This window comes from Streptomyces hazeniae (genome assembly GCF_031845485.1).
GTDB classification, from domain to species: Bacteria; Actinomycetota; Actinomycetes; order Streptomycetales; family Streptomycetaceae; genus Streptomyces; species Streptomyces hazeniae.
The window spans coordinates 171,009-226,864 of sequence record NZ_JAVREQ010000007.1 but is presented as its reverse complement, the minus strand read 5'-3'; the positions used below and the strand labels follow the sequence as shown (position 1 = coordinate 226,864).

The following is a 55,856-nucleotide window of genomic DNA, read 5'->3' as shown; positions in this document are numbered from 1 at the left end:
GGGTGGCGAGGCCGTGGTCGATGAAGAGCGGCACGAGATCCCCGATGCGGTCGAAGCCGGGGCCCACGGTCTGCCCGAGCTTCCAGCGGTAGTGGATGCCCTCCAGGATCACGGCGAGCTTGAAGTAGGCGAACGCGGTGTACCAGCCGATCCCCGACACGTCGCGGCCGGACCCGGCGGCGTACCGCTCGACCAGCTCGGCCGGTTCCGGGTGCCCGGGGGCGCCGCGTACCGAGGTGAGGGGGGAGCCGGGCACGTCCGGATGGCTGCTGTACATCGCCAGCAGGCCGAGGTCGGTGAGCGGGTCGCCGAGCGTGGACATCTCCCAGTCCAGCACCGCGGTGATCCGGCCCTCGCCGTCCGCGAGGACGTTGTCCAGCCGGAAGTCCCCGTGCACCACCGTCGGTTCGGGGGAGCGGGGCAGCGCCTCGGCCAGCGCACGGTGCAGGTCGTCCACGCCCTCCAGATCGCGGTTGCGCGATGCCTCCAACTGCTTTCCCCAGCGGCGCAGCTGCCGCTCCAGGAAGCCCTCCGGGCGCCCGAACGACTCCAGGCCCGCCTCCCGCGGTTCGACGGCGTGGAGCGCGACGAGGGTGTCGACCAGCGACAGCACCAGGGCGCGGGTGCGCTCCGGGCCCAGTGCCGACAGCTCGGCGGAGGAACGGTAGGGCGTCCCCGGCACGTACTCCATGAGGTAGAACGGCGCGCCCAGCACGTCGGGGTCCTCGCACAGCAGCAGCGTCCCCGGCACCGGCACGGGAGTGTCCCGCAGCGCCCGGATCACCCGGTACTCCCGTGCCATGTCGTGCGCGGTGGCGAGCACGTGGCCCAGCGGAGGCCGGCGCAGCACCCAGCGGGAGGTCCCCGCGTCGACCCGGTAGGTGAGGTTGGACCGGCCGCCCTCGATCACCTCGGCGTGCAGCGGGCCGTCCACCCGTCCGGGCCGCTCCCGTTCCAGGTAGGCGCCCAGCCGCGCCAGGTCCAGCCCCGGCGGGTGCGCCGCGGCGTCCCCGCCGCCCCCGGTCTCCTCGGTCATGCGGCCTCCTCGCACTCGGACGTCTCAGCGGAACCGGTACCGATCATGCCGACTGGTCGGTATGCCGTCCAGAGGGAGGCCGCGGAAACCCTGCCGTCCCGGCCCGGCTACCAGAGAAGTACCACCCCGAGCAGCGCCATCACCAGGGCGCAGAGCACCGTCGCCCGTACCGGCCCGCCCCCCGTGCCCGCGATCGCGGCTCCCGCCAGCGCCCGGATACGGCGGTGCGCCACCACCAGGAATCCCAGCCACGCCAGCGCCCCCAGTGCGGCGGCGCCGTACGCGGCCGGGGCCGGATCGTGGAGCGCACTGCGCACGGCCAGCGCAGCCACCACCGCGAACGCCAGTGTGGTGCGCCGCCAGGCCAGCCGGGTCCGCTCGGGCTGCGCGCCGGGCGGTTCCGGACCGTTCACGTGACCCGGCCCAGCACCACGGAGCCCACCACGACCAGTGCGGCCACCGCCGTGGCCAGGCTCAGCAGCACGGGGAACCGGGAGGCCGGCAGGTCCTCGCCGCGCCGCATCGCCCGCTCGCAGCGCACCCAGTGGTTCACCGCCCGCAGGGCGCACAGGCCACCGCCCGCCAGCAGTGCCAGCGCGATCGCCGTCCGCGCGCCCCAGCTCATGCCGGTGAGGAACTGGTCCACCGCGATGCCGCCCGCGACGAGGGCCAGGGCCGTACGGATCCAGGCGAGGAACGTCCGCTCGTTGGCCAGTGAGAAGCGGTAGTCGGGCGTTCTGCCCTCCGCGCGCAGCCGCTGCGGGGCCAGCCACAGCCGGAAGGTGTCGAAGAACCGGTGGATCATGGGACGAGCCTAGAAGGTGTGGCAGCCCCCGACGGTCCCGTGAGGGGTGTCACGGGGGCGATCGAGAGATTACTCTCCAGTTTCCCGTCGTCCCGCGAGCGGAGAAGCAGGTGAAGGCATGACGTACGACGCCGAGGTGATCGTGGTCGGTGCCGGTCTGGCGGGCCTCGCGGCCGCCGCCGAACTGGCCGACGCCGGACGCCGGGTGATCCTGCTCGACCAGGAGCCCGAGCAGTCGTTCGGCGGCCAGGCCCACTGGTCGTTCGGCGGTCTCTTCCTCGTCGACTCGCCCGAGCAGCGCCGGATGCGCATCCGCGACAGCCGGGAACTGGCCTGGCAGGACTGGCTGGGCACGGCCGGCTTCGACCGCGCCGAGGACCACTGGCCGCGCCGCTGGGCCGAGGCGTACGTCGACTTCGCCGCCGGGGAGAAGCGGTCCTGGCTGCGGCAGCAGGGCGTGCGGTTCTTCCCCGTCGTCGGCTGGGCCGAGCGCGGCGGCTACGACGCGACCGGTCACGGCAACTCGGTGCCCCGCTTCCACATCACCTGGGGCACCGGCCCCGGGCTGGTGGAGCCCTTCGCCCGCCGGGTGCGGGCCGGAGCGGCGCGCGGCCTGGTGGACCTGCGGTTCCGGCACCGGGTCACGGGCCTGGCCCGCAGCGCGGGCGCCGTCGACACGGTCACCGGCGAGATCCTGGCACCCAGCGACGCCGAACGCGGCACCGCCAGCAGCCGCGAAACCACCGGGGCCTTCGAACTGCGCGCGCAGGCGGTGATCGTCACCTCCGGCGGGATCGGCGGCAACCACGACCTGGTCCGCGCCAACTGGCCCGAACGGCTGGGGACTCCGCCGCGCCGGATGCTGTCCGGCGTCCCCGCCCACGTCGACGGCGAGATGCTCGGCATCACCGAAGCGGCAGGCGGCCGTCTCATCAACCGCGACCGCATGTGGCACTACACCGAGGGCATCGAGAACTGGAATCCGATCTGGGCCCGGCACGGCATCCGCATCCTGCCCGGCCCGTCGTCCCTTTGGCTGGACGCCACCGGCAAGCGGCTGCCCGTCCCCCTCTTCCCCGGCTTCGACACCCTCGGCACGCTCGACCACATCATGCGCACCGGGCACGACCACACCTGGTTCGTCCTCAGCCGCAAGATCGTCGAGAAGGAGTTCACGCTCTCGGGCTCCGAGCAGAACCCCGACCTGACGGGCAAGTCCGTCCGCGACGTCCTCGCCCGGGTGAAGCCGGGCGCCCCCGGACCCGTGCAGGCGTTCCTCGACAACGGCGCCGACTTCGTCGTCGAACGCGAACTGCCCGACCTGGTGCGGCGGATGAACGCGCTCACCGGCGAGCAGCTGATCGACGAGAGCGCCCTGCGCCGGGAGATCGAGGCCCGGGACCGCGAGATCGACAACCCCTTCACCAAGGACCTCCAGATCACCGCACTGCGCGGGGCGCGCGCATACCTGGGCGACAAGCTGATCCGCGTCGCCACGCCGCACCGCATCCTCGACCCCGAGTCCGGCCCGCTGATCGCGGTGCGCCTGAACATCCTGACCCGCAAGACGCTCGGCGGGCTGGAGACCGACCTGTCCTCCCGCGTGCTCACCGAGGACGGCGAGCCGCTGCCCGGCGTGTACGCCGCCGGTGAGGTCGCGGGATTCGGCGGCGGGGGCGTGCACGGCTACCGCTCGCTGGAGGGCACCTTCCTCGGCGGCTGCCTCTTCTCCGGCCGCACCGCCGGCCGGGCCGCCGCCGAGGCGGTCGGCTGAGCCGCCGACCCAAGCGGAAGGAGCCGCACCACTTCCACTCCCCGGGGCTTCACAGGGAGTTCACAGAACCTTGCTTGACGTGATCTCGTCACTCAGGTTTCGTGAGCGTCGACCATGACACCCCCACCCCCACCACCCTCCTTCCGGCTGTCCCGGCGCGGTGGCGGCAACGCACCCGACGCCGCACTCGACGACACGGACCTCGCCGCCGCCCGCGACGCCCTCGCCCAGGGCCGCTGGGGCGACAGCCGTACCCTGCTCGCCCACACTCGTGAGGACTGGGACCGGCGCGGTCACCGCCTCGTCGTCCTCGCCGACAGCCCCGGCAGCCTCGCGTGGGCCCGCGAGTGGCAGCAGACCGAGCCGGACAGCGGCGACGCCGCCGCGCTGGCCGCCTGCGCGGCCGTCAGCGCCGCCGTGCGGGGCCGTGAACGTCCCGAGAACGCCCGGCAGGCCGTCGAGGACGCCGCGGCCCGCACGCCTGCCGACCCCAGCCCGTGGCTGGCCTCGCTGCTCCTCGCGCGGCACACCGGCACCCCGGACGAGGCCCGCCGCGCGTTCCACGAAGTCACCGTCCGCCACCGCGAACACCACCACGCCCACCACCTGATGGCGGCCGTGCTCGCCGAGAGCCCCGACCCCCACACGCTCTACGAGTTCGCCCACGGCTCCGCCTCCCACGCCCCGGCCGACTCCCCGCTGGCCCTGCTCCCGGTCGTCGCCCACGCCGAACGGTTCCGCGCCCACCGCGGCGGCACCCGCACGGCCGACCGCGCCGCGGGGGAGCACTGGACCGGGCGGCACGCCGCCCACCTGGTGCGCAGCGCCTTCGACTGGTGGCTGGAGTGGGGAGGCGAGGAGGGGCACCCGCGCCGCGCGGTGGACCTCAACTTCCTCGCCTACGCCAAATTCCACGAGGGACGGCTCGCCGAGGCCGCCGCCCTCTTCCAGCGGGTCGGTTCCCTCGTCACCCCGGCCCCCTGGTCGTACACCGGCCGCGACGCGCACAAGGCGTTCCGCGCCGCACGCGCCACCGCGTACGGCAGCGCCTGACCCCGCACCACGGAGACCCGACCCCGGCGACCGGAGAGGAACCGAACCCGCCATGCTCACGGGCAGCACAGAAGAGATCAGCACCTACAAGGGGCAGCACAGAGCCCTGCGGGCCGGGCGGATCGGCACCGTCGGCCTGCTGCTCTCCGTCCTCGCGGCCACGGCGCCGCTGATGGTCGTCGCCGGCGTCATGCCCACCACGTACGCCGTGATGGGCATCACCGGTCAGCCGCTGCTCTTCGTGATCCTGGCCGTCGTGATGGCGCTGTTCAGCGTCGGCTACGCGGAGATGAGCCGCCACGTGCACAACGCGGGCGCCTTCTACGCCTACATCGCCCGCGGCCTCGGCGGCTTCACCGGCGCCGGCGCCTCGTACGTCGCGCTCACCGCCTACAACGCCATGCAGGTCGGCATCTACGGCATCTTCGGCTTCGAGGCGTCCCTGCTGCTGGACACCTACCTCGGCGTCCAGGTCGCCTGGTGGGTTCCCGCCCTCGTCGCGGTCGCCCTGACCGGCGTGCTGGGCGCCCTGAAGATCGACCTCAACGCCCGGGTGCTGGGCGTGCTGCTGGTCATCGAGGTGCTGCTGATCGTCGTGGTCGACCTGGCGTTCGCCGCCGACCCCGGCCCGTCCGGGCTCTCCCTCGCCGCCTTCGACCCTGCCACGCTCTCCGGCGCCGGGCTGGGCACCGCCCTGTGCTTCACCGTCGCCGCCTTCGTCGGTTTCGAACAGGCCCCCGTCTACGCGGAGGAGACGAGCCGCCCCCAGACCGTGGTGGCCCGGGTGATGTTCCTCGCCGTCGGCTGCGTCGCGGTGTTCTTCGCCCTCACCTCCTGGCTGATGAGCGTCGCCACCGGGCCCGGCAAGGTGGTGAGCGCCTCCCAGGAGCACGGCCCGCAGCTGCTCTTCGTCCTCAGCGACGCACGTCTGGGCGGCACCTTCACCGACGCGCTCCACCTCTTCTTCGTCACCGGCATCTTCGCCTCGATGCTGGCCTTCCACAACGTCGTCGCGCGCTACGCCTTCGCCATGGGCCGCGAGGGCCTGCTCCCCTCCCGGATCGGCCGCGCCTCCGCGTCGACGGGCGCCCCGGCCTTCGGCTCGCTGCTCCAGACCGTCGTCGCCTTCCTGGTGGTCGTCGGCTTCGCCGTCACCGACGACACGCCTGTGGGCGACCCCACCACCCCGGTCCTGCGGCTGTTCACCTGGATGGGCAACCTCGGCGCGCTCGGCGTCATCGTGCTGATGGCGCTGGCCTCCGTCGCGGTCATCGCCTTCTTCGTACGGCGCGGCGCGGGCGCGGCCCAGGGCCCCAGGCTGCTCTGTTCCGGCCTCGCCGCCCTCGGCCTCGCGGTCATCTTCTGCTACGCCGTGGCGGACTTCGAGGTGCTCATCGGCACCGGCGACGGATCGGCGCTGCGCTGGATCCTGCCCGGTGTGCTGCTCGTGGCCGGTGCCGTCGGCGTGGCGGCCGCGCTGGCGCTGCGGGCCCGCAGCCCGGAGTCGTACGCCCGCATCGGCCTGGGCAACGAGGCGTTCCGCCTGGAGAACGCGGCGGCGAAGAGCGGCGACCAGGCCCGGTAGCCCCGCACGCCGCACGGCCGCGGACCTCTGGTATCCAGAGGTCCGCGGCCGTGCGGTGAGGTCCCGGTGGGCGCGCCGGCGGAGGCGTCAGTCCTCGACCAGCGCGGTGCGCAGCCGCCGCAGGCAGCCCGACAGCAGGCGGGACACGTGCATCTGGGAGATGCCGAGCCGTTCGCCGATCTGCGACTGCGTCAGCTCCTCGCCGAAGCGCATCTCCAGGATGCGCCGGTCCCGCGTCCCCAGCCGGGCCAGGTACGGCTTGAGCGCGTGGAGCGACTCGATGGTCTCGAACGTCGGGTCGCAGTCGCCCAGCCGGTCGGCGAGCCGGGGCCCGTCGCGGTCGTCCTCCCCGTCGTCGGAGGCACCGTCCAGCGAGTCGGCCGTGTAGCCGTTCGCCGCGACCTGGCCCTCGATGACCTCCTCGACGCCGATGCCCAGATGGTCGGCCAGCTCCTGCGGCGTCGCCGACCGCCCGAGCGAGGCGAGCAGTTCCTCGCCCGCGACGGCCAGCCGGATCCGCAGCTCCTGAAGGGCGCGCGGCACGTGCACGGCCCAGGTGGTGTCGCGGAAGAAGCGCTTCATCTCGCCGAGGATGTACGGCACGGCGAAGGAGGTGAACTCCACGCCCCGGTCGAGGTCGAACCGGTCGATCGCCTTGATCAGGCCGATCGTGCCGACCTGGACGATGTCCTCCTCCGGCTGGCCGCGGTGCCGGAAACGGGCGGCCGCGAACCGGACCAGCGACAGGTTCATCTCGATCAGCGTGTTGCGGGCGTACTGGTAGGCGTGCGTGCCCTCCTCCAGCGTGCGCAGCCGCTCGAAGAACAGCCGTGACAGCCGGCGGGCGTCCTTGGGGGCCACGGCACTCGGCACGTCGAGCTGGGGGAGTCCGGCGACGTCGCCGTCGGAGGTCTCCGCCTCGGCCCGATGGGGCTCCACCGTGGACATCTCGGTCGCGGGAGTCATTGCGGGCTCTCTCCTCGTGAACTGTCGTCGGACGGCAACAAGAAGGACCTGCCCCGGAAAGCGATCCGTACACGTCCCCGGTCTCCGACCGGCCCGAACACGTCGTTCGCGGGCCGGGGCCGGCGCGATCTCACAGCAGGGGGAGGTGCGCGGTGACGGTCTTGCCGCCGCCGCCGTGCCGGGCGATCGTCACCCGGCGGGCGAGCCGGCAGGCCAGCGCCCAGCCGTACCCGCCCAGAGTGGGCGTGCCGTTCGTCGACGGCTCGCACCGCCGCGGCATCTCGTCGCTGCCGTCCGCGATGGTGAGGATCAGGCAGTCGCGGTGAATGCGCGCCTGGAAGGCGGTGATGCCGCCGCCGTGCCGGATCGCGTTCGTGGCCAGTTCGGAGGTCACCAGCAGCGCGTCCGCGACCGTGACCGTTTCGTCCTGGAGTTCCGCGCCGGCGGTGCCGAAGTGCAGCTCCAGCAGGTGGATGACGCGTTCCCGGGCCTCCGCCGCCGTGTCCGGCGGCGGTATCGGTTCCCGGTCGGCGGTCGGCGGCCGTTGGTTTCTCAGCTGTTCCATCTGGGCGTCTCGTTCCGTCTCCGTCTCCGTCTCGCATGCCCGCTCGTCGGCCGCGCATGCGCCGGAGCTCCGGGCGCCGACCGGACGGCGCCTCGCCGTCCGGACGCGGGTGGTCCTTCAGCCGCCCTTGAGAGGGAGCCGCATGGCCAGTGCGAGGGTGTCGTCGGGATGCAGCACCACGGTGTGCATGGCGTCGGCGACGGCGCCGGGCACCTCCTCGATGGGCCGCTCCCGGTGCTCGACGGCCGCGGTGACCAGTCGTGCCTCGCCCTCGACCGGGTCGCGCCGGCTCTCGGTGAGGCCGTCCGTGTACAGCAGCACCAGGTCGCCGGGCGCGAGGCCGACGGTGAGGGTCCCTTCGCTGCCCGGGAGGGGGAAGCCGACGCCGCGGCCGCGTACCTCCAGGTACTCCGTGGTGCCGTCGCGCCGCACCAGCAGGGCAGGCGGGTGGCTGCCGTTGGCGAGAGACAGATGCCCGGTCGCCGGGTCCAGCCGGGCGAGGAGCACGGTGGCCATCGTCTCGGCGTCCACCCCGGAGACGATCTCCCCGGCGCGTTCGACGAGAGTCGCCGGCGGATGCCCCTCCAGCGCGAGGGTGCGCACCGCGTGCGTGACGTTGAGGGCGTCCCGGGTACTGCGCACCCCGTGGCCCAGCGCGTCGACCACGGTGATGTGCACGGTGCCGTCGGGGAGGGTGAACCAGTCGTAGAGGTCGCCGCCGGTCGGGGCGTGGGTGTCGGCCGGGGCGTAGTGCACGGCGAGTTCCAGCCCGGGGACGGTCAGCGGCGGGGGACGCAGCGCGTCCTCGAGCTCCCGCAGTATGCGGCCGTGGGCGCTGCGCAGCTGCTCGTCCCGCTCCTCCAGCTCGACGTACAGCGCGAGGACGCCGCTGTTGGTCTCGTCGAGTTCGTGGGTGAGCCGGCGGTGGTCGGCCGCGAGGGAGTCCGCCCGGTCCAGGACGGCGCGCAGTTCCTCCTCCGCCGCCTCCTCGTCACCCTCGCCGTCCGCGCCGTCGACCACCGCAGGCCGGTCGGGGTCCGCGGTCAGCGGCAGACGCCACACGGTACGGCCGTCCGCCACCGTCTCGGCGGACAGCGGCAGCCTGACCGGCACGGCGCGTTCGCGCGCAAGCCCGGCGTCCAGCGTCACGGTGAGGACGCCCGGTCCGGCCTCCCGGTGCGGGCCCACCTCCGCGGTCAGCCGTACGCCACGGCCCGCCTCCGTCTCGCGGCGGGCGACCAGGGCGACCGACAGCGTGAGCCGGGCCCGCTGCTCGGCGGGCAGGCCGTGCAGCCGAGCGAGGCGCCGCACCGCCCGCCGTACGTCGGGCAGGGTCGCCAACAGGGCTGTGGCCGACGGGGTCATCACAGTCCTTCCATGCTGAGTGCCGTGGCGTCGTCACGGTACTTGCGATGACGATGTGCCAGGGCGGCCGGCAGCAACTCGGGCGGCAGCCGCAACAGGAACGGGCTGGGGGCGTGCGACCAGCGGGACGCGATGCCGTCCGAGTACAGCACCGCCACCTGGCCTGTGCGCAGCGGCACGCTGCGGACCTGCGGCGTGGGCAGGTTCCAGCCCACCACGCCGGGGCGGCCGTCCATCCGGCGATGCTCCTCACGCGGGGACAGCACGCACAGACGTATGTTGCCGACGCCGCAGTACTCGGCGCGGCCCTCGTGCAGGCGGAGGAGGCCCACCGCGGCGCCGCGGGTGTGCCGCAGACTCCGGTGCAGTCCCTGCACGATCTCCGGCAGTGTGCGGTCGGCCAGTCCCTCGAACGCGCGCAGCGCGGTGTGCGCGGCCAGCGCCGCCGGCTCCCCGTGGCCCAGTCCGTCGACCACGAGGGCCGTCGGCGCCCCGGTCTCCCCGGCGACGGCGCAGCCGTCCCCGCAGAACTCCTCGCCCTCCGCCGGTAGCCGGACCATGCCCGTCCGCCTCGCCGCCGGCGACGTGTCGGGAGGGGTGATCCGTGCGGCGGCGACGGTGCCCTCGCCGGGCTCGGTGCGCACCAGGAACCCGCCGGAGATCCGCTGCACGGCGCCCAGTCCGGTGCCGAGGGTGCCGGTGGTGGTGTACCCGTCGGAGAGGCACCGGGCGAGTTCGGCCATGCCGGGGCCGCGGTCGGCGGCCAGGATCTCCAGGCCCGGAACCCCGGGGACCGGCTGAAGGTACACCACCCCGTCGACGGCGTGTTTGTCCAGATTGCTGGCCAGTTCGCTGGCCACCGCCCCGGCCTGGTCGGGCAGCGGGCCGGTCAGCCCGCAACGGACCGCGATCTCCCGCGCCCGGGACGCGGCCAGATGCACGGCGCTGTAGTGGTCGATGCGCACCTCGACCGTCGGCGACGGCTCCGCACGACGGCCGTTCACCGGTCCGCCCATCGCACGGCGGTCACCACGGTTCCCTTTCCGGGCGCCGAGCGCACCTCGAAGTCGTGCATGAGGCGCCGCGCACCGCCCAGGCCGTGCCCGAGCCCGGCACCGGTGGTGAACCCGTCGGTCAGCGCACCCTCCAGGTCGGGGATGCCCGGCCCGTCGTCGCGCACGGTCAGCCGCAGCCCGGCGCCGCGGGCCTGGCGCAGCGCCTCCAGGGTCAGCGTGCCGCCGCCGCCGTGGATGTAGGCGTTGCGGGCGAGTTCACTGGCCGCCGTCACCACGCGCGTCTGGTCGACCAGGCGGAATCCCAGCGCCTGTGTGGCGGAGCGCACGGCGTGCCGGACCGCCAGCAGGTCCTCCTCGGTGCGCACCGGGTACGACTCCGACGAGGAGTCGGGCGAGGCTCCCGCCCCGGTCCGCTGGTGCCCGATCCGGTGGCCGGGGGCGGCTCCCGACCGGGAACGCGGCGCGTCACGCGGATCGTCGGGGAGGGTCACTCCTCGGTCACCCTCTCGCCGTCACCGTCGCTGTGCGGGCCGGGCCGGTCGCCCTCCCAGGTCTGCCGCCAGCCGAGCGCGGCCATACCCGCCTCGGCGTTCAGCGCGGTCTCCACACCGGTGAGTTCGATGCCGAGCTCCACCAGGGTGATGGCCACCGGCGGCCGCATCCCGGCCACGATCACCCGCGCACCGAGCAGCTGGGCCATGGTGCTCAGCTCCATCAGCGCGCGCGCCACGAACGAGTCGATGATCTCCACGCGGGAGATGTCCAGCAGCACCCCGCGGGCACGGTCGGAGACGATCCGGGTGGTCAGCTCGTCCGCCAGCGCCATGGCGGTGGTGTCGTCGAGTTCGCTGAGCAGTCCGGTGACGAGCGTGTCGCCGAGCCGGAGGATCGGCAGCGTGCCGGCGCTCGCGGCGTGCTCCGGGTAGGGCACCGGGGTCCGCGCCGGGAGGGAGTCAGCCACGGGCGCCGCTCCGCGCATCCGCCTGCCGCGAGGTGAGTTCCATCGCGGTCTCCAGCGCGTCGGCGAGGGTGGCCCGGGTCAGGATGTCCGACAGGTCGATGCCCAGCTGCACGATGGTCTGCGCGATGCCCGGCTGGATGCCGCTGATGACGCAGTCCGCGCCCATCATGCGGACCGCCTTCACCGTCTGCATCAGGTGCTGTGCGACGGAGGTGTCCACCGTCGGCACACCGGTGATGTCGATGATGGCCACGGACGCCTCGTGCTGCTGGATGGCCTCCAGCAGGTTCTCCATCACCACCTGGCTGCGCGCGGTGTCCAGGTTGCCGATCAGCGGCACCGCCAGCACCTGGCGCCACAGGCGGACCACCGGCGTCGAGAGTTCGAGCAGCTGACGGCTCTGCCGCCGGATGATCTCCTCGCGCCCCTCCACGAACGTCTCGAAACACAGCGCGCCCGAGGCGTCCAGGATGCGGCTGACCAGCAGGGCCGCGGCGAGCATCTGCCGGCCTTCGGCCAACTCCTCCTGCACGGCCTCCAGCAGGGCTTCCTTGAGCTGCATCACCGCCAGCGACGTCACCGTCGGCGCTGCGCCGGCCCGCGCCCGGCGCAGCGACAGGTCGACCACCACGTCGCGCAGCCCGGCGTGCTCGACGATGATGCGCTCCGCCGGCAGCCCGGCGGCGAGCGCCGAACCCAGCGCCGTCACCAGAGCGTCCGCATCCTCGTGCAGCTCCGACTCGACCAGGCCGTCGTGCAGCCCGGACCGCTCCACCTGCAGCTGCACCCAGCGGTCGGCGATCTCGGTGCCGCGCTGCGACAGCACCTCGCTCAGGCGATCCCGAACAGCAGACTCCGTGACACTCATGCCCGAACTCTGCCACACCCCGTCGCCGGCTCCCTCCGCAGCGGGCCTCTCCGGCGGGGGACGGGCCGTCCCGGGGGCGCCCGTCGACTCCGGCGCTCACCGCTCCAGGTCCGCCAGGCGCTGGAGGAGCAGGCCCTCGCGCACCGCCCACGGGCAGACGGTGACCTTCTCCAGCCGCATCTGCTGCATCGCCGTGTGCGCCACCACGGCGCCGGCCAGCGCCTGACGGCTGCGCGGCCGGCTGATGCCGGGCAGCTTCGCGCGCTCGGCGGCCGGCAGGCCGGCCAGTATCGTCACCGCCTTCCGCAGGTCGGCGCGGGACAGCTCCCGCGTCACGTGGACGCCCTTCTTGGCGGGCGGCGCTCCGCACATCCTGGCCAGCTGCTGGAACGTACGCGACGTGGCCACGGCCGTCAGCGGCTCCGCGGCGCGCACACGGGCGGAGATCTCCCGCAGCTGCTCCTCCGCCCGGCTGCGGACCGCCTTCACCGCGCGCTTCGGCGGCGGGTCGGCGCGACCGAAGTACCGCCGGGTCAGCCGGCCCGCGCCCAGCGGCACCGAGGTGGCGAAGTCCGGCATCCGGGTCCCGCCGAAGGCGATCTCCAGCGAGCCGCCGCCGATGTCCAGTACGACCATCGGCCCGGCCCGCCAGCCCATCCAGGCACGTGCGGCCCGGAACGTCAGCTCCGCCTCACGTTCCCCCGACATCACCCGCAACTCCAGCCCCGTCTCGGCCAGGACCGCGTCCAGCACCTCGTCCCGGTTCGGCGCGTCCCGGACGATCGCGGTCGCGAACGCGTCCAGGTCCGCGACACCCCAGCTCTCCGCCTCCTTGCGGGCGGCGGCCACCGCGTCGGCCAGCAGGGTGATCGCGCACGAGGGCAGCCGCCCGTCCCGCTCGACCAACTCCGCCAGCCGAAGCCGCTGCTTGGCCGTGTGCACCCGTGCCGGCACGGCCCCGTCGAGGTCCGCGACCTCCAGCCGCACCGTGTTCGATCCCGCATCCAGCACACCCATTCGCATGCGCTCGTGCGTACCCGCACCGGCCACGGAACACCCGTCGCCGTCGGGGTGCACTCCGCCGAACACCGGGTACGCGACACGGAGTACGCGGGTTCCGCGACGACATGCGGACCCGCGGAGAGGAGAGAGACGCCATGGCGATCACGTTCCGCCGCAGCATCCGCATCCTGCCCGGAGTGCGGCTCAACCTGAACCGCCGGTCCTGGTCGCTGACCGTCGGCTCGCGGCGCGGTCCGAAGCACACCTGGTCCTCCACCGGTCGCCGCACGACCAGCTACGACCTGCCCGGGCCGTTCGGCTACCGCCGCTCCCACCGCTCGCGCCGCAGCGGCGGACGGACCGTCAGCCGCTGAGGCGGCCCCCGGGCCGGCCCTCCTGGCGGTCCCGAACCGGTCAGGTCATGGCGTCGACGCCCGTCAGGGCGCGGCCGATGAGGAGCTTCTGCACCTGCGAGGTGCCCTCGTAGAGCGTCAGCACCCGAGCGTCGCGCAGGTACTTGCCGACCGGGTACTCGTCGATGTAGCCGTAGCCGCCGAAGACCTGGAGGCAGTTGTTGCTCACCCGCACGGCCGTCTCCGCGGCGTGGTACTTGGCGGTCGAGGCGTCGGTGCCGTATTCCCGGGGCCCGAGCCCCGCGTCGGCCATGCGCGCCACGTGGTGGGTGAGCAGCCGGGACGCCTGGACGTCGACGGCCGAGTCTGCGAGGAGCTCCTGCACGAGCTGGAACGAGGCGATGGACCGCCCGAACTGGGTCCGCTCGGTGGCGTACCCGACGGCGGCGTCCAGCGCGGCCTGGGCGACGCCCACCGCGCCTGCGGCCACCGAGATGCGGCCGCGGGACAGCGCGCCGAGGGCGATGCCCAGCCCTTTGTCCACCGGCCCGAGGCGGGCCGAGTCCGGGACGCGTACGCCCTCGTAGGCGAGTTCCGCGGTGGCCTGGCCGCGCAGGCCGAGCTTGCCGTGGATCTCGCGGGCGGTGAAGCCCGGCCGGTCGGTCGGCACCAGGAACGCGGTGAGGCCTCTGTCGCTCGTCCGGGCGAAGGTGAGCGCCACCCCGGCCACCGAGCCGTTGGTGATGAAGGTCTTGGTCCCGTCGAGCACCCAGTCGGAGCCGACCCGGGTGGCCCGGGTGGTCAGCGACGCGGCGTCCGAACCCGTTCCCGGCTCGGTGAGGGCGAAGCAGCCGAGCGTCTCCCCAGCGGCCAGCCGCGGCAGCCACTCCGCCCGCTGCGCCGCGCTGCCGTGCGCGGCGACGGTCTTGGCGACCAGCCCGAGGGAGACGGACACGATGCCGCGCACCGCGGAGTCGCCGCGGCCGAGTTCCTCGGTGACCAGCGTGTAGGACAGCATGTCCGCGTCCACGCCGCCGTGTTCCTCGGGGAGCGTCAGGCCCAGGAAGCCGAGCGAGCCGAGCGCATGAACGATGCCGGGATCGACCCGCTCGGCGCGGTCCCACGCGCGGGCGTGCGGGACGATCTCGGCGTCGACGAAGCGGGCCGCCATGGCCCGGAATTCGCGCTGCGTGCCGGTGAGTCCGAAGTCGCGTGCGAGCACGGTGCCTGCCTCCTGGTCGGTGGTCGCGCCCGGCCCCCGGGCCGGACCGGTCGGTGTGCGCGCAGGGCCCGCGCGGTGCGGCCGGGCCCCGCCGGTTCAGCGCAGGTACACGCGGTCGGGGTCGACGGTGTCCCGCAGCAGGTGCAGTTCGTGGGAGGTCGGGGGCTCGACGGTGGTCACCGTGTCGGCCACCCGCAGGTCCCAGCCGGTCGCGCGGCGCGCCTGGTCGACGGTCACCCCGGGATGCACGGCGACCAGCGTCAGTTCGTCGCCCGCCCCGTTCCGGGCGAGGACGCCGAGGTCGGTGACGACCCGCGTGACCCCGGCGCCGCGCGGGGTGACGCCCTCCCGCAGTGCCCGGTCCGGCCCCGGTGAGGTGCAGAAGTCGAGGCTGTCGGTGAGCGACCGGGGATCGTGGCGGCGCATCACGACGAAGACCTCGTGGGCACCGGCCATCACCTCCATCGCCCCGCCCGGTCCGGGCAGCCGTACCCCGGGCCGGTGCCAGTCGCCGATCACCGAGGAGTTCAGGTTGCCCCACCTGTCGATCTGGGCGGCGCCGAGGAACCCGACGTCGATGTGGCCGCCTTGCAGCACGTAGCCGAACAATGCGGGCATGGGGAGGACGGCCTCCGCGCCGGTGACCAGGACGGCGTCGGCGATGGTCTCCGGAAGGTGCGAGGGGTGCGCGCCGCACACCCCGGACTCGTAGACGATCTCCAGCTGCGGGGCGACGGTCAGATGGGCCAGCGAGGCGGCCAGCGTCGGCAGCCCGATCCCGGCGAACACCGTACGCCGGGCGGCGAGTTCGCGGGACGCCGCGACCGCGATCAGCTCCGAGGACGTCACGGCGGCCCTCGTGGGCGCGGATGCCATGGGCGGTTCTCCTTCGCGGTGGCGGGCGGTCACAGGCGCCGCCCGTAGTTCACGGGGAGGCTGAGCGCCTCTCCGACGGCCAGCGCCGACCAGTGCTCCTCGCCGAGCAGGGCCACGTATGCGGCGTGGTCCGTCGTGCCGTGCACCCACTCGGCCATCCAGTCCTTCAGCCGTGCCGGATCGCGGCTGATCCGCGACCACGACCGGTAGAAGGCGTTGTCGCGGTCGTAGTAGCCCTGTGCGAACGACGGGTGCGCGCCGCGGGGACACGCGACGACGGCGTCCACCGCGTGCGCCGGGATCACGGTCCGGTTGGGATCGGAGCGCACCACCTCGTCGTCGACGACCTCCTCGACGACCACCACTGCCCGGGCCGCGGCGTACACCGCCTCCGCCTGGACGCCGGTGAGCCCCCAGATCTGGGTGTTGCCGCTGCGGTCGGCGCGCTGCGCGTGCACGAAGGTCACGTCCGGATGCACCGGAGGCACCACGTAGACCTGCTCCCGCTCGCCGTCGGGCCCGGGGTAGGGCGAGGCGACCGTGCGCAGGCCCGGGTTGACGGACGGGAGGTCGCTGCCGGCGTACGAGCGCAGCGGATGGAAGGGAAGGCCGGACGCTCCGGCCAGGTAGCGGCACACCATCCCGTAGTGGCTGTACTCCTCGAACGCGAGCGGCTCCGGCTCGCCCGACTCGACCCGGCGGCGCAGCTCGCCGAGCGACCCGGCAGAGGAGTTGCCCACGAAGGAGGAGACGAGCTTCGACACGCACCCGCCGGCCAGCATCTGGTCCACCACGATGTCGGCGGTCATGCGCACCACCGTCAGGTCGCGCCGCCCCTGACGGACGATCTCGTGTCCGGCGGCCGTCGGGATCAGGTGGGTGAAGCCTTCCAGGCAGACCGTGGCGCCGTCGTGCACGAAGGCCGCGACGGCCTCCCGCATCGTCATGGTCTTGTCCACGAAGGGCTCCTCGGCGTCGCGGTCGGGCGTTCCACGCTGCCAGCCGCCATTGATTAGTGTCCAATACCGAATTAAGGTCGAACCAAGACGTCAGAGAGATGAATGCGGGGGTGAGCCGCGGGTCACCCCCGGCGAAGGGAACGGACCGGAACGACGATGGAACTGCGCTACCTCACGGCCTTCGTCGCCGTGGCCGAGGAACTGCACTTCGGGCGCGCGGCCAAGCGGCTCCAGATGGCGCAGCCTCCGCTGAGCCAGCAGATCCGCCAACTCGAGCGGGAACTCGGCGTCCAGCTCTTCGAACGCAACACCCGCTCGGTACGGCTGACCAGTGCCGGCCGGTCCTTCCTCGAACCGGTGCACACCGTCCTCCGCGATCTCGACCTCGCCACCCGGGCTGCGAAGGCCGCCGGACGCGGCGAGTACGGGCGGGTCACCGTCGGTTTCGCCGGCGCCTCCAGCCACGAGACGCTGCCGCTCCTCACCCGCGCCGTGCGCCTGGCCCACCCCGGCATCGAACTGGCCATGCAGGGCCAGACCTACGCCCACGTCGCGCTGGAACGCGTCGCCGACGGCTCCCTCGACCTCGGCTTCGTCCGCCTGCCCGCCGACCGTCCCGGCGTGCGGACCCGGGTGATCTCCGAAGAGGAACTGGTCTGCGCCCTCCCCTCGGACCACCGGCTGGCGGGCCCGAGCGCCATCGCCCCGGCGGACCTCGCCGACGAGCCGTTCGTCAGCTTCCCCGCCAACGCCGGGTCCTCGCTGCGCGACGCGGCCGTACGCACCTGCGAGGAGGCCGGCTTCCGGCCGCGCATCGTGCAGGAGGCGCCCGACTCGCACACCATCCTCGCCCTGGTGGCCGCCGGTGTCGGCGTGACGCTCACCCTCACCTCCTGCCAGCACATCCAGCAGACCGGGCTGGTCTACCGTCCGCTGGCCGGCTCACCGGTGCGACTCCAGGCCGCCCTCGCGTGGCGGCGGGACAACCCGTCGGCCGCCCTGCGCACGGTCCTCGCCGTCGCCCAGGACGCGCTGCCCGTCCCCGCACCTGCCGCCCGACGGGACTGACCGTCCCGCCCCGTCCGTGGCCGAATTCCGTCGGCAGTGAGACGTAAGGCGTCTCACTGCATCAGTGATTCGGTATTGGACCCGTCTCGGTGCCGACTGGCACGGTTACCGCCATCACTTTCCGAGGCGGGCGCCCGCCGGCTCCACCCGGCCCCGCACCGCCCCTCCCCACGACGCCGATGGGAGCGAGCATGGGTGCGGCACAAGCCGCCCGCGAACGGCGCAGGACGGCCGGCCGTGCGGGCATCGGAGCCTTCGTCGGCTCGACGATCGAATGGTTCGACTTCTACATCTACGGCACCGCGGCCGCCCTGGTCTTCGACCAGGTCTTCTTCCCCGAACTCGAAGGGCCCGTCGGCACGCTCGTCGCCTTCGCCACCTTCTGGGTCGGGTTCCTCGCCCGGCCCCTCGGGGGGATCGTCTTCGGCCACTTCGGCGACCGGCTCGGCCGCAAGAAGACCCTGGTCATCACACTGCTCATGATGGGCATCTCGACCACGCTGATCGGGCTGCTCCCGGGCTACGCCTCCATAGGCGTCGCGGCGCCGATCCTGCTGGTCACCATCCGCATGATCCAGGGCATCGGCCTCGGCGGGGAGTGGGGCGGCTCCGTCCTCATCGCCTCCGAACACGCGCCCCGGGGCAAGTCCATCCTCTACGGGGCGTTCGCCCAGCAGGGCTCGCCCGTCGGCAACAGCCTCAGCACCCTGAGCTTCCTGCTCATCAGCCAACTCCCCGACGACGACTTCCTCACGTGGGGCTGGCGCGTCCCCTTCCTCGCGTCGGCCGTCCTCGTCGTCGTCGGCCTCGTCGTCCGGCTCAAGGTCGCCGAATCCCCGGCCATGGCCGAGGTGATCGAGAAGAAGCAGGCCGCCCGGGTGCCGCTGTCCGAGATCCTGCGGAAGCACCCCACGCTGATCGTCCTCGGCATCGGAGCCTGCACCATCGGGCTGTCCGCCACCTACTTCAAGACGACGTTCGCCCTGTCCTGGGCCACCTCCGCCCTGAACTTCGAACGCAGCGACTTCCTGACGATCATTCTGGTCGCCACCCTGGTGCAGATCGTCGTGCAGCCCTTCGGTGCCCTCATCGTCACCAGGATGAGGAGCTGGTCGAAGGCGGTCACGCTCATCCTGCTGCCCGAGATCGTGCTGATGCCCCTGATGTTCCTGCTCATCCGCAGCGAGAACTACGGGCTGGCGATGTTCGGCGTCGTCGTCGCGACCGTGCCGCACTGCCTCTACTACGCCGCACTCGCCGGCATGCTCGCCAGCCGTTTCCCCGCCCACCTGCGCTACACCGGCATCTCCCTGTGCTACCAGCTCTGCGGCACACTGCTCGGCGGCACCACCCCGATCATGGGCCAGTTCCTGCTCAACCGGACCGGTTCGATCACCGCCGTGATCGCCTACGCCGTCTTCCAGGTGCTGCTGACTCTCGGCTGCGTCCTCCTGCTCCTCCGCCGCCCCAACCACGACGACCGCGCCGCCGCCCGCGGGCCGGAACCCGCCCGCACGACCGCCCTCGTCTGACCATCCGCCCTCTCCAGGGGCGGGCCCCTCCCGGCGGGGCCCGCCCCTGGAGAGCCGCGCCCAACGGGAGCGGCGCGTGCCGCCCCTGGTGATATCCCTACGGGAAGGCGGCCCTCGGTGCGCACGCGGGTTCCGGGCGTTACGCTCCTCAGCCACGTCGGCCGACGGCCGGCGCAGGGAGCCCGATACTGGAGTACGCCATGGACGACACCGCGCGGCGCGACACCGGCCTGCGCCGACCCGACGGCATGGCGAACGCGGCGTTCGTCCTCGGCCTGGTCGGCCTCGTGGTCCTGCCCATCTGCCTCGGCCCGGTCGCGATCGTGCTGGGCGTCCTCGCGCTGCGGCGCGACACCACGCTCCGCGGCCGCGCGCGGCTGGGACTCGCCCTGGGAACCGCGGACGTCCTCGTGTTCGCGGTGTCCCTCGCGGCGGAGCGCGACTGGCTCGGTCCCCTCTTCTGACCACCCCCGGGTCTCCTGCCACTCCAGGACTCCGGCGGCCCCCCGGCGACCGGTGCCGGCCTCGTAGGCTGAGGACGCCCGCACCTCGCCGACTCCGTCGGCGCCGTCTGCGCGTTCCTCCACCTCCGCCCGGTGCCGCCGGCAGCGCCACGATCGAGACCGAGACCAACCTCTTCCGCGCCGTCCGTTCCGGCACCGTCCGCGCCACCGCCCGCCCGCCGCACGTCGACCGCACGTCGGCCGCCGTCGGCCGGACGCTGATCGTGGTGCAGACCGACCTCACCGACGACCGGGAACGGCTCCTCGCGCAGACCACCCAGACCCAGGCCGTGCTGCCGCCGGCCCCGGACGGTGGCGCGCCGAACCCCTGATCGGGAGACCGGCGGCGGTCCGCGCCGAGAAAGCAGGTGACGTAAGGTGGTCGCCTGTCCCGAGGGAGGAAGACGGGTGCCGCAACCGGTCACCATGAGCGACGTCGCGCGGGCTGCGGGAGTCTCGGTGACCACCGTCTCCTACGTGCTGAGCGGCAAACGGCCGGTCGCCCCCCACACGCGCCGCGCGGTGGAGAAGGCCGTCGCCGATCTGGGCTTCACCCTCAACACCGTCGCCCGCAACCTGCGCACCGGCCGGTCCACCATCGTCGCGCTGGTCGTGCCCGACCTCGCCAACCCCTTCTACGCCCAACTCGCCCGCGGCCTGCAGGAGTCGCTGCGCGGCCCGGGCTACCACCTCGTCGTCGGCTCCTCCCTCGCCCAGCGCGACGAGGAGCGCGCCTTCCTCGAGGAGGCCGTGGAGCAGCGGATGGCCGGCGTGGTGATCACCCCCTTCCGCATCGGGCCGGACGACCTGGGCCCGCTGGCCGACGCGGGCATCCCCGTCGTCGTCAGCGCGGACGTCCGTTTCGGCGACGTGGACCACGTGGCCCCCGACTCGGCCGCGGCCTTCCGCGACGCGCTCGCCCACGTCACCGCGGCGGGCCGCCGCCGTGTCGGCATGATCGCCGGCCCCCGCGACGTCACCGGCGGCGACCCCCGGCTCGACGTGCTGCGCGCCGAGGCCGGGCGGTTCGGGCTGACGCTGGCCGATCCGTACGTTGTCCCGGGCGAACACACCCGCGAAGCCGGCGCCGCCGCCTTCGAGGCCCTGATGGGCCTTCCGAAGCCCCCGGACGCGGTGTTCTGCGTCAACGACGTCACGGCGGTCGGCGCCCTGGAGAAAGCCGAGGAGCTGGGCGTCGACGTCCCCGGCGACGTCGCCCTGACCGGACACGACGACATCGAGTTCGCCTCCCTGGTCCGGCCCCGCCTGAGCACCGTCCGGTACCCCGCGATCGAGGTCGGCCGTTCCTGTGCCCGGCTGCTGCTGAGCAGGCTCGACGGCAGGTCCGCAGCCCGTACGGTGCGCGTCGCGACCACCTGGGTGCCACGCGCCTCGGCCTGAACCTCCGCCGGGTCCGGTCCCCGCCCGCGGCGTAACGACTTCCCGTAGACACCTAGCCCCGCTGCCGTCTTTGTGTTTGGCTACCCGCCACGCAATCGATTGCGTACGCCGGTCACCGCACGGTGCCCGCCTCGACCGGTCCGGCATCGGTCCGGGCCGGAGCGCCGGTCCGCCGAAGAGCCGAGCGACCCAGGGATGAGGAGAACCGATGACCCACCGAAGGCGACTTCCGCGCTCACGCCGTCTGCTCGCCCCGGCACTCGCCCTGCTGCTGGCCGGTCTGTCGGGCTGCGCCGGGACGGACGACGCGGGCGGGACGAACGCGGACACCTCGTGCACCCCGGCCGAGGGCGAGGTGACCCTGGAGTACTGGTCCTGGGTCCCCGGCATGCAGCAGGCCGTCGACCTGTGGAACCGGCAGCACCCCGACATCCGCGTGAAACTGCGCACCACCCCCGCAGGCAACGCGGGCGCCTACCAGAAGCTGTCCAACGCCCTGAAGGCGGACGAGGCGCCGGACCTGGGACAGGTCGAGTACGACTCGCTCGCCAACTTCCGGCTCAAGCAGGGCCTCCGGGACATCGCGGCCTGCGAGCCGGTGCAGCGGGCCGAGGCCGAGTTCGTCGACTGGACGTGGTCGCAGGTCACCTTCGGCGAGGGCGGCGAGGACGGTGTGTGGGCGATCCCGCAGGACACCGGGCCGATGGCGCTGTTCTACCGCAAGGACGTCTTCGACCGCCTCGGCCTGGAACCCCCCGCCACCTGGCAGGAGTACGAGGCGGCGGCCCGCACCGTGCAGAAGGCCGACGGCGACCGGTACCTCACCCACTTCTCCCAGACCGACCCCAACTGGTTCGCCGGCCTGCTCTGGCAGAACGGCGCCGAGATGTTCCAGCGGAAGGAGGACACCTGGAAGGTCACGGTCGACCGGCCGGAGAGCCGCCGGGTCGCCGAGTTCTGGCAGGGCCTGATCGACGACGAACTCGTCGCCACCGACCTCCAGGGCTTCTCGCCCGCCCTGTACAAGGCCTGGAACTCCGGTGAGGTGGTCACCTGGATCGGCGCCGCCTGGGGCTACAGCACCATCCGCGACAACGCCGGCAAGACCGCGGGCTCATGGGCGGTGGCACCGATGCCCCAGTGGTCCGAAGGGCAGCAGCGCGCCGGCAACTGGGGAGGCTCGACCACCGCCGTACTCGCCGGGACCGAACACCCGCACGAGGCGGCGCAGTTCGCGACCTGGCTCAACACCGACCCGCAGGCCCTGCGGATCCTCAACCGCGAGGGCGGCCTGTACCCCGCGGCCACCGCCGGCCTCGAACTGCCCGCCCTGCAGAAGCCCGTCGACTTCTACGACGGCCAGAAGATCTTCGACGTCTTCGCGCGGGCCTCCCGCAACGTCGACACCGAGTTCACCTGGGGGCCCACCATGACCGACACCTACCGCCACCTGAGCGACGGCACCTCGGCCGTGACCGGCGGCGAGAAGACCCTGGGCGACGTCCTCGCGGAGACCGATCGCCGGACCGCCGAGTCGCTGCGCGAACAGTCCCTGAACGTCGCCGACTGACGGGTGAAAGGGCCCTCCGTGACATCCGCCGCCCCGCGACGAGCGGCGCCCGCGCCCACCGGACGCCGGCGCCGCTCCCTCGCCCCGCTGCTCTTCCTCACCCCCTTCCTCGTTCCTTTCGTCCTCTTCACGCTGCTGCCCGTCGGCTACGCCTTCTGGCAGTCGCTCCACACGACCGAGCGCGTCGGCGGCACGTTCGGCCGTACGACCACCGTCTTCGCCGGTTTCGAGCAGTACGCGGAGGTCCTCGGCAACGACGCCTTCCTGGCCTCGGTGGGCCGCGTACTGCTCTTCGGCATCGTGCAGATCCCCGTGATGCTCCTCCTCGCCCTCTCGCTGGCCCTGCTGCTCGATTCCGGTGTGGCGCGGCTGAAGAAGTTCTTCCGCATCGTCTACTTCGTGCCCTACGGCATCCCCGGCGTCGTCGCCGCCCTGATGTGGGCCTTCCTCTACGACCCGCGGCTCTCACCCGTCGTCGACGTGCTCCGCGACCTCGGTACCAGCCCCGACCTGCTCGCCCCCGGCGCCGTGCTGTGGTCCATCGGCAACGTCGTCACCTGGACCTACACCGGCTACAACATGCTGATCATCTACTCCGCCCTGCAGGCCGTGCCGCAGGACGTCCTGGAGGCCGCACGGGCGGACGGCGCCGGCGGCTGGACCGTCGCCCTGCGCATCAAGGTGCCCATCGTCCGTCCGGCGCTGATCCTCACCGCGGTGTTCTCCATCATCGGCACGCTCCAGCTCTTCACCGAGCCGCAGGTCTTCCGCGCCATCTCCACCAGCGTCACCAGCACGTACACACCGAACCTCGCCGCCTACTCGCTGGCCGCCGCCGACAACTACAGCGAGGCGGCCGCCATGTCCGTCGTCCTGGCGCTGGCCACGTTCGTGCTGTCCTTCGGCTTCCTGAAGTTCACCGGCAGGAGGGGCGCATGAGTCTCCTGACACGCACCGCCGGCGCCCACCCGCCCGGCGCCTCGCCCCGCGCGCAGCGCGCCCGGGACCGCCGGTCGACGATCCTCGCCGTCGCCTTCATGGCCGTCGTCGCCTGCTACATGCTGCTGCCCGTCTACTGGCTGCTGGTCTCCGCGACCAAGAGTCAGCCGGACCTCATCGGCACCCCGGGCCTGCTGCCCGCGGACTGGCACCTCACGGCGAACCTGACCGCGCTGTTCAGCCAGGACGGCGGCGTGTACGGCCGCTGGCTGCTCAACAGCCTCCTGTACGCCGGAGCGGGCGCGGCCCTCGGCACCCTCCTCGCCGCCATGGCGGGCTACGCGCTCGCCAAGTACCGCTTCCGCGGCCGCGAGGCCGTCTTCTCCGTCGTCCTCGGCGGCGTCCTGGTGCCCGCCACCGCCCTGGCGCTCCCGCTGTTCCTGCTCTTCTCCGAGGCCGGCGCCACCGACACGTACTGGTCGGTCTTCCTCCCCAGCATCGTCAGCCCGTTCGGCGTCTACCTGTCGCGCATCTTCGCCGCCGCGTCCGTTCCCGACGAGGTGATCGAGGCCGCACGCATCGACGGCGCGGGAGAGGGGCGCATCTTCTTCGCCGTGGCGCTGCGCATGATGGCACCCGCCCTGGTGACGGTCTTCCTCTTCCAGTTCGTGGTCATCTGGAACAACTTCCTGCTGCCGTTGATCATGCTGCAGGACGAACGGCTCTACCCGGTCACCCTCGGCCTGTTCACCTGGCAGTCCCAGATCAGCCGCCTCCCCGAGCTCCAGACGCTGACCATCGCCGGATCGCTGGTCTCCGTCCTCCCCATCGTGGTGACGTTCCTGGTGCTGCAGCGCTACTGGCGGGCCGGACTCGCCGCCGGGGCGGTGAAGTCGTGACCGCTTCCCCGCCCGGTGCCCACCCCCTCCACGCCGTCGGCGAGCGGCTCGGCGGCCTCGCCTACGGCGGCGACTACAACCCCGAGCAGTGGCCCGAGGAGGTCTGGCCCGACGACGCCCGCCTCATGCGGGAGGCGGGCGTCAACCTGGTCACCGTCGGCGTCTTCGCCTGGTCGCACATCGAACCGCGCCCCGGCGTGTGGGACTGGGGCCGGCTCGACCGCGTCCTGGACCTCCTCCACGGACACGGTGTCGCCGTCGACCTCGCCACTCCGACGGCGGCCCCGCCGCCGTGGTTCGCCCGCGCCCACCCCGACGCGCTTCCCGTCACCGCGGACGGCCGCCGCCTCTGGCACGGCTCCCGCCAGGCCTTCTGCCCCAGCCACCCGGCGTACGCCGCGGCCGCCGACCGCGTCGTCACCGCGCTCGCCGAGCGCTACGCCGACCACCCCGCGCTCGCGCTCTGGCACGTCCACAACGAATGGGGCAACCACAACGCCCTGTGCTACTGCGACACCAGCGCCGCCGCCTTCCGGGACTGGCTCCGCCGGCGCTACGGCACCCTGGACGGCCTCAACCACGCCTGGGGCACCGACTTCTGGAGCCAGCGCTACGGCGACTGGGAGGAGATCGTCCCGCCCCGCGGCACCACCGCTTTCGGCAACCCCACCCAGGAACTCGACTTCCGGCGCTTCTCCTCGGACGCCCTGCTCCACCGGCACCGTGCGGAGACCGCCCTGCTGCGCGCGCACAGCCCCGGCACGCCGGTCACCACCAACCTCATGGGCACCCTGGAGAAGAAGGTCGACGGCTTCGCCTTCGCCGAGGCCTGCGACCTCGTCGCCGTCGACCACTACCTCACCGCCGCCGACCCGGACGCCCATGTCGGACTCGCCCTCAACGCCGACCTGGCCCGCGGCATGGCGGGCGGCCACCCCTGGCTGCTGATGGAGCACTCCACCTCCGCCGTCAACTGGCAGCCCGTCAACATCGCCAAAGAACCGGGGGAGATGCGGCGCAACACCCTGGCCCACCTCGCCCGGGGAGCGGACGGCGCCCTCTTCTTCCAGTGGCGCCAGTCACGGGCCGGGGCGGAGAAGTGGCACTCCGCGATGCTCCCGCACGGCGGCACCGGCACCCGCGTCTGGCGCGAGGTCACCGCACTCGGCCGCGACCTGCGGAAGCTCGCCGAGGTGCGCGGCTCGCGGACGGTGGCCGACGTCGCGGTGCTCTTCGACTGGCACGCCTGGTGGGCCCTGGAACTGCCCGCCCGGCCCTCGTCGCACCTGCGCTACACCGATCTCGTGCACGACTGGTACGCCGCCGTGTGGTCCCTGGGCATCACCTGCGACCTGGTCCCGCCGTCCGCTCCGCTGGACGGCTACCGGGCGGTCCTGGCACCGGGCCTCTACCTGCTCGCCGACGACGACGCGAAGCGGCTGCACGCCTACGTCCAGGGCGGCGGACACGCCGCGTTCGGCTTCTTCAGCGGAGCCGTCGACGCCGACGACCGCATCCACCCCGGCAGCCACCCGGGGGCGTTGCGCGACCTGCTAGGGCTGGCCGTGGACGAGTACCTACCGCTGCACCCCGGCCGGTTCCTGAGCCTGGACGACGGCTCCCGCGCCACCACCTGGGCCGAGCGCATCGAGCCCCGGGGCGCGGAGGTCCACCGCAGCTTCGCGCACACGCCCGAGGGCGGTCCGGCGCCCGGGCAGCCCGCCGTCACCCGCCACACCCGTGGCGCCGGGACCGCATGGTACGTGGCCACCCGCCTGACCCCGGAGCCGCTGCGTCAGACCCTCGGCCACCTGCTGCGTCACGCCGGGGTCCGGCCGGCGGCCCCCGTGCCGCCGGGGGTCGAGGCCGTGCGCCGCGTCTCCGGCGACCGCTCCTACCTCTTCCTCCTCAACCACACGCCGTCGGAGGCGAGCGTCGCCGTGCGCGGCACGGACCTCCTCACCGGCGAGCACCACGATCCGCTGTGCCTCGCGGCGGGCGACGTCGCCGTCCTCCTCGAGGACCGCGACTAGACATGCTGACACTCTCTGCGTAGAGTGTCAGCATGTCACCCCGACTCGACCTCGTACTGGACGCGGCGCTCGCCGCGTTCCTCCGCTACGGAGTGAAGCGCACGGCGATGGAGGACATCGCCCGTGAGGCGGGCATGTCCCGTTCCTCGCTGTACCAGTACGTCCGCAGCAAGGAGGACGCGTTCGCCCGCGTACGGGAGCGCATGTTCGCGCGCGCCGTCGACCAGGCAGCGGCCGCCGCCGGTGCGCACGACGGGCCGGTGGAACAGGCCGTCGCCGTGCTCGCCGTCAAGCTGCGCCTCGTCGCCTCCGTCCACCGGGACTCGCCGCACGCGCGGGAGATCCTCGCCGAGCACGACCGTTCCACCGCCCCCGGACAGGACGCTCTGCTGGCGGGACTCGCCGGGATCCTCACCGGCGTGCTCGCACCGCCGGCCGCGGCCTCGCCCCTGAGCGCGCAGGAACTCGCCGAGGTGCTGCTGGCGCTGACCCGCGGCCTGGAACACGACCTCGACCACCCCGACCGGGCGGAGCGGCTCCTCGGCGAGACCGTCCGCCTCCTGCTCGGCCCGCTTGAGGAGACCGCATGAACGACCCCCACGGACCCGTGCTGATCACCGGCGCAGCCGGCGGCATCGGCGCCGCCACCGCAGCACGTCTGGCCGCCGACGGCATGACCGTCTACGCCACGGCACGCCGCCCCGAGGCTCTCCGTGCACTCGAGGACGCGGGCTGCCGCACGCTGCGACTCGACGTGACCGACGAAGAGTCGATGCGGACGGTGGTGCGGGAGGTCACCGCCGAGCACGGCGGCCTGGGCGCTCTGGTCAACAACGCCGGCTACGGCGCGTACGGCGCGGTCGAGGAGGTGCCGCCGGAGCAGCTGCGGGCACAGTTCGAGACCAACGTCTTCGGCCTGGTCCGCCTGACCCAGCTCGTCCTGCCCCACATGCGCGAGGCGGGGCGGGGGCGGATCGTGAACATCTCCTCCATGGGCGGCCGCCTGGTCTTCCCGCTCGGTGGGGCCTACCACGCCAGCAAGTACGCGGTGGAGGCCTTCTCCGACGCGCTCCGGCACGAGGTGACGCCTTTCGGCATATCCGTCTCCCTCGTCGAACCCGGCCTGATCCGCACCGGCTTCGGCGCGACCGCGGGCGACACCCTGGCCGCCGCCACCTCCCCGCGCAGCCCCTACCGGCCGCTCGCCGACTCCGTCGAGCGCCGGATGACCCGCACCTACGGCTCCGCGCTGGCCGCGGGTCCCGAGCCGGTCGCCCGCACCGTGCACCGTGCGCTGACCGCCCGGCGCCCCCGCCACCGCTACGTCGTCACGCCCGCCGCCCGGGCCCTGATCCACACCCGCCGTCTGCTGGGCAGCCGCGCCTGGGACGCCTACCTGCGCCGCCAGTTCCGCACGCCCGCGACCACCGCCCGGTAGCGGCGACCGCGGCGCGTACCGCGCTGCGCGTATCGTCCGTCCATGAGCACTGCATCACCTCGCGTCCTGGTCATCGGACTCGATCCGCGCCGCGTACCCGGGCCGTGGGACCCCGAGCCGGTGGTCAGGGCGATCGAGGCGGGACTGGCCGAGTTCGCCGCGCACGGCGTGGGCGCGGAGACCTGCCTCATCGGCCTCGACGGGAGCGACGACGTGGAAGCGGTCGTCGGCCACGCGCTGCGAGCCCGAAGGTGGGAGTGCGTCACGGTCGGCGGTGGCCTGCGGCACTCGGACGATCACGTCGAGCTCCTCGAGCGGGTGATCCACCTGATCCGGCGGCACGCACCCGACGCCGCCATCGCCTTCAACAGCAGCCCGTCCACCCTCTACGAGGCCGCCGCCCGCTGGATCGCGTGACGGCGGGGCACACCGTGCCCGCCGTACCGCCGCGACGCCGGCCCGGGACTGACGGCTGATCGACTCGCCTCTTCCACGGGCCGGATGGGGTCGACGGGCCGCCGGTGCTGACGGCCCTGCGGCCGGTTCGCGCTCTCGCGGTGGGAAGCCGGCCCGCGCTATAAAGTCATGTACATGCCTAGGGCCGTCGGCCTTCGGCTCTGGGCCCCTACCCCCACGAGGAGGCCGTACATGTCGTTCGGCACAGCAGTGCGCGCATGTTCCGCAGCGGTCCTGATGGTGGGCACCCTGCTGGGTGGCCAGGCCGTCGCCGCTCCCGCCGCTCCCGCGCAGAACGAGTTCGCCGCCACCACCGTCACCTACGACGTCAGCGCCGCCGCCGAGTTCGTCGACGCCGTCCACCAGGGCGCCGCCAACTGGAACGAGAGCGTCGACAACGTCGAGCTCGTGGCCGCCCAGCCCGGCGGGCCGGCCAACATCGAGGTCATCGCCGACAACGGCTGGCCGCGCGCCATCACCACCAGCCTCGGCAACGGCATCGTCTACATGGGCCGCCAGGCAACGGCCGAGGGCCACCTTCCCGTCCGCATCGCCGCGCACGAGTTCGGCCACATCCTCGGCCTCCCGGACATCAAGCCCGGCCCGTGCTCCAGCCTGATGTCGGGTTCGACGGGCGGTGCGGGCTGCACCAACGCCCACCCGAACGCCGCGGAGGCCGCCCAGGTCGAGGCGAACTTCGGTGGCTTCCTGTCCCCGGAGCCGTACGACGAGCCGCTGGTCTTCCAGGACTGACGGCAGTCCACGCCACGCGTCAACCGGCCCGCGCGGGAACCCACCCCGTGCGGGCCGCCGGGTCCCGGATCTGGGCAGGCCACCTGCACGTACCTCGAACGACTCCCCGGCCGATGGCGGGCCGACTCCGCCGCGCGCGGAGGTCACCGCCGCCGCGTGCAGGCGTCCCCGCGCCGTGCGGAAGCGCGTGTGCCGAACCATGCCAGCGGCGTGGACGCGAGGATGACGATCGCTGTGGCGGTGAAGGCGCCGGCAAGGCTCACGGCTCCCGACAGGAGGCCGATGGTCGCCGCGCCGATACCGGTGCCGGCGTCGTAGGCCATGTTCCACGCGGTGCCGGCCAGCCCCCTTCCGTTCGCATCGACCCTGGCGAACATGAGGACCAGGGTGTCGTTCTGCAGCGCACCGAAGCCGAGCCCGTAGACAACCGCGGCCGCCATGGCGACGCCCACCGGTGACACGCCCGCCACGGCCGCCGCGAATCCGCCCACCCCTGCGGCACACGCCACGACCCCAGCCCCCAGCAGGCGGCCCGGCCCCAGCCGGTCACTGAGCCGGCCAGCCCCCCAGCGCCCGGCGACGACGGCGGAAGAGAGCACGAAGAGCGCGGTCGCAGCCAACGAGCTCCCGGCCAGTGCGAGGGGAAGGAAGGAGGTCACGCCGCCGAGAGCGCAGGCCGCTGTGAGGAGCACCGTCCCCGGGCTCACCAGGGGCCGCCACTGTGGCCTCGTGCGCTGCGGACGGACGGGCGAGTACGGAGGCGTGCGGCCGCCCGTCCCACCCTTCACGGCCCGGATCACCGGCGCCGCCGCCAGGCTGACCCCCGTCGTGAGGAGGAAAACCGGGACGAAGCCGAAACGCTCGACTCCCCATACCGCCAGGGGCAGGCAGACCACCTGAGGGAGCCCCACCGCGACGCCGTACCAGCCCACCGCCCGCCCCCGCTTTTCCTCCCCGACGAGTTCGGCGACGAGCGTGCTTCCCGCGACGGCGACCATCCCGAAACCGGCACCGCGTACCGCCGAGACCGCCAGCACCCACGCCACGCCCGAGGACGCCAGGTACGCCAGAGTCGGAGCGCCGAGCAGCACCGCCCCCGTGGCGAAAACCGTCCGCAGACCGCAGCGCCTCAGCAGCCACGGCATGGCCAGCTGAACGGCGACCGTGGCGCCCATCGTCACACTCGTGGCAGCGCCCACCCCCGCGGAACCGGACCCTCCCGCGGCCGACCACAGCGGCACCACCGACAGCATCGGGGCGTAGTTCGAGAAGGCACCCGCCGAGGCGGCGAGGAGAAGGAGGAAGTCGCGACCGCCCAGCCCCGTGCGCGGGAGGTCGCGGCGTGGACGGGGAGCGTCTCGGGTGAAGGCCATACCCGACGTTGTAGAAGCCGAAGTCCCATCGCGTCCAACGAATGTTTTCGATCGAATCCATCGAGGAATGCAATGAGCGTGGAGATGAAGCACCTCGTCACGTTTCTCGAAGTGGCCCGCTCGATGAGCTTCACCAAGGCGGCGGAGGAACTCGGATACGTGCAGTCGAGCGTCACCACCCACATCAAGGCGCTCGAAGCCGACCTCGGCGTCCAGCTCTTCGAGCGCCTGGGGCGCCGCAACGTCCTCACCGCCGCCGGTGAGGAACTACGGGAACACGCGCGCACCCTGATCACCTGCTCCGAGCAGGCACGCGAAGCGGTGCGGCAGGCCGCCGGAGACGCGCACGAAATCCGCGGCACCCTGCACATCGCCGCTCCGGAGAGCCTGTGCGCCTATCGTCTCCCCCACGTTCTCCGCGCGCTCCAGGATCGGTACCCGCTGCTGCGCGTCGTCTTCCGGCCTGCGGGAAGGGCGACCCTCCTGGCCGCCGTCAAGGACGGCAGCCTCGATGCCGGCTTCCTCCTGGAGCAGAGCGTCCACGCCCCCATGACCACGGCCGAGGCGCTGACCGAGGAACCCCTCCTTCTCGTGGCACGCCCCGGCCACCCACGCGCGGGCGACAGGAGGACCACCACTGCGCACCTCGCGGACCAGACGCTGCTCGTCATCGAAAAGGGATGTGCCCAGCGGGAGTTGATCGACGCGGAACTCAAGGAAGCCGGCATCGACCCGGTGACCATGGAGTTCTTCAGTGTCGAAGCCGTCAAGAAGTGCGCAGCGGCCGGCCTGGGAGTCGGTCTTCTCCCAGCGTCGACGGTGGGGGAGGAGATCCGGCGCGGTGAACTCGTCGCCCTGCCCTGGACACGCGCGCCGCGCCTCGGTATTTACATGATCACCCACAAGGCCCGCCGGCCGACGAGAGCACTCCGCGACCTTGCGTCACTGGCCCGCGAGTGCTGGTGAGGATCCGTCCTCTCGCTGCGTCCCGGAGGAGCGGCGCCGCCGACTCCGCACGACCCGCTCACCGCGCGTCCAGCAAGGCCGTCCGGAGACTGGCGTCAGGTCCGGGGGCACGAGGTGGACGGGGCTCGGCTCCGTCGTGCAGAAGGCCGGACAGATCATCGACAGTCCGGACCGGCCCCGTTTCCGTGCCCCGCCTCGCGGTCCGGTGCGGGTCTCCGCGGATCCCCCCGGCAACTCGCCGCAGCGGCCCGAACACGCGCCGCCCGAGGGGGGCGAGGGGCAACCGCGATGGTTCATCGGAAGCAGGTGATCCGTTCCGGCAGAACGTCGGCGGGGGGTCCGGTCGCGGTCAGGTGGCCGTCGTCGAGGGCGAGGCACGTCTCGGAGCGCAGGGCCGCCTCCAGGTCGTGGGTCGCCTGGACGACGGTCACGCCCTGTTCCGGCAGTTCGGCCAGTACTTCGGTCACGGCCTCGCGCGAGTCGACGTCCAGGCCGGTCGTCGGCTCGTCCAGTAGCAGCAGGTCCGACTCCTGTGCCAGTCCCTGTGCCACCAGGACACGCTGCCGCTGACCGCCCGACAGCTCCCCGAGTCGCCGGCCTGCCAGGGCCGTGACCCCCAGGCGTTCCATGCACTCCTCGACCGCCGCGCGATCCCGTGCGGTGCTCCTCCGCCACGGTCCGAGCCGGGCCCACCGGCCCATCGCGACGGTCTCCCGCACGGTCAGCGGGAGGGCGTCGCTCACGACGCTGCGCTGCACCACGAAGGCGGGCCGCTCCGTCCCCTCGCGCGTCACCGTTCCGGCTGTGGGGCGGATCACTCCGGCCAGGACCGCCAGCAGCGTCGACTTGCCCGAGCCGTTCGGCCCGACCACCGAGGTCAGCGCTGACTCCGCTATCTCGGCGGTGAGTTGGTGAAGTACGGGGTGACCCGGGTAGCCGGCTGTGACGTCGGTGAGCCGCATCGGAGCTTCCTCTTCCTGTGATGCGAACGTACAGAAACTTGAAGTGATAATCGTTTTCAGTATAGCGTCGTGTGCATGCACTGGCTCATCGGCCCCTTCGAGGTGGCCTTCGTCCAGCGCGCCCTGTGGGGAGGCGTGTTGGTGTCCCTGATCTGCGCGCTCGCCGGCACGTGGGTCGTCCTGCGCGGAATGGCGTTCCTCGGGGACGCGATGTCGCACGGCATGCTCCCCGGCGTCGCCCTCGCATCGCTCCTCGGGCAGAACCTGCTGCTCGGCGCAGCGCTCAGCGCGGGCGCCATGGCGGCCGGCGTCACCCTGCTGGGCAGGACCCGACGCCTGTCCCAGGACACCGCCATCGGCCTGTTGTTCGTCGGCATGCTGGCCCTGGGGGTGATCCTCGTCTCCCGCTCGCGGTCCTTCGCGGTGGACCTGACCGCCTTCCTCTTCGGCGACGTCCTGGCCGTACGGGAGGGCGACCTGTGGCAGCTGGCCGGCGCCCTCGTCGCGGTGCTCCTCGCCTCGCTCGCCGGCCACCGCTCCTTCCTGGCCCTGGCGTTCGACGAGCGCAAGGCCGCCACCCTCGGCCTGCGGCCCCGCCTCGCCCACGCGGCCCTGTTGTTCCTGCTGACGGTGGCACTCGTCGCCTCGTTCACCATCGTCGGCACGTTGCTGGTCTTCGGTCTGCTCATCGCGCCGGCCGCGGCCGCACTGCCCTGGGCCCGGCGGATCCCCGTCGTGATGGGGCTGGCCGCCGGTCTCGGGACGAGCGCGACCTTCCTCGGTCTGGTCGCCTCCTGGCACCTGGGCACCGCCGCGGGAGCGACCATCGCCGCCACGGCCGTCGCGCAGTTCGCCCTCTCCGCCCTCCTCTCCCGCGTCCGTCACCGCCGACGCCGCACCGCAGAGACCGGCCCGGCCCGGCTCCACACCGAGAAGGTCCTCATACCGTGAACACACCCCACCCGTGCCGCCTCCGGCATCCACGTTCCCCGGCCGCCTGCGCCGTGCTGGGCCTCGCCCTTCTCACCGGATGCGGCGGTCAACCCGCCTCGGAACCCGAGGCCGCGCCGGACACGAGCACCACGCCGCACGGATACGTCGAGGGTGCCCAGGAGACGCAGGAGGCCCAGTCGCGCCTGGTCCTCGCCGAGTCCGGGACCGGGGCGACACGCGTGCTGGACCTGATCACCGAGAAGGTCACGACGGTGGCGACGAGCAGCGACGGTGTCCGCGACGTGCTCTCCGACGGCCGGTTCGCCTACGTCTCCACGGGCGCGAGGACCCGCGTCGTCGACGGCGGCGGCTGGACCGTCGACCACGGCGACCACGTCCACTACTACAGGGCCGCCGTCCGTGAGCTCGGCACCCTCGACGGCTCCTCGGCCGGCGTCGGCACCGACGCCGGCGCCACCGTGATCACCCGAACCGACGGCACCGCACTCCTGTTGAAGCGCGCGGTGCTCGAGGACGGTGCGCTCGGGAACCCGACCCCGCTCACGGAGACTTCCGGCCCGGTCGTCCCCCACGCCCGCCACCTGATCGTGTCAGGCGCGGGGGAGGACGGCTCCGCGGTGGAGATCCGCGACAGGGAGAACAACAAGGTCACGACGCTGGCGAACTCCTGCGAATCCGCGAGTGGCCACGGCCGCACGCGCGCCGGCGTCGTGCTCGGCTGCAGGGACGGCGCGTTGCTCGTCTCGGAGGAGGGCGGCGAGTTCGACTCCGAACGCATCCCCTACCCGAACGCGGTCTCCACCGGCCAGCGGGCGCGGGACTTCACCCAGCGAGCCGGCAGCTCGACCCTCGTGGCGCTCGCCGGCGAGGACGGCGTGTGGCAGCTGGATGTGGAGGAGCGGGCGTGGAAGCGGTTCGAGACGGGACCCGTCGTCGCGGCCAACAGCGCCGGCGCGGGCACCGACCTGCTCGCTCTCGCTCCCGACGGCGAACTGACCTCCTACGACGCCCAGTCGGGGAAGAAGACCGCCTCCCGGAGACTTCTGGCCGAGGTCCCCGACGGAGTGCGCATAGAGGTCGACGCCTCCCGCGCCTACGTCAACGACCCGGCGGCGAAGAAGATCCACGAGATCGACTACAACGACCGCCTGCGCGAGGCCCGGACCTTCGCTCTCGACTTCGCGCCGGACCACATGGCGGAGACGGGCCGATGAGGGCCGCCCGCGCCGCCCTCGCCACCGCCGCTCTGGCCCTCCTCGCCGTGGCCGGCTGCTCGCCCCAGAGCGAGGACCGTCCGCACGTCGTGGTGACCACCAACATCCTGGGGGACGTCACACGGAACGTACTCGGAGACGAAGCGGACGTCACCGTCCTGATGAAGCCCAACGCCGACCCGCATTCCTTCGGCGTCTCGGCCCGGCGGGCAGCCGAGATCGAGAACGCCGACCTCGTCGTCTTCAACGGTCTCGGCCTGGAGGAGAACGTGCTGCGGCACGTGGAAGCCGCACGCGAGGCGGGCGTGGTGACGCTCGGTGTCGGCGAGAAGGTCGACCCGATCGACTACACCTCCGACGCCTCGGAGGGACAGCCCGACCCGCACTTCTGGACCGACCCGGACCGGATGGGCACCGCGGTGGACCTCCTCGCGGAGAGCGTGGTGAAGAACGTGGACGGGATCGACGGCTCCCAGGTGCGGCAGAACGCCCGCGCCTACCGGAAAGACGTCGCCGGCCTCTCCTCCTGGATGGAGGGCAAGTTCGGCCGCATACCTTCCGAGAGGAAGAGGCTGGTCACCAACCACCACGTCTTCGGCTACCTGGCACAGCGCTTCGGCTTCACCGTCGTCGGAGCGGTGATCCCCAGCGGTACCACCCTGGCCTCGCCCAGCGCCGCCGACCTGGACTCGCTGGCCACCGCCGTCGAGAAGGCCGGCGTATCCGCGATCTTCGCCGACTCCTCCCAGCCCGACCGCCTCGCGCAGGTCCTCAAAAAGGAGAGCGACGTGGACGTCGACGTCGTGCCGCTCTTCTCCGAGTCGCTCACCGGCAGGGGCGGAGGCGCCCCCACCTACCTGCAGATGATGCGCGCCAACACCCGTGCCCTCACCGACGGCCTCACCGGCTGACGGACGACCGAAAAGGAACACCATGAGAAACACCTCCCGTCCCGCGCTCACCTCGGGCGTCACCTCGCTCCTCGCCGCCTCTCTTCTGCTCACCGCATGCGGCTCCGGGAGCACGGGCACCGTCGGCTCGGAGAAGCCGGAGAAGAAGGCAGGCGCCCCGGCGAGCGTCGAGGACCCGGTCGTCGTCACCTACGACGGCGGCCTGCTCATGCTCGACGGCCAGACCCTGAAGGCCGCCGAGGACATAGCCCTCGACGGCTACAACCGCGTCAACCCGGCCGGCGACGACCGGCACGTGATCGTCTCCACCGAGAAGGGCTTCAGCGTCCTGGACGCCGTCGCCGCGGCGATGACCGACGTGACCTTCCCGGGTGAGAAGCCCGGCCACGTCGTGCGGCACGCGGGCAGGACCGTGCTGTTCACCGACGGCACCGGCGAGGTCACGGCCTTCGACCCCGGCGAGCTGGCGGACGGCGAGCCGAAGGCCGACACGTTCACCTCCAAGGCCCCGCACCATGGCGTGGCCGTCGAACTGGAGAACGGCGCACTGGTTTCCACCGTGGGCACCGAGGAGGAAGGAGCCGTCGGCATCCAGGTCCTGGACGTCGACGGCAAGGAGATCGCCCGCAGCGAGGAGTGCCCCGGAGCCCACGGCGAGGCGACCGCGAAGGACGAGGCCGTCGCCGTCGGCTGCGAGGACGGCGTCCTCCTCTACGCCGACGGGAAGATCTCCAAGATCGACTCGCCGTCGGAGTACGGCGCCATCGGCACCCAGAAGGGCTCGGACCAGTCCGCGATCATCCTCGGTGACTACAAGAAGGACGCCGACGCCGAGCGGGAGCGTCCCGAGCAGGTCTCGCTGGTCGACACCGAGACGAAGAAGCTGGACCTGCTCGACCTGGGCACCAGCTACTCCTTCCGCTCGCTGGCCCGGGGCCCGCACGGCGAGGGCCTCGTGCTGGGGACGGACGGCAAGCTGCACGTCCTCGACATGGAGAAGGGCGAGGTCACCGACTCCGTTCCGGTCGTCGGCGCCTGGAAGGAGCCGCTGGACTGGCAGGAGGCCCGTCCCGCGCTGTTCGTCCGCGACCACACCGCCTACGTCACCGATCCGGCCACCAAGAAGATCCACGCGGTGGACTTCGAAGCCGGTGAGGTGACCGAATCCGTCACCCTGCCACACGCGCCCGACGAGATCAGCGGTGTCCACACCGGCCACCACGAGCACTGACACCCCGTCATGCCCCGGGCGGGCCGCCCACACGGCCTGCCCGGCCCCGGTGTCGTTGCCGTCAGTGACTCGGCGTGGTCGAGGCCCGTGACCTCGTGACTTCGGTCGGAGGACTGGCGTGCGCACTGGCCACGGCGACGGTTGAGGGGAGGCGCGAACTCTGCCGAGCGCTGAGGCTTCGCCCGACCCACGAGCCGGCCAACATGACAGTGCGGGCCGAGGTGAACCTCGACCCGCACGCCGTGGGGCTCAAGAGAGTGTCGGGAGGGGGACTTGAACCCCCACGCCCTGTAAAGGGCACTAGCACCTCAAGCTAGCGCGTCTGCCATTCCGCCACCCCGACAGGTGAGCGTCCGGCGGCCGGGGCCGCCTCGACGTGACCAACTCTAACATCGGCGCGCGGGTGGTCGATCACGCGGCCTCTTGGGGGCGGGGCGGTCGAGGCGAGAGGATGGAACCCCGCTACATCAGGAGGCAGCGTGAGCCAGTCGAGCCCGGCACCGGAACGCAGGGGCGAGGACGAGGTCGTCGACCTCTGCCGCGATCTGATCCGCATCGACACCAGCAACTTCGGCGGCAACGACTCCCGCGGGGAGCGGGCCGCCGCGGAGTACGTGGCGTCCATGCTGGCCGAGGCCGGCGTGGAGCCGCAGATCATCGAGTCCGAGCGCGGCCGCGCGTCGGTGGTCGCCCGGGTGGAGGGCGAGGACTCCTCCCGGCCCGGACTGCTCATCCACGGCCACACCGACGTCGTTCCCGCGAACGCCGAGGACTGGACGCACCACCCGTTCTCCGGGGAGATCGCCGACGGCTGCGTGTGGGGCCGTGGCGCGGTGGACATGAAGGACATGGACGCCATGACCCTGGCCGTCATGCGCGACCGGCTGCGCAGCGGCCGCCGGCCTCCCCGGGACGTGGTGCTCGCCTTCCTGGCGGACGAGGAGGCGGGCGGCATCTACGGCGCCCGGTACCTGGTCGACAACCACCCGCACCTCTTCGAGGGGGTCACCGAGGCGATCGGCGAGGTCGGCGGCTTCTCCTTCACCGTCAACGAGGACCTGCGGCTCTACCTGATCGAGACGGCCCAGAAGGGCATGCACTGGATGCGGCTCACCGTGGACGGGACCGCCGGCCACGGCTCGATGACCAACGACGACAACGCGATCACCGAGCTGTGCGAGGCGGTCGGACGGCTGGGCCGGCACCGCTTCCCGGTGCGGGTGACCAAGACCGTCCGTTCGTTCCTGGACGAGCTGTCGGACGCGCTGGGAACCGAGCTCGACCCGGAGGACATGGACGAGACGCTCGCCAAGCTCGGCGGCATCGCCAAGATCATCGGCGCCACCCTCCAGAACACCGCCGCTCCCACCCAGCTCGGCGCGGGCTACAAGGTCAACGTCATCCCCGGCCAGGCCACCGCGCACGTCGACGGCAGGTTCCTGCCCGGCCACGAGGAGGAGTTCCTGGCCGACCTGGACCGCCTCCTCGGGCCACGGGTGCGCCGGGAGGACGTGCACGCGGACAAGGCGCTGGAGACGAGCTTCGACGGTGCCCTGGTGGACGCCATGCAGTCCTCGCTGCGCGCGGAGGACCCCGTGGCGCGTGCTGTGCCCTACATGCTGTCGGGCGGCACGGACGCCAAGTCGTTCGACGACCTGGGCATCCGCTGCTTCGGGTTCGCGCCGCTCAAGCTGCCTCCCGAGCTCGACTTCGCGGGCATGTTCCACGGCGTCGACGAGCGCGTACCCGTGGAGGGCCTGAAGTTCGGCGTGCGGGTGCTGGACCGCTTCCTCGACCAGTGCTGACGCCTCCGCGCGCAGAGCGAGAACGTCCGTACGCCTGTGCGGGATTACTCATGAAGAGTGAATGAGCGCCGGGAGTCGTAGCCCGGTTCCCCCCTCCTCGTTACACGGTGTGCGGTCCGCGGTATGGGATCGCATTGCCAACTAGGAGGAACAATGCTCAAGAAGGTCGTCGCCACCGCGGCTGCCACCGGCTCCCTGGTGCTCGCTGGTGCGGGCATGGCCGTTGCCGACGCCGGCGCCAAGGGTGCCGCCGTGAACTCCCCGGGCGTGCTGTCCGGCAACGTCGTTCAGGTCCCCGTGCACGTGCCCGTCAACGTGTGCGGCAACACCGTGAACATCATCGGGCTGCTGAACCCGGCGTTCGGCAACACCTGCATCAACGACTGACGTCGTTCTCCCCGCTAGGGGAATCCGCCCCATCGGGGCGAACACCGCCGCGCGGCCCTGGAGTGCGAGCCACGTGCTCCAGGGCCGTCGGCCTTCTGGACGAGTCGATGTGACGGTACGACAGCCGTACCGACTCGTGATTTCGTGAGAAATGAAGTCAGGGGAAGAACCATGCGACAGGTCACCAGAAAAGGCCTGATCACCGTGGCCGCGGCGGGCGGCGTGCTCGCGATCTCGGGGGGCTCTGCCTTCGCCGACGCGACCGCCGACGGCGGTGCCGTGAACTCGCCCGGCGTGCTGTCCGGCAACTCGGTGCAGGCGCCGGTGCATGTGCCGGTCAACGCGTGCGGCAACACCGTGAACGTCATCGCGCTGCTGAACCCGGCGTTCGGCAACACCTGCGTCAACGACGGTGGTGACGCCTCCTCCGCGCAGACGGACGGCGGCCACCAGAACGGCGGCCAGGACGCGCCGGACGCCCACCAGGGCGGCGGTCACGAAGGCGGCAGCACCGCCGAGAGCACCACGGCCAACTCGCCGGGCGTCGGCTCGGGCAACAACGTGCAGGTGCCCGTCGAGGTGCCGGTCAACGCCTGCGGGAACAGCGTCGACGTGGTCGGTCTGCTCAACCCGACCTTCGGCAACGGCTGCGCGAACGAGTCGGGGCACACCCCCGACCAGCCGGACACCCCGGAGGAGCCGAACACTCCGGAGGAGCCGAACACCCCGGAGAAGCCCAAGCCCGAGGGTGAGAAGCCGGAGGCCCCGAAGGAGCAGCCGAGCGCCCCGGAGACCCAGACGGTCGCCACGCCGGAACTCGCCCAGACCGGCGCCGGCTACCAGCTGGAGACGGCCCTGGGCATGGGCGCGAGCCTGCTGCTCGGCGGGGCCGTGCTCTACCGCCGCGCCCGCGCCGCCCAGCGCTGACGCGAACCGTCACACCCCTCGGCCGCCCAGGCCGAAGAGCGGGCTCCGCGCAGCGGGGCCCGCTCGCGCGTCCGGGCCGCGTCGGGACGGTCACCAGGTGGCGCGCAGCTGGCGGATGATCCGGCGGCGCAGCCGGACGCGCCGGCTGCCGTCCGGAAACAGCCGCAGCCTGTCCAGTTCCCAGTGTCCGTACTCGGCGTGGTCGGTGAGGAGCTGCGTGGCGGCCTTGCGAGAGACCCCACGCGGAACGTACACATCGCGAAATTCGTATTCCGGCATCTCATCCATTGTGCGGGCAGGGGCCGATTGCGGATAGCGTCTGCACTATGTCTGATGCTGAGCAGCCGACCGCTGCCGAGGTACGCGCCGCCGCGGATGCGGTCAAGGCCGCGCTGGACCGGCACCTGGAGGCGGTCGAGCGCCGCGCGGAGGCTTCCTCCGGAGGCGTGACCGACCCCGCCGCCGACACCGCCGTCTACGCCGCCTTCGACGAGCTGGCCGCGGCGGGCGAGGCGTACGACGAGCTGCTCTACGACGCCTACGACGAGGTCACCCCGTTCGAGATCCCCGGCGGCGACACCATGCCCGACTACACCGGGCCGGACGAGCCGCGGGCGCTCAGCGTCCTCATCCGCCGCGACTACACGGTCACCGAGCCGTCCCGGCTGCTGTCGCAGGCCCAGCGCGTCACCGACCTCGACCCCGAGTCCGCGGACGAGTCCGAGTGGGGCGCCGGACACAGCGTGCACGCCGCCCTCGGTGTGCTCTTCGGCGAGTACGAGCCCGACGAGATCGCGACCCGGCACAAGGAGTTCGGCCTCGAGGAGGGCGACGCCACACTGTGGATCGCCGCCGCCGACGAGCCGGGCGAGCCGGGGGAGTGGCTCGCGGCGCCGTTCGACGAGGCCGACCCCGAGCGGGTGGTGTGCCGGTTCGACGTCAGCACCGTCTTCGACGACGAGGACGTCGACGGCGACCCGGGCACGACCGGCGGCCGCAGGGGCGCACCCGTCCGCTGACCCGCGCCCGCCGCGATCCGGGGCCCACGACAGGGCGGACGCGGCGGCGCCGGGGCAGCACGGCTAACCGGTGCCGCCGCGCACCGCCGCGACAGCCTGCGCGAGCAGTCTCCGCAGGCGGGTGGTGCGCTCCGGCGCCGTACGGCCCGCGACGGCCTCGGCCAGGGCGTGCTCCGCGCCGTGCACCACCGACAAGTGCCGTGCCGCACGCCCGAACGCCGTGTACACCCACTCACGGGTCAGGGCGTCCGTCGCGTCTCCCGGCAGCACGGCGACCACGGCCGGCCAGCGCGCCCCCGCGGCCTGGTGGGCCGTGACCGCCCAGCCGTGCCGGACCGTCGCGGTCACCCGGTCCGGACGCACGGCGACCGTGCGCCCGGGCAGCTCGATGCGCAGGCCGTCGTCGTCGCCCGCCGCCACCGTGCCCGTCGCCCCGCGGCCGGGGGCGGGGGAGTACAGCACCCGGTCGCCCGGGTCGAAGCCGCCGAACCGTCCCGGGCCGGGATTGAGCCGTTCCTTCAGCGCGGCGTTCAGTACGCGGGTGCCCGCCGCCCCGTCGTGGCCCGGCACGATCACCTGTGTCTCGCCCGCGGGCACGCCGATCGCCCGCGGCACCGAGTCCGCGACCAGCTGCACGGTGCGGTGCACCGCCTCACCTGCGTCGCGCACCGGGACGATGACCACTTCCCGGTCCGGCGCCTCGACCTGGAGCAGCTCTCCGGCGCCCACGCCCGAGACCAGCTCGCCCAGCGGACCCGGGTCGGGCGTACGGGAGACGACCTGCGGGCAGCAGCGGGCGGCGGGCACATCGTGGAAGACCTGTCCCGGGCCGGCCGGGCCCAGCTCGTGCGGGTCGCCGCTGAGAACCAGCCGGGCCCCGTCCGGCAGCGACTCGGCCAGCGCCGCCGCCTCCTCGGTCCCGAGCTGCGCCGCGTCGCACACGACCAGCAGGTCCAGCTCCCAGAGGCCGTCGGCGTCCCGGGGCGGGCCCTCGCGGCCGGTCAGCAGCCCGGCCACCGTGCCCGCGGCGACGCCGCCGTCGTCGGGCAGCAGCCGGGCCAAGCGCTCCCGGCCGTTCTCCCCGTGCGCCACGGCGAAGGCCCGCAGGCCGAGGGTGCCGGCGGACGCGGCCAGGAAGGCGGGCTCGGCCCGGGCCGCCTCGCCGCCGCTGTGCGTGACCACGCCGTGGCCCGCCGTGGCCCGCACCAGCTCCGCGGCCGACGGAGTCGGGGCCGCAGCGGCGACCGCCTCCCACGCGTCGGCGTCTCCGGCCAGAACCGTGCCCGCCAGGCGGGCCAGGGCGTCCGCGAGACTCTCCTCGGCCAGCGCGTGCCGCTCCAGCCCGACCAGAAGCCGGACCGGACGTTCCTCCTCGCCGCCCTCGCCGCCCTCGCCGCCCTCGCCGCCCGTCGCGTCCGCCTCGGACGCGTCGGCGGCCGCACGGTCGGTGACGTCCAGGGAGTCCAGCGCCTCCTCGAACACCAGCACGGTGCCATCGTCGACGGTGGCACGCACCGCCTCGTCCGGCTCCGGTACCGCGTGCTGCGCCAGTGCCCGGCCGAGTGTGGCCGGTTCGAGCACGGTGTGGCCCCGTGCGGCGGCACGCTCCAGCATCCGCACCACCAGCGCGCGGGCGCGCCGTTCGTCGCCCGGCCCGCACGTGTCCCCGAGCAGTGCGCGGGCGAAGGAGTCGGCCTGCTCGGTCCGGACGGCGGGGACGGCGAGCAGCTGCCACGGGTCCGCGGCCAGCACCTCGTCCGCCTGCTCGCCCAGCGCCGCGACGACCTGCTCGCCCAGCGCCTCCGGCGCGCCACCCCGGGCCAGCACCGCGCGGACGGCGTCGGGCACGGTCACGGGGGCGGGCTCGCCGTCACCCGCCCCGGCTGCGGCGACCGGCCCCGGGCCGCCCGGGGCACGGGGCGCCCGGCGGGCGGGCGGGCGCAGCCGGTCGGTGAAGAACGAGTCCGCGGACCGCTCGCCGCTCTCCACCGCCCGCACCGCGGCGAGGAGTTCGGCGGCCCTCGCGTTGCCGCCCGCGGGCGCGTCGGCCGCGCCGTCGCCGGTGGCGTCCTGGCTGGTCACAGCTCGCTCCAGTCCTGGTCGGGATAGCGGTGCACCGGAGCGGACACGTCGTCCAGCGCCCGCCGGATCTCGTGGGGAAGACTAAGCCCCTCCACTGACAACGCCTCACCGAGCTGCTCCGCCGTCCGCGCTCCCACCACCGGCGCCGTCACACCCGGCCTGTCCCGCACCCACGCCAGCGCCACCTGCAGCGGGCTGACGGCCAGTCCGTCGGCTGCGGTGGCCACCGCGTCCACGATCCGCGCGGCCGTCTCGTCCAGGTACGGCGCCACGAAGGAGGCCAGCCGCTCCGACGCGCCGCGCGACCCCGGCGGGGGCGTGGCGTCCCGGTACTTGCCGGTGAGCACGCCCCGTCCCAGCGGTGAGGACGGCAGCAGGCCGAGTCCCAGGTCCCGCGCGGCCGGCAGCACCTCGCGCTCCACGCCGCGCTGCAGCAGCGAGTACTCCATCTGTGTGCATGCCAGCCGGGTCCGTGTGCCGGGCGCGGCGAGCTGCCAGGTCGCGGCCTTGGCGAGCTGCCAGCCGGAGAAGTTCGACAGGCCCGCATACCGGGCGCGGCCGCTGGTCACCGCGATGTCCAGTGCCTGGAGCGTCTCGTCCAGCGGCGTGAGGGCGTCGAAGGCGTGCAGCTGCCACAGGTCGACGTGGTCCGTGCCCAGGCGCTCCAGCGACGCGTCGAGGGAGGCCAGCAGGTGCCCGCGGGACGCGTCGAAGCGGCGCTCCGGGTCGGGGACGCTGCCCGCCTTGGTGGCGATCACCAGGTCGCGGCGGGGCACCTTGTCCTGCAGCAGCCCGCCCAGCAGGTACTCGGCGCCGCCGTCCGCGTACACGTCGGCGGTGTCCACCAGGGTGCCGCCGGCCTCCCAGAAGGCCCTGAGCTGGGCGGCGGCGTCGCGCTCGGCCGTGTACCCGTCGCCCGGCTCGCGGCCCCAGGTGAGCGTGCCCAGCCCGATCCGCGACACGCGCAGGCCGGTGTGCCCCAGCTGCCTCGACTCCATGGGCGTTGAGCGTACCGACGGGCACACGCTAGAGTCCCCGGGACATCGTAGTTACTGATCAGTAAGGGGGCCGGTATGCGGCTCGGCATCAACCTCGGCTACTGGGGAGCCGGGATGGACGCGGACAACCTCGCCGTCGCCCAGGAGGCGGACCGCCTCGGCTACGCCGTGTGCTGGGCCGCCGAGGCCTACGGCTCGGACGCCCCGACCGTGCTCTCCTGGGTCGCCGCCCAGACCGAACGCATCGACGTCGGCTCCGGCATCTTCCAGATCCCCGCCCGCACTCCCGCCATGACGGCCATGACCGCCGCCACCCTGGACACCCTCACCGGCGGACGCTTCCGCCTCGGCCTCGGCGTGTCCGGCCCGCAGGTCTCCGAGGGCTGGTACGGCGTGAAGTTCGACAAGCCGCTGGCTCGCACCCGCGAGTACGTCGAGATCGTCCGCAAGGCCATGACGCGCGAGCGTCTGACCCACCAGGGCGAGCACTGGACGCTTCCCCTGCCGGACGGGCCGGGCAAGCCGATCAAGCTCACCGTCCACCCGGTGCGCGAGCACATCCCGCTCTACATTGCCGCCATCGGCCCCAAGAACCTGGAGCAGACCGGCGAGATCGCGGAGGGCGCACTGCTGGTGTTCTTCTCGCCCGAGCACGCCGAGGAGACCACGCTGGGAGCCGTGCGTGCCGGCCGGGCCAAGGCCGGCAAGGACCTGGACGGCTTCGACATCTGCCCCACCGTGCCGATGGCCGTCGGCGACGACGTGGACGCCCTCGCCGACCTGTTCCGGCCCTACACCGCGCTGTACGTGGGCGGCATGGGCAGCCGCAAGCAGAACTTCTACAACAAGCTCGCCCAGCGCATGGGCTACGAGAAGGAGGCGGCGGAGATCCAGGACAAGTACCTGGACGGCGACAAGGAGGGCGCCGCGGCGGCCGTGCCGAAGCAGCTCATCGACTCCACCACGCTGCTCGGCCCCGTGGACCGCATCGCCGACCGGATGCGGGCCTACGCGGAGGCGGGCGTCGGCACCCTCTCCCTCGCCCCCGCCGGCTTCACGCTGGACGAGCGGATCGGCGCCCTGCGGGCCGGGGTGGAGGCCATGGAGCGCGCCGGACTCGCCTGACGCGCGGCTCTCCGCCACCCGGCTTCGGGGAGGCGACGGGGACGGGGGCCCGGGGGAGTGCGCCAGGGAGATCACGGCCGTGGTGGGGGCTCGGGGGGTCATCCCCGCCACGGCCGTCACCCCCTCAACGCCGCAGCGCCTCCGGAGGTTACGCACCCGCGCCGACGAGCACTCCACCGGCCACGTTCGGCCCTCGGGGGCCTGTCCGCCTACCCTGGCAGCCATGCCCACGCTGATCCTCCTGCGGCACGGCCGGTCCACCGCCAACACCGCCGGCCTGCTCGCCGGCCGCACACCGGGGATCGCCCTGGACGAACTCGGCCGGAAACAGGCCGCCGACCTGCCCGCCCGCATCGCGCCGCTCGCCCCCGTGCTCGCCGTCACCAGCCCGCTCCAGCGCTGCCGGGAGACCCTCGCCCCGCTCACCGAGGCCCGCCCGGACCTGGCCGTGCACACCGAGGACCGGATCAACGAGTGCGACTACGGCGACTGGACCGGCCGCAAGCTCGGCGAGCTGTCCGACGAGCCGCTGATGGCCGCCGTCCAGCAGCACCCGTCCGCCGCCGCCTTCCCGGGCGGCGAATCGATGCGTGCCATGCAGCACCGCGCGGTCGAGGCGGTGCGCGACTGGAACGCACGCGTCGAGGCCGAACACGGCCCCGGCGCCTGCTACCTGATGTGCGCCCACGGCGACATCATCAAGTCCGTCGTCGCCGACGCCCTCGGCATGCACCTGGACCTCTTCCAGCGCGTCTCCGTCAGCCCCTGCTCCGTCACCGTCGTCCGCTACACCGCGCTGCGCCCGTTCCTTCTGCGGCTCGGGGACACCGGTGAACTCGACTCCCTGGCACCACCGCCCGATCAGGATCCGCCGCCCGGCGACGGATCGGCGACCGGCACGCCCGCTGCCGCCCCCGGAACGGGTACCGGAACCGGAACCGACGCCTCCGAGGCGCCCGTGGGCGGCGGTCTCTAGGCACGCCCTCAGGCGCGGTGATCGCCTGGCGCAGTAGGGTGCCAGTGACCGAAGCAGTCGACGACAACGGAGCAGGACGTGTCCCGTCAGGTGTTCCTCTACGACCCGCCGGACCGGTTCGTGGCCGGCACGGTCGGGCTGCCTGGCCGCAGAACCTTCTTCCTCCAGGCCACGGCGGCCGGCCGCACCACCAGCGTGGCGCTGGAGAAGGCGCAGGTGGAAGCCCTGGCGGAACGGATCGACGAGCTGCTGGACGAGGTGGTGCGGCGCTCCGGCGGCAACGCCCCGGTACCCGCCGTCGCCCCCGCCGAGGTGGACGACACCGAGCCGCTCCAGTCCCCGGTGGACGAGGAGTTCCGGGTCGGCACGATGGCGCTGGCCTGGGACGGGGACGGCGAGCGGATGGTCGTCGAGGCCCAGGCCGTGGTGGAGCTGGAGGCCGACTCCGACGAGGATCTCGCCGAGGCCGAGGAACGCCTGCTCCAGGACGACGAGAACGGCCCGCCCATGCTGCGGGTCCGCATCAGCGGCGCGATGGCCCGCGCCTTCGCCAAGCGCGCCCTGGAGGTCGTGAACGCCGGGCGGCCACCCTGCCCGCTGTGCAGCCTGCCGCTCGACCCGGAGGGACACGTATGTCCGCGCCAGAACGGGTACCGACGGAGCGAGTGACCACCCTCCCGACCGCGGCCGCACGCGACCTGCTCGCCCACGGCACGCTCACCGTCCGCGGACGCATCCGCAACGCCTCCAACGCCGTGCTCTTCGCCACGGTCGACGCGGACGGCGAAACCCTCGACTGCGTCTACAAGCCGGTTGCCGGCGAACGTCCCCTGTGGGACTTCCCCGACGGCACCCTGGCCGCCCGCGAGGTCGCCGCGTACGAGGTGTCCGAGGCGACCGGCTGGAGCCTGATCCCGCCCACCGTGCTGCGCGACGGCCCGTACGGCGAGGGCATGTGCCAGGCATGGGTCGGCCCGCCGCCCGGCCGGGAACCCTCGGACTCTTCGGGCCCCTCGGACCTCTCGGACGACGAGGATGACGAGGATGCCGAGGACGACGACGGCAGCGGCCTCGGGGAGCTGTTCACCCTGGTCGAGGGAGGGACGCCACCCCCCGGCTGGAAGGCCGTCGGCCACGCCGAGACCGAGGACGGCCGGCCCGCCCTCTTCGTGCACGCCGACGATCCCCGCCTGCGGCGGCTCGCCGTGCTGGACGCGGTGCTCAACAACGCCGACCGCAAGGGCGGACACCTGCTCACCTCGCGTGACGGGCGCCTCCAGGCCATCGATCACGGCGTGACCTTCCACGCCGAGGACAAGCTGCGCACCCTGCTCTGGGGCTGGGCCGGCGAACCGCTGACCGGGGAGGCGGTCGCCGCGCTGCGCGTGCTCCGGGACGCGCTGGCGGACGGCGCGCCGCTCGCCCGCCGCCTGCCGCGGCTGCTCACGCCTGCCGAGGTGGACGCCGTGCGCGGACGCGTCGGCGCGCTGCTGGCCGCCGGGCGCCACCCGCTGCCCGGCGGCGACTGGCCCGCCATCCCCTGGCCCCCGCTCTAGGACCCGTCCGGGCAGCAAGCTGGTCCGGCTGCCCGCACCCGGCTCGCGCCGTTCGTCAAGGGTGCCCATCCGGCCGTATCGACCGCCGGGTTCGTGGCCGGTACAGCCGTGCGGTTAGGCTCGACGCATGCATGCCTGGCCCGCTTCCGAGGTCCCCGCGCTGCCTGGTCAGGGCCGCGACCTCCGGATCCACGACACCGCCACCGGGGGGCGGGTGACCTCCACCCCGGGGCCCGTCGCCCGCCTCTACGTCTGCGGCATCACCCCGTACGACGCCACCCACCTGGGGCACGCGGCGACGTACAACGCGTTCGACCTCGTCCAGCGCGTGTGGCTCGACACCAAGCGCCAGGTCCACTACATCCAGAACGTCACCGACATCGACGACCCCCTGCTGGAACGCGCGGCGACCACCGGGGAGGAGTGGGCCGCGCTCGCCGAGCGCGAGACGGCGCTGTTCCGGGAGGACATGACGGCGCTGCGGATGCTCCCGCCGCAGCACTTCGTCGGCGCGGTGGAGACCATCCCCCGCATCGTCCCGCTCGTCGAACGTCTCCGGGACGCGGGCGCCGCGTACGAACTGGACGGCGACGTCTACTTCTCCGTCGCCGCGGACCCCCACTTCGGCGAGGTCTCCGGCCTCGACGCGGGCACCATGCGGACCCTGTCCGCCGAACGCGGCGGCGACCCGGACCGCCCGGGCAAGAAGAACCCGCTCGACCCGATGCTGTGGATGGCCGCCCGCGACGGCGAGCCCAGCTGGGACGGCGGCTCCCTCGGCCGCGGCCGGCCCGGCTGGCACATCGAGTGCGTCGCCATCGCCCTGGACCACCTCGGCATGGGCTTCGACGTGCAGGGCGGCGGCTCCGACCTCGCCTTCCCGCACCACGAGATGGGCGCCTCGCACGCCCAGGCCCTCACCGGTGAGCACCCGTTCGCCCGCACCTACGTCCACGCCGGCATGGTCGCCCTGGACGGGGAGAAGATGTCGAAGTCCAAGGGCAATCTGGTCTTCGTCTCCGCCCTGCGCCGCGACGGCGTCGACCCCGCGGCCATCCGGCTGTCCCTGCTGGCCCACCACTACCGCTCCGACTGGGAGTACACCGACGGCGTGCTCCAGGAGGCCGAGCAGCGGCTCGCCCGCTGGCGCAGCGCCGTCTCCCGGCCGGACGGGCCGCCCGCCGACGGTGTCCTCGCGGAGATCAGGGAAGCTCTCGCCGACGACCTCGACGCCCCCGCCGCCCTCGCCGCCGTCGACCGCTGGGCCGCCGCGCAAGCCGCGGCCGGCGGCACCGACACCGCCGCACCGGGCCTGGTCTCACGGGCCGTCGACGCCCTCCTGGGCGTCGCGCTCTGACCCACCCGTCCGAGGAACGCTCAGCGGCCCGCCGCGAAGGACCACCCTTCGCGGCGGGCCGCACACCTACCGCGCACCGGCCGGGCCCGCCCGGCCTCAGTCGTCGTTCTCCTCCCGGCGGTCCCGCTCCGCGGACCCGCCCGTGCCCGGAGTGCCGTCGCCGGGCCCCTCCGCGTCGCCGCGGTCGTCGTCCGGCCCACTCCGCGCCTCGGGACCCGTGCTCCCGGAGCGCCCCGCGGAACGCCTCCCGCCGCCGGGACCACGTCCGCGTCCGCCCGCTCCCCGCCCGCCGCCGCGCCGGAACGATCCGCTCTCCGGCCCCTCCCCGGCCCGCCCGGCGGACGGGCCGCCGTCCCGGCGGCGCAGGTACCGCTCGAACTCCTTCGCGATCGCCTCACCGGACGCCTCCGGCAGCTCCGCGGTGTCCCGTGCCTCCTCCAGCGACTGGACGTACTCCGCCACCTCGCTGTCCTCCGCCGCGAGCTGATCCACGCCCACCTGCCAGGCCCGCGCGTCCTCCGGCAGCTCGCCCAGCGGCACGCGCAGCTCCAGCAGGTCCTCCAGCCGGTTCAGCAGCGCGAGCGTCGCCTTGGGATTCGGTGGCTGCGACACGTAGTGCGGCACCGACGCCCACAGGCTGACGGCCGGGACTCCCGCGTGCGTGCACGCCTCCTGGAGGATGCCGACGATGCCGGTGGGCCCCTCGTACCGCGACTCCTCCAGCTGGAGGGTCCGCGCCAGATCCGGGTCCGAGGTCACCCCGGTCACCGGGACGGGGCGGGTGTGCGGCGTGTCGCCGAGCAGGGCGCCCAGTACCACCACCATCTCGACGCCCAGTTCGTGCGCGAAGCCGAGCACCTCGTTGCAGAAGGAACGCCACCGCATGCTCGGCTCGATGCCCCGGACCAGCACCAGGTCACGGGGCCTGCCCTTGCCGTCGGAGTCGCCGACGCGCACGACCGACAGCCGTGTCGTGGGCCAGGTGATCTTGCGGGCCCCGTCGTCCAGCCACACCTGCGGGCGGTTGACCTGGAAGTCGTAGTAGTCCTCGGCGTCCAGCGCCGCGAACACCTCGCCCTTCCACTCCCGCTCCAGGTGCGCGACCGCGGCGGAGGCGGCGTCGCCGGCGTCGTTCCAGCCTTCGAACGCGGCCACCATGACCGGGTCGACCAGCTCGGGAACCCCCTCGAGCTCGATCACCCAGCGCCTCCTTACCCCCGGTCCGGAGCACTGCGCTCCGCACCGGCTGCCGTACGTGTTCCGTGCCTCGCCCAGCCTACGGCGTGCGGCCCCTCCCGCCGCATCCTTCGTGGCGGCGCGGACACGCTCCGGGGACCGCACCAGTCGCGGCGGTAGGCCCGCCAGTCGGCGGGTGTCGCCGCGAAGTCGACGTACAGCGCCACCCCGAACCTCCGGCGCGACGGGTCCTCGCGTCCCAGCCCCAGCCGCACGCCGCGCACGGCCGCCGGGACCGTCTCGGCCTCCGGCTCCCGGCCGGGGGTGTCGGTGTGGTAGAAGGGCAGGCCCATCAGCACGTCCACGTCCTCCGGCGCGTTCTCCAGCGCCAGCTCCGTCTGCTGCGCGACGTAGCCGCCGTACAGGCTCTCCAGCGGCGTCCAGGTGTCGTACGACATCACCGCGACCTGGTCGACCCGCCGCGCGACCTGCCCGAAATAGTCCCGCGACCACCACTTCGTGCGCCCGTCCTCAGTGAGCAGCCCGGCGAGCGCGTGACCGCCGGGGACCGGGTCGATCTGGTGCGAGGCGACCGAGAGGACTCCGCCGCGTCCGTGCACGGTCCGCCGCAGCCGGTCCAGCAGCCGCAGGTAGTGCGGGCTGCCCGAGCGCAGCGGCTCCAGGTTCAGGTGCACGCCGTCGAAACCCAGGTCCAGCACCCGCCGCGCACTGTCCACGACGGCCCGCCGGGCGGCCGGATCGGGCAGCAGCAGCCCGCCAGGGTCGCCGTCCTCGTACACCACCAGCTGACCCAGCCATGCCTGCACCCGTACGTCCGGGAGCTCCCGCCGCACGGACTCCAGCAGCCACGCGGCCCGCGGATGCCGCTCCGGGCGCAGCGTGCCGTCGAACTCCATCGGGCCGGTGTGCACGTACAGGTCGCGGATGCCGGTCCCCTCGACACGGCGCTTCAGCCGCGCCAGGTCGTCCCCGTCCCGGCGGCCGTCGACCCAGGCGTGTCCCAGCCACACCGCGTCCCGGCCGCGGGTGAGGGCGTCCTCGGGCGGAACGCCCGCGTAGAACGCCCGCAGCGTCACCGCGCCCGTGAGCGGTGGCAGCACCAGCAAGGCGGCCAGCACCGCCGCGGCCCGCTTCAGCCCCCGCCTCGTCGGCCGCAGGCCGCGCAGCACCTTCCCCACGCCCATGAACGTTCCCCCTGCCGTACGTCGGACGGGTGATCACCCTGCCACACGGGAGCGGGGGAGCGGCCGTCAGTCCTCGCGCGCCGCCAGCAGCGCCGCGACCCGGTCGCGGACCGGTTCGGTGTCCAGGCCGCGCACGGTCAGCGTGGTGCGGCGGCGCAGCACGTCGTCCACGGTCTGCGCCCACTCCCGGTCCCGCGCGTAGACGACCTGCGCCCAGATCTCCGGCCCGTCCGGGTGGATCCGCTCGCCCAGCGCCGCGTCCTCGTCCACCAGCCGCGCGACGTCGAACGCGAGGGAGCCGTAGTGGGTGGCGAGCTGACGTGCCGTCGCCGGGTCCATGCCGGCCCCGGCCCGCCCGTCCGCCAGCAGCCGGTGGGCCACCGCGTCCGGGTTGGCGATACCGGGCAGCGGCGTGCGCCGCACCAGCGAGGAGACCGGTACCGGCACGCCCGCCGCCCCGGCGGTCCCGCCCACGGAGGGGAGCGCGGCCAGCTTGTTCATGACGGCCCGTCCGATGTGCCGGTAGGTGGTCCACTTGCCGCCCGCGACCGACAGCATGCCGCCGCGGCCCTCCGACACCACCGTCTCCCGTTTCGCGGACTCCACTCCGCCCGGCCCGCCCGGCAGCACCCGCAGACCGGCGAACGCGTACGTCATCAGGTCCCGGGACAGGTGCTCGCGGCGCACCGAGAGCGACGCCTCGTCGAGAATCTGCGCGATGTCCGCCTCGGTGGCGCTCACGTCGGCCGGGTCGCCCTCGTACGCCTCGTCGGTGGTGCCCAGCAGAAGCTGGTCCTCCCACGGCAGGGCGAAGGTGATGCGGTACCGGTCGATGGGCGTGGCCAGCGCCGCGCGCCACGGCGAGCGCCGGCGCAGCACCAGGTGGGCGCCCTTGGACAGCCGGATGCTGGGTGCCGCGCCGGGGTCCTCCATCCGCCGCACGTGGTCCACCCAGGGACCGGTGGCGTTGAGCACCAGCCGTGCGTCGACGCCGAACTCGGTACCGTCCAGGCGGTCCCGCAGCTCCGCGCCGGTCACCCGTCCGCCGGCGGACCGCAGGCCGGTCACCTCGGCGTGGTTGAGCGTCACCGCGCCGGACTCGACGGCGGCGCGCACCGTCATCACGGCCACCCGGGAGTCGTTCATCTGATGGTCGGAGTAGACCGCGACCGCCTTGAGGTTCTCCGTACGCAGCCCGGGGTTCGCCGCCGCCGCCTTCGCGGGGGAGATGACCCGGCCGACGCCGTCGCCGAACGCGGACAGCGCCGAATAGGCGAACACGCCCGCGCCCAGCTTGGCCGCGCCGTGCGGGCCTCCCCGGTACACCGGCAGGTGGAAGGTGAGCGGGTTGACCAGGTGCGGAGCGACGTCCTTCGCCAGCACCCGCCGCTCGTGGTGGTTCTCCGCCACCAGCCGGACGGCGCCGGTCTGGAGGTAGCGCAGCCCGCCGTGCACGAGCTTGGAGGAGGCGGAGGAGGTGGCGCCGGCGAAGTCGCCGGCGTCCACCATCGCCACCCGCAGCCCGGACTGCGCGGCGTGCCAGGCGACCGAGGTCCCCAGAATGCCGCCGCCGATCACCAGCAGGTCGTACGTTCCCCGGTCCAGCAGCTCCCTGGTCTCGGCGCGGCCCTGACGGCCGAAGGCGTTCCCGCCGCGTGCGGGCGTGCCGAGGGTGGTCGCGGTCATGCTGATCAGTTCTCCTCTTCGATCCAGCCCATGGTCCGCTGGACGGCCTTGAGCCAGTTGCGGTACTCGCTCTCGCGCTTCCCGCTGTCCATGCGGGGCGTCCACTCGGCCGCCCGCTTCCAGTTGGCGCGGAGCGCCTCGGTGTCCGGCCAGAAGCCGACGGCGAGGCCGGCGGCGTAGGCGGCGCCGAGGCAGGTGGTCTCGGCGACCATCGGCCGTACGACCGGGGCGTCGAGGAAGTCCGACATGGTCTGCATCAGCAGGTTGTTGGACGTCATGCCGCCGTCGACCTTGAGCGAGCTCAGCTCGACGCCGGAGTCCTTCTGCATCGCGTCGACGATCTCCCGCGTCTGCCAGGCGGTGGCCTCCAGCACGGCCCGCGCCAGGTGCGCCTTGGTGACGTAGCGGGTCAGGCCCGTGATGACGCCGCGCGCGTCGGACCGCCAGTACGGCGCGAACAGGCCGGAGAAGGCGGGCACGAAGTAGGCGCCGCCGTTGTCGTCGACGGAGCTGGCGAGCGTCTCGACCTCGGCCGCGCTGTTGATCAGGCCCATCTGGTCGCGCATCCACTGCACCAGCGCGCCGGTGATGGCGATGGAACCCTCCAGCGCGTACACCGGCTTCTCCTCGCCGATGCGGTAACCGACCGTGGTGAGCAGGCCGTTGTAGGAGTTGACGGCCTCCTCGCCGGTGTTCAGCAGCAGGAACGTGCCCGTGCCGTAGGTGGACTTCGCCTCCCCGGGGGCGTAGCAGGTCTGACCGAACAGTGCGGCCTGCTGGTCGCCCAGGGCCGAGGCCACCGGCACGCCCTCCAGCGCGCCCCGGGCGTGCCCGTACACCTCGGCCGAGGAGCGGATCTCCGGCAGCAGCGAGAGGGGGACGCCCATCGACTCGCAGATCTTCTCGTCCCACTGGAGCGTGCGCAGGTTCATCAGCATGGTGCGCGAGGCGTTGGTGACGTCGGTGACGTGCACCCCGCCGTCCGGGCCGCCGGTGAGGTTCCAGATCACCCAGGAGTCCATCGTGCCGAACAGCAGCTCGCCGCGCTCGGCGCGCTCCCGCAGGCCGTCGACGTTGTCCAGCAGCCAGCGGATCTTGGGACCGGCGAAGTAGGAGGCGAGGGGGAGGCCCGTCTCGCGGCGGAACCGGTCCTGGCCGACGTTGCGGCCCAGCTCCTTGCACAGCGCGTCGGTGCGGGTGTCCTGCCAGACCAGGGCGTTGTGCACGGGCTCGCCGGTGGCGCGGTCCCAGAGCAGTGTGGTCTCGCGCTGGTTGGTGATGCCGAGCGCCTTGACGTCCTCCCGGGAGATGCCGGCCCGCTCCAGTGCGCCGGCGACCACCTCCTGGACGTTGGTCCAGATCTCGGCGGCGTCGTGCTCGACCCAGCCGGGGCGGGGAAGGATCTGCTCGTGCTCCTTCTGGTCGACCGACACGATCCGGCCGTCCCGGTCGAAGACGATGCAGCGGCTGGAGGTCGTGCCCTGGTCGATGGCGGCGATGAACTCGCGCTTCGGGGCGTTCGCGGCGGGGGTCTCGCTCATGATGGGCTCCGGTGGCGTCGGGATGGGCTTGCGGTCGGGTTCTCAGGCGAAGGCGAGGGTGTACAGGCCGCCGGCCAGTGCGCCGCCGAGCAGCGGGCCTGCCACCGGCACCCAGGCGTAGCTCCAGTCTGATCCGCCCTTGTTCGGCAGCGGCAGCAGCGCGTGCACCAGGCGCGGGCCGAGGTCGCGGGCCGGGTTGATGGCGTAGCCGGTCGGGCCGCCCAGCGACAGGCCGATGCCGACGACGACCAGCGCGGTGATCAGTACGCCCAGCGGGCCCAGCCCCTCACCCTCCTGGTTCAGGCCCTGGGTGAGGATGGCCAGCACCAGCACGACCGTGGCGACGACCTCGGTGGCGAGGTTCTGCCAGGTGTTCCGGATCTCGGGGGCGGTGGAGAATATGCCGAGCACGGGACCGGGTCCCGGAGTGGCCGGGCCCTGAGCCGTACGGTCGGCCACCGCCGTCTCCTGCGCACCCGGGCCGCCGGTCGCCTCCCGGCCGGTGAGGTGGGCCAGGAACTGGCCGTAGTAGGCCACCCACACCAGCGAGGCGCCCAGCATCGCGCCGATCATCTGCGCCAGCACGTAGGCGGGCACGTCGCTCCATTCGGTACCGCCCTGCACGGCCAGGCCCACGGTCACCGCGGGATTGAGGTGCGCGCCGGACACGCCGGCGGCGATGTAGGCGCCGGTGAGCACCGCCATGCCCCAGCCGAGCGCGATGGCCGTCCAGCCGGCGTTGAACGCCTTGGAGTGCCGGAACGTGACGGCGGCGCACACGCCGCCGCCGAGCAGGATCAGCACCGCGGTGCCGACGATCTCGCCGAGGAAGATGTCGGAGGTGGACACCGGCGACTCCTTTGTTTCGTCCGATGAGGGGCAGGCGGCGGTGCGCGTTCTCGTCCGGTGTTCGACAATGCCGACCGCCGGACGGCAGTTTTCTCCGCCCAGCGGCAACCGTCAAGGGGCTGGACGCCGGGGGATGCCGCCGGAGCCCTCCCCGGCGGAGCATCCGGCCCGCGGCGGCCGGGCTTCAGAAACGCCCCGAACCCAGGTCGCGGGACACCGCGCGGGCGCAGTCCCGCACCGACGCCACCAGCGCCGGCCGCAGCTCCCCGGACCCGTCGCACACCCGCTCCACCGCGCCGGTGATGCCCACCGCGCCCACCGGCATCCGGCGCCGGTCGTGGATCGGCGCCGCGATGGACGCCAGCCCTTCCCAGGTCTCCTCCACGTCCGCCGCCCAGCCGCGCGCACGCGTCAGGTCCAGCACCGACTCCAGACCCCCGGGTGCGGTCACGGTCCGGCCGGTGAAAGCCTCCCGGGGCGACTCCAGCACCTCACTGTGCGCCACCGGGTCGTACGCCGAGAGCACCTTGCCCAGGGCGGTGCTGTGCAGCGGCTGCA

At 73.1% G+C, this 55,856-nt stretch carries 55 protein-coding genes and 1 tRNA gene (2 of these 56 cut by a window edge); 30 read left to right on the top strand and 26 right to left on the bottom strand.

Annotation, left to right across the window (positions count from 1 at the left end):
- The 3 genes from RM572_RS10925 to RM572_RS10915 form a co-directional block, all read right to left on the bottom strand.
- Positions 1–1,036, bottom strand: the 5' portion of a protein-coding gene (locus RM572_RS10925) for a phosphotransferase family protein (RefSeq protein ID WP_311673066.1). It extends 14 nt beyond the left edge of the window; 1,036 of the gene's 1,050 nt are visible here — the first part of the coding sequence; its start codon is at positions 1,034–1,036; its stop codon lies beyond the left edge, outside the window.
- Positions 1,037–1,143: 107 nt separating this feature from the next.
- Positions 1,144–1,449 (bottom strand): DUF202 domain-containing protein, encoded by a 306-nt coding sequence (locus tag RM572_RS10920; RefSeq protein ID WP_311673065.1) that lies wholly within the window; start codon positions 1,447–1,449, stop codon positions 1,144–1,146.
- Positions 1,446–1,841: a YidH family protein gene (locus tag RM572_RS10915; RefSeq protein ID WP_311673064.1), complete on the bottom strand. Its 396-nt coding sequence runs from the start codon at positions 1,839–1,841 to the stop codon at positions 1,446–1,448. Before RM572_RS10915 ends, RM572_RS10920 begins: the two co-directional genes overlap by 4 nt.
- 118 nt (positions 1,842–1,959) lie before the next feature.
- Here RM572_RS10915 and RM572_RS10910 point away from each other — a divergent pair, with 118 nt between their 5' ends.
- The 3 genes from RM572_RS10910 to RM572_RS10900 all read left to right on the top strand — a co-directional run bounded on the left by RM572_RS10910 (position 1,960) and on the right by RM572_RS10900 (position 6,253).
- Positions 1,960–3,615, top strand: coding sequence for an FAD-binding dehydrogenase (locus tag RM572_RS10910; protein ID WP_311673063.1), 1,656 nt, complete (start codon positions 1,960–1,962; stop codon positions 3,613–3,615).
- A gap of 114 nt (positions 3,616–3,729) precedes the next feature.
- Positions 3,730–4,668: a hypothetical protein gene (locus RM572_RS10905; RefSeq protein WP_311673062.1), complete on the top strand. Its 939-nt coding sequence runs from the start codon at positions 3,730–3,732 to the stop codon at positions 4,666–4,668.
- Positions 4,669–4,720: 52 nt separating this feature from the next.
- A complete protein-coding gene (locus RM572_RS10900) occupies positions 4,721–6,253 on the top strand; it encodes an APC family permease (protein WP_311673061.1) in 1,533 nt (510 codons plus the stop codon).
- Positions 6,254–6,340: 87 nt separating this feature from the next.
- Here the strand turns inward: RM572_RS10900 and RM572_RS10895 are convergent, their stop codons facing one another.
- From RM572_RS10895 to RM572_RS10860, 8 genes are all read right to left on the bottom strand, one after another.
- On the bottom strand, positions 6,341–7,219 hold the full coding sequence (locus RM572_RS10895) for a SigB/SigF/SigG family RNA polymerase sigma factor (protein WP_311673060.1): 879 nt from the start codon (positions 7,217–7,219) through the stop codon (positions 6,341–6,343).
- Between the two features lie 130 nt (positions 7,220–7,349).
- Complete coding sequence (locus RM572_RS10890; RefSeq protein ID WP_311673059.1) at positions 7,350–7,784, bottom strand: ATP-binding protein; 435 nt, start codon at positions 7,782–7,784, stop codon at positions 7,350–7,352.
- A gap of 117 nt (positions 7,785–7,901) precedes the next feature.
- Positions 7,902–9,149, bottom strand: coding sequence for a PP2C family protein-serine/threonine phosphatase (locus RM572_RS10885; protein WP_311673058.1), 1,248 nt, complete (start codon positions 9,147–9,149; stop codon positions 7,902–7,904).
- Positions 9,149–10,165 (bottom strand): SpoIIE family protein phosphatase, encoded by a 1,017-nt coding sequence (locus RM572_RS10880; RefSeq protein ID WP_311673057.1) that lies wholly within the window; start codon positions 10,163–10,165, stop codon positions 9,149–9,151. Before RM572_RS10880 ends, RM572_RS10885 begins: the two co-directional genes overlap by 1 nt.
- Positions 10,150–10,656, bottom strand: coding sequence for an anti-sigma regulatory factor (locus tag RM572_RS10875; protein WP_394813577.1), 507 nt, complete (start codon positions 10,654–10,656; stop codon positions 10,150–10,152). Before RM572_RS10875 ends, RM572_RS10880 begins: the two co-directional genes overlap by 16 nt.
- A complete protein-coding gene (locus RM572_RS10870; RefSeq protein WP_311673088.1) occupies positions 10,653–11,096 on the bottom strand; it encodes an STAS domain-containing protein in 444 nt (147 codons plus the stop codon). The genes RM572_RS10875 and RM572_RS10870 overlap by 4 nt, the downstream gene beginning before the upstream one ends.
- A gap of 22 nt (positions 11,097–11,118) precedes the next feature.
- Positions 11,119–11,994: an STAS domain-containing protein gene (locus tag RM572_RS10865; protein WP_311673056.1), complete on the bottom strand. Its 876-nt coding sequence runs from the start codon at positions 11,992–11,994 to the stop codon at positions 11,119–11,121.
- A 96-nt stretch (positions 11,995–12,090) separates the two neighbouring features.
- Positions 12,091–13,017 carry a Ppx/GppA phosphatase family protein gene (locus RM572_RS10860; protein ID WP_311673054.1) on the bottom strand — a complete coding sequence of 309 codons (927 nt, stop codon included), beginning with the start codon at positions 13,015–13,017 and terminating at the stop codon, positions 12,091–12,093.
- 134 nt (positions 13,018–13,151) lie between these two features.
- Here RM572_RS10860 and RM572_RS10855 point away from each other — a divergent pair, with 134 nt between their 5' ends.
- Positions 13,152–13,370, top strand: coding sequence for a DUF4236 domain-containing protein (locus RM572_RS10855; protein WP_027762782.1), 219 nt, complete (start codon positions 13,152–13,154; stop codon positions 13,368–13,370).
- A 40-nt stretch (positions 13,371–13,410) separates the two neighbouring features.
- Here the strand turns inward: RM572_RS10855 and RM572_RS10850 are convergent, their stop codons facing one another.
- From RM572_RS10850 to RM572_RS10840, 3 genes are all read right to left on the bottom strand, one after another.
- Positions 13,411–14,571, bottom strand: coding sequence for an acyl-CoA dehydrogenase family protein (locus RM572_RS10850; RefSeq protein ID WP_311673052.1), 1,161 nt, complete (start codon positions 14,569–14,571; stop codon positions 13,411–13,413).
- A 96-nt stretch (positions 14,572–14,667) separates the two neighbouring features.
- Positions 14,668–15,447 carry a CoA-transferase subunit beta gene (locus tag RM572_RS10845; protein ID WP_311673051.1) on the bottom strand — a complete coding sequence of 260 codons (780 nt, stop codon included), beginning with the start codon at positions 15,445–15,447 and terminating at the stop codon, positions 14,668–14,670.
- A gap of 29 nt (positions 15,448–15,476) precedes the next feature.
- The gene (locus RM572_RS10840; protein WP_051307895.1) at positions 15,477–16,394 is read right to left on the bottom strand and encodes a CoA transferase subunit A; all 918 of its coding nucleotides are present in this window, start codon (positions 16,392–16,394) and stop codon (positions 15,477–15,479) included.
- A 168-nt stretch (positions 16,395–16,562) separates the two neighbouring features.
- On the opposite strand from RM572_RS10840, the gene RM572_RS10835 reads away from it, so the two are divergent.
- From RM572_RS10835 to RM572_RS10775, 12 genes are all read left to right on the top strand, one after another.
- A complete protein-coding gene (locus RM572_RS10835; protein ID WP_311673050.1) occupies positions 16,563–17,474 on the top strand; it encodes a LysR family transcriptional regulator in 912 nt (303 codons plus the stop codon).
- A gap of 179 nt (positions 17,475–17,653) precedes the next feature.
- Positions 17,654–19,006: an MFS transporter gene (locus tag RM572_RS10830; protein ID WP_394813576.1), complete on the top strand. Its 1,353-nt coding sequence runs from the start codon at positions 17,654–17,656 to the stop codon at positions 19,004–19,006.
- A gap of 200 nt (positions 19,007–19,206) precedes the next feature.
- Complete coding sequence (locus RM572_RS10825; RefSeq protein ID WP_311673048.1) at positions 19,207–19,470, top strand: DUF4190 domain-containing protein; 264 nt, start codon at positions 19,207–19,209, stop codon at positions 19,468–19,470.
- A 447-nt stretch (positions 19,471–19,917) separates the two neighbouring features.
- Positions 19,918–20,910: a LacI family DNA-binding transcriptional regulator gene (locus tag RM572_RS10815; protein WP_311673047.1), complete on the top strand. Its 993-nt coding sequence runs from the start codon at positions 19,918–19,920 to the stop codon at positions 20,908–20,910.
- 208 nt (positions 20,911–21,118) lie between these two features.
- Positions 21,119–22,480 carry an ABC transporter substrate-binding protein gene (locus tag RM572_RS10810; RefSeq protein WP_311673046.1) on the top strand — a complete coding sequence of 454 codons (1,362 nt, stop codon included), beginning with the start codon at positions 21,119–21,121 and terminating at the stop codon, positions 22,478–22,480.
- An 18-nt stretch (positions 22,481–22,498) separates the two neighbouring features.
- Positions 22,499–23,419, top strand: a complete 921-nt coding sequence (locus RM572_RS10805; protein WP_311673045.1) for a carbohydrate ABC transporter permease — start codon at positions 22,499–22,501, stop codon at positions 23,417–23,419.
- Positions 23,416–24,318 (top strand): carbohydrate ABC transporter permease, encoded by a 903-nt coding sequence (locus RM572_RS10800; RefSeq protein ID WP_311673044.1) that lies wholly within the window; start codon positions 23,416–23,418, stop codon positions 24,316–24,318. Before RM572_RS10805 ends, RM572_RS10800 begins: the two co-directional genes overlap by 4 nt.
- Positions 24,315–26,351 (top strand): beta-galactosidase, encoded by a 2,037-nt coding sequence (locus RM572_RS10795; protein ID WP_311673043.1) that lies wholly within the window; start codon positions 24,315–24,317, stop codon positions 26,349–26,351. The genes RM572_RS10800 and RM572_RS10795 overlap by 4 nt, the downstream gene beginning before the upstream one ends.
- A gap of 32 nt (positions 26,352–26,383) precedes the next feature.
- Positions 26,384–26,941: a TetR/AcrR family transcriptional regulator gene (locus RM572_RS10790; RefSeq protein ID WP_311673042.1), complete on the top strand. Its 558-nt coding sequence runs from the start codon at positions 26,384–26,386 to the stop codon at positions 26,939–26,941.
- Positions 26,938–27,789: an oxidoreductase gene (locus tag RM572_RS10785; protein ID WP_311673041.1), complete on the top strand. Its 852-nt coding sequence runs from the start codon at positions 26,938–26,940 to the stop codon at positions 27,787–27,789. The genes RM572_RS10790 and RM572_RS10785 overlap by 4 nt, the downstream gene beginning before the upstream one ends.
- Before the next feature lie 42 nt (positions 27,790–27,831).
- The gene (locus RM572_RS10780; RefSeq protein WP_311673040.1) at positions 27,832–28,206 is read left to right on the top strand and encodes a hypothetical protein; all 375 of its coding nucleotides are present in this window, start codon (positions 27,832–27,834) and stop codon (positions 28,204–28,206) included.
- A 231-nt stretch (positions 28,207–28,437) separates the two neighbouring features.
- Positions 28,438–28,998, top strand: coding sequence for a snapalysin family zinc-dependent metalloprotease (locus RM572_RS10775; protein ID WP_311673039.1), 561 nt, complete (start codon positions 28,438–28,440; stop codon positions 28,996–28,998).
- A 143-nt stretch (positions 28,999–29,141) separates the two neighbouring features.
- Here the strand turns inward: RM572_RS10775 and RM572_RS10770 are convergent, their stop codons facing one another.
- Entirely contained in the window at positions 29,142–30,371 is a 1,230-nt protein-coding gene (locus tag RM572_RS10770; protein ID WP_311673038.1) for an MFS transporter, read from the bottom strand.
- A 72-nt stretch (positions 30,372–30,443) separates the two neighbouring features.
- Here RM572_RS10770 and RM572_RS10765 point away from each other — a divergent pair, with 72 nt between their 5' ends.
- Entirely contained in the window at positions 30,444–31,337 is an 894-nt protein-coding gene (locus RM572_RS10765; protein WP_311673037.1) for a LysR family transcriptional regulator, read from the top strand.
- A 293-nt stretch (positions 31,338–31,630) separates the two neighbouring features.
- Here the strand turns inward: RM572_RS10765 and aztA are convergent, their stop codons facing one another.
- Positions 31,631–32,299, bottom strand: coding sequence for a zinc ABC transporter ATP-binding protein AztA (gene aztA / locus RM572_RS10760; protein WP_311673036.1), 669 nt, complete (start codon positions 32,297–32,299; stop codon positions 31,631–31,633).
- 75 nt (positions 32,300–32,374) lie between these two features.
- Between aztA and aztB the strand changes: the two genes are divergently transcribed.
- Genes aztB through aztD form a run of 4 tightly spaced genes read left to right on the top strand, consistent with a single transcriptional unit; the run spans position 32,375 to position 36,609 of the window.
- Positions 32,375–33,250 carry a zinc ABC transporter permease AztB gene (gene aztB, locus RM572_RS10755; protein ID WP_311673035.1) on the top strand — a complete coding sequence of 292 codons (876 nt, stop codon included), beginning with the start codon at positions 32,375–32,377 and terminating at the stop codon, positions 33,248–33,250.
- Positions 33,247–34,467: a hypothetical protein gene (locus RM572_RS10750; protein ID WP_311673034.1), complete on the top strand. Its 1,221-nt coding sequence runs from the start codon at positions 33,247–33,249 to the stop codon at positions 34,465–34,467. Before aztB ends, RM572_RS10750 begins: the two co-directional genes overlap by 4 nt.
- On the top strand, positions 34,464–35,378 hold the full coding sequence (aztC, locus tag RM572_RS10745; RefSeq protein WP_311673032.1) for a zinc ABC transporter substrate-binding protein AztC: 915 nt from the start codon (positions 34,464–34,466) through the stop codon (positions 35,376–35,378). Before RM572_RS10750 ends, aztC begins: the two co-directional genes overlap by 4 nt.
- Positions 35,379–35,400: 22 nt before the next feature.
- Positions 35,401–36,609 (top strand): zinc metallochaperone AztD, encoded by a 1,209-nt coding sequence (gene aztD / locus RM572_RS10740; RefSeq protein ID WP_311673031.1) that lies wholly within the window; start codon positions 35,401–35,403, stop codon positions 36,607–36,609.
- Between the two features lie 258 nt (positions 36,610–36,867).
- Here the strand turns inward: aztD and RM572_RS10735 are convergent.
- Positions 36,868–36,952 (bottom strand) — tRNA-Leu (locus RM572_RS10735).
- A 136-nt stretch (positions 36,953–37,088) separates the two neighbouring features.
- Between RM572_RS10735 and RM572_RS10730 the strand changes: the two genes are divergently transcribed.
- The 3 genes from RM572_RS10730 to RM572_RS10720 all read left to right on the top strand — a co-directional run bounded on the left by RM572_RS10730 (position 37,089) and on the right by RM572_RS10720 (position 39,728).
- Positions 37,089–38,414, top strand: a complete 1,326-nt coding sequence (locus RM572_RS10730) for a M20/M25/M40 family metallo-hydrolase (protein WP_311673030.1) — start codon at positions 37,089–37,091, stop codon at positions 38,412–38,414.
- Positions 38,415–38,567: 153 nt separating this feature from the next.
- Complete coding sequence (gene chpH, locus RM572_RS10725; RefSeq protein WP_311673029.1) at positions 38,568–38,801, top strand: chaplin ChpH; 234 nt, start codon at positions 38,568–38,570, stop codon at positions 38,799–38,801.
- A gap of 171 nt (positions 38,802–38,972) precedes the next feature.
- Positions 38,973–39,728 (top strand): chaplin, encoded by a 756-nt coding sequence (locus RM572_RS10720; RefSeq protein WP_311673027.1) that lies wholly within the window; start codon positions 38,973–38,975, stop codon positions 39,726–39,728.
- Between the two features lie 90 nt (positions 39,729–39,818).
- Here RM572_RS10720 and RM572_RS10715 read toward each other — a convergent pair whose 3' ends face one another.
- Positions 39,819–40,007 carry a DUF5703 family protein gene (locus RM572_RS10715; RefSeq protein ID WP_027762760.1) on the bottom strand — a complete coding sequence of 63 codons (189 nt, stop codon included), beginning with the start codon at positions 40,005–40,007 and terminating at the stop codon, positions 39,819–39,821.
- Between the two features lie 47 nt (positions 40,008–40,054).
- On the opposite strand from RM572_RS10715, the gene RM572_RS10710 reads away from it, so the two are divergent.
- Entirely contained in the window at positions 40,055–40,747 is a 693-nt protein-coding gene (locus RM572_RS10710; protein WP_027762759.1) for a hypothetical protein, read from the top strand.
- Between the two features lie 63 nt (positions 40,748–40,810).
- Here the strand turns inward: RM572_RS10710 and RM572_RS10705 are convergent, their stop codons facing one another.
- Entirely contained in the window at positions 40,811–42,829 is a 2,019-nt protein-coding gene (locus tag RM572_RS10705; RefSeq protein ID WP_311673026.1) for a helix-hairpin-helix domain-containing protein, read from the bottom strand.
- Positions 42,826–43,827 carry an aldo/keto reductase gene (locus RM572_RS10700; RefSeq protein WP_311673025.1) on the bottom strand — a complete coding sequence of 334 codons (1,002 nt, stop codon included), beginning with the start codon at positions 43,825–43,827 and terminating at the stop codon, positions 42,826–42,828. Before RM572_RS10700 ends, RM572_RS10705 begins: the two co-directional genes overlap by 4 nt.
- A gap of 75 nt (positions 43,828–43,902) precedes the next feature.
- Between RM572_RS10700 and RM572_RS10695 the strand changes: the two genes are divergently transcribed.
- The 5 genes from RM572_RS10695 (at position 43,903) to mshC (ending at position 48,841) form a co-directional block, all read left to right on the top strand.
- Positions 43,903–44,952 carry an LLM class F420-dependent oxidoreductase gene (locus RM572_RS10695; protein ID WP_311673024.1) on the top strand — a complete coding sequence of 350 codons (1,050 nt, stop codon included), beginning with the start codon at positions 43,903–43,905 and terminating at the stop codon, positions 44,950–44,952.
- A gap of 223 nt (positions 44,953–45,175) precedes the next feature.
- On the top strand, positions 45,176–45,928 hold the full coding sequence (locus tag RM572_RS10690) for a histidine phosphatase family protein (protein ID WP_311673023.1): 753 nt from the start codon (positions 45,176–45,178) through the stop codon (positions 45,926–45,928).
- 78 nt (positions 45,929–46,006) lie between these two features.
- On the top strand, positions 46,007–46,597 hold the full coding sequence (locus RM572_RS10685; RefSeq protein WP_136184904.1) for a DUF3090 domain-containing protein: 591 nt from the start codon (positions 46,007–46,009) through the stop codon (positions 46,595–46,597).
- A complete protein-coding gene (locus RM572_RS10680; RefSeq protein ID WP_311673022.1) occupies positions 46,561–47,484 on the top strand; it encodes an SCO1664 family protein in 924 nt (307 codons plus the stop codon). The genes RM572_RS10685 and RM572_RS10680 overlap by 37 nt, the downstream gene beginning before the upstream one ends.
- A gap of 127 nt (positions 47,485–47,611) precedes the next feature.
- A complete protein-coding gene (gene mshC / locus RM572_RS10675; protein ID WP_311673021.1) occupies positions 47,612–48,841 on the top strand; it encodes a cysteine--1-D-myo-inosityl 2-amino-2-deoxy-alpha-D-glucopyranoside ligase in 1,230 nt (409 codons plus the stop codon).
- Positions 48,842–48,937: 96 nt separating this feature from the next.
- On the opposite strand, the gene RM572_RS10670 is transcribed toward mshC, so the two are convergent.
- The 6 genes from RM572_RS10670 to RM572_RS10645 form a co-directional block, all read right to left on the bottom strand.
- The gene (locus RM572_RS10670) at positions 48,938–50,041 is read right to left on the bottom strand and encodes a PAC2 family protein (protein WP_311673020.1); all 1,104 of its coding nucleotides are present in this window, start codon (positions 50,039–50,041) and stop codon (positions 48,938–48,940) included.
- 11 nt (positions 50,042–50,052) lie between these two features.
- Positions 50,053–51,222, bottom strand: coding sequence for a glycoside hydrolase family 18 protein (locus RM572_RS10665; RefSeq protein WP_311673019.1), 1,170 nt, complete (start codon positions 51,220–51,222; stop codon positions 50,053–50,055).
- Positions 51,223–51,288: 66 nt separating this feature from the next.
- On the bottom strand, positions 51,289–52,908 hold the full coding sequence (locus RM572_RS10660; protein ID WP_311673018.1) for a glycerol-3-phosphate dehydrogenase/oxidase: 1,620 nt from the start codon (positions 52,906–52,908) through the stop codon (positions 51,289–51,291).
- A 5-nt stretch (positions 52,909–52,913) separates the two neighbouring features.
- Positions 52,914–54,449, bottom strand: coding sequence for a glycerol kinase GlpK (gene glpK, locus RM572_RS10655; protein WP_311673016.1), 1,536 nt, complete (start codon positions 54,447–54,449; stop codon positions 52,914–52,916).
- A 42-nt stretch (positions 54,450–54,491) separates the two neighbouring features.
- Positions 54,492–55,298 (bottom strand): MIP/aquaporin family protein, encoded by an 807-nt coding sequence (locus tag RM572_RS10650; RefSeq protein ID WP_027762750.1) that lies wholly within the window; start codon positions 55,296–55,298, stop codon positions 54,492–54,494.
- A gap of 184 nt (positions 55,299–55,482) precedes the next feature.
- Positions 55,483–55,856, bottom strand: the 3' end of a protein-coding gene (locus RM572_RS10645; RefSeq protein ID WP_311673015.1) for an IclR family transcriptional regulator. It continues 394 nt past the right edge of the window; 374 of the gene's 768 nt are visible here — the last part of the coding sequence; its start codon lies off the right edge, out of view; it ends in the stop codon at positions 55,483–55,485.

Excerpts from the sequence above, each read along its gene's own strand:
- RM572_RS10785 (WP_311673041.1), top strand. The coding sequence starts at position 26,938 with ATGAACGACCCCCACGGACCCGTGCTGATCACCGGCGCAGCCGGCGGC.
- RM572_RS10845 (WP_311673051.1), bottom strand. The coding sequence starts at position 15,447 with ATGGCATCCGCGCCCACGAGGGCCGCCGTGACGTCCTCGGAGCTGATC.
- aztC (WP_311673032.1), top strand. The coding sequence starts at position 34,464 with ATGAGGGCCGCCCGCGCCGCCCTCGCCACCGCCGCTCTGGCCCTCCTC.
- RM572_RS10890 (WP_311673059.1), bottom strand. The coding sequence starts at position 7,784 with ATGGAACAGCTGAGAAACCAACGGCCGCCGACCGCCGACCGGGAACCG.
- RM572_RS10715 (WP_027762760.1), bottom strand. The coding sequence starts at position 40,007 with ATGCCGGAATACGAATTTCGCGATGTGTACGTTCCGCGTGGGGTCTCT.
- RM572_RS10915 (WP_311673064.1), bottom strand. The coding sequence starts at position 1,841 with ATGATCCACCGGTTCTTCGACACCTTCCGGCTGTGGCTGGCCCCGCAG.
- RM572_RS10790 (WP_311673042.1), top strand. The coding sequence starts at position 26,384 with ATGTCACCCCGACTCGACCTCGTACTGGACGCGGCGCTCGCCGCGTTC.
- RM572_RS10855 (WP_027762782.1), top strand. The coding sequence starts at position 13,152 with ATGGCGATCACGTTCCGCCGCAGCATCCGCATCCTGCCCGGAGTGCGG.
- RM572_RS10810 (WP_311673046.1), top strand. The coding sequence starts at position 21,119 with ATGACCCACCGAAGGCGACTTCCGCGCTCACGCCGTCTGCTCGCCCCG.
- RM572_RS10910 (WP_311673063.1), top strand. The coding sequence starts at position 1,960 with ATGACGTACGACGCCGAGGTGATCGTGGTCGGTGCCGGTCTGGCGGGC.
- RM572_RS10700 (WP_311673025.1), bottom strand. The coding sequence starts at position 43,827 with ATGGAGTCGAGGCAGCTGGGGCACACCGGCCTGCGCGTGTCGCGGATC.
- RM572_RS10665 (WP_311673019.1), bottom strand. The coding sequence starts at position 51,222 with ATGGGCGTGGGGAAGGTGCTGCGCGGCCTGCGGCCGACGAGGCGGGGG.
- RM572_RS10825 (WP_311673048.1), top strand. The coding sequence starts at position 19,207 with ATGGACGACACCGCGCGGCGCGACACCGGCCTGCGCCGACCCGACGGC.
- aztA (WP_311673036.1), bottom strand. The coding sequence starts at position 32,299 with ATGCGGCTCACCGACGTCACAGCCGGCTACCCGGGTCACCCCGTACTT.
- RM572_RS10860 (WP_311673054.1), bottom strand. The coding sequence starts at position 13,017 with ATGCGAATGGGTGTGCTGGATGCGGGATCGAACACGGTGCGGCTGGAG.
- RM572_RS10905 (WP_311673062.1), top strand. The coding sequence starts at position 3,730 with ATGACACCCCCACCCCCACCACCCTCCTTCCGGCTGTCCCGGCGCGGT.
- RM572_RS10695 (WP_311673024.1), top strand. The coding sequence starts at position 43,903 with ATGCGGCTCGGCATCAACCTCGGCTACTGGGGAGCCGGGATGGACGCG.
- RM572_RS10765 (WP_311673037.1), top strand. The coding sequence starts at position 30,444 with ATGAGCGTGGAGATGAAGCACCTCGTCACGTTTCTCGAAGTGGCCCGC.
- aztB (WP_311673035.1), top strand. The coding sequence starts at position 32,375 with ATGCACTGGCTCATCGGCCCCTTCGAGGTGGCCTTCGTCCAGCGCGCC.
- RM572_RS10775 (WP_311673039.1), top strand. The coding sequence starts at position 28,438 with ATGTCGTTCGGCACAGCAGTGCGCGCATGTTCCGCAGCGGTCCTGATG.
- RM572_RS10885 (WP_311673058.1), bottom strand. The coding sequence starts at position 9,149 with ATGACCCCGTCGGCCACAGCCCTGTTGGCGACCCTGCCCGACGTACGG.
- RM572_RS10720 (WP_311673027.1), top strand. The coding sequence starts at position 38,973 with ATGCGACAGGTCACCAGAAAAGGCCTGATCACCGTGGCCGCGGCGGGC.
- RM572_RS10830 (WP_394813576.1), top strand. The coding sequence starts at position 17,654 with ATGGGAGCGAGCATGGGTGCGGCACAAGCCGCCCGCGAACGGCGCAGG.
- RM572_RS10660 (WP_311673018.1), bottom strand. The coding sequence starts at position 52,908 with ATGACCGCGACCACCCTCGGCACGCCCGCACGCGGCGGGAACGCCTTC.
- RM572_RS10895 (WP_311673060.1), bottom strand. The coding sequence starts at position 7,219 with ATGACTCCCGCGACCGAGATGTCCACGGTGGAGCCCCATCGGGCCGAG.
- RM572_RS10865 (WP_311673056.1), bottom strand. The coding sequence starts at position 11,994 with ATGAGTGTCACGGAGTCTGCTGTTCGGGATCGCCTGAGCGAGGTGCTG.
- RM572_RS10880 (WP_311673057.1), bottom strand. The coding sequence starts at position 10,165 with ATGGGCGGACCGGTGAACGGCCGTCGTGCGGAGCCGTCGCCGACGGTC.
- RM572_RS10900 (WP_311673061.1), top strand. The coding sequence starts at position 4,721 with ATGCTCACGGGCAGCACAGAAGAGATCAGCACCTACAAGGGGCAGCAC.
- glpK (WP_311673016.1), bottom strand. The coding sequence starts at position 54,449 with ATGAGCGAGACCCCCGCCGCGAACGCCCCGAAGCGCGAGTTCATCGCC.
- chpH (WP_311673029.1), top strand. The coding sequence starts at position 38,568 with ATGCTCAAGAAGGTCGTCGCCACCGCGGCTGCCACCGGCTCCCTGGTG.
- RM572_RS10800 (WP_311673044.1), top strand. The coding sequence starts at position 23,416 with ATGAGTCTCCTGACACGCACCGCCGGCGCCCACCCGCCCGGCGCCTCG.
- RM572_RS10840 (WP_051307895.1), bottom strand. The coding sequence starts at position 16,394 with ATGACGATGCGGGAGGCCGTCGCGGCCTTCGTGCACGACGGCGCCACG.
- RM572_RS10770 (WP_311673038.1), bottom strand. The coding sequence starts at position 30,371 with ATGGCCTTCACCCGAGACGCTCCCCGTCCACGCCGCGACCTCCCGCGC.
- RM572_RS10835 (WP_311673050.1), top strand. The coding sequence starts at position 16,563 with ATGGAACTGCGCTACCTCACGGCCTTCGTCGCCGTGGCCGAGGAACTG.
- aztD (WP_311673031.1), top strand. The coding sequence starts at position 35,401 with ATGAGAAACACCTCCCGTCCCGCGCTCACCTCGGGCGTCACCTCGCTC.
- mshC (WP_311673021.1), top strand. The coding sequence starts at position 47,612 with ATGCATGCCTGGCCCGCTTCCGAGGTCCCCGCGCTGCCTGGTCAGGGC.
- RM572_RS10680 (WP_311673022.1), top strand. The coding sequence starts at position 46,561 with ATGTCCGCGCCAGAACGGGTACCGACGGAGCGAGTGACCACCCTCCCG.
- RM572_RS10780 (WP_311673040.1), top strand. The coding sequence starts at position 27,832 with ATGAGCACTGCATCACCTCGCGTCCTGGTCATCGGACTCGATCCGCGC.
- RM572_RS10710 (WP_027762759.1), top strand. The coding sequence starts at position 40,055 with ATGTCTGATGCTGAGCAGCCGACCGCTGCCGAGGTACGCGCCGCCGCG.
- RM572_RS10690 (WP_311673023.1), top strand. The coding sequence starts at position 45,176 with ATGCCCACGCTGATCCTCCTGCGGCACGGCCGGTCCACCGCCAACACC.